The organism is Pseudoalteromonas sp. UBA2102 (assembly GCF_002331165.1).
Taxonomy (GTDB): Bacteria; Pseudomonadota; Gammaproteobacteria; order Enterobacterales; family Alteromonadaceae; genus Pseudoalteromonas; species Pseudoalteromonas atlantica.
In genome coordinates this window covers 1-52,512 of sequence record NZ_DCYU01000031.1, presented here as the reverse complement: position 1 = coordinate 52,512, position 52,512 = coordinate 1, and the positions used below count along the sequence as shown (strand labels likewise).

General features: G+C 39.0%; 46 protein-coding genes and 1 pseudogene. 41 read left to right on the top strand and 6 right to left on the bottom strand.

Going from position 1 to position 52,512, the window contains the following annotated elements; genetic code table 11:
• Nucleotides 1–524: TetR/AcrR family transcriptional regulator (locus B2R65_RS03535; RefSeq protein ID WP_286741157.1), on the bottom strand; the 524-nt coding region annotated here is incomplete at its 3' end.
• 132 nt (nucleotides 525–656) lie between these two features.
• Between B2R65_RS03535 and B2R65_RS03530 the strand changes: the two genes are divergently transcribed.
• Nucleotides 657–1,199 carry a carboxymuconolactone decarboxylase family protein gene (locus B2R65_RS03530; RefSeq protein WP_029773647.1) on the top strand — a complete coding sequence of 181 codons (543 nt, stop codon included), beginning with the start codon at nucleotides 657–659 and terminating at the stop codon, nucleotides 1,197–1,199.
• Nucleotides 1,200–1,262: 63 nt separating this feature from the next.
• On the opposite strand, the gene B2R65_RS03525 is transcribed toward B2R65_RS03530, so the two are convergent.
• Nucleotides 1,263–1,793 carry a hypothetical protein gene (locus tag B2R65_RS03525; RefSeq protein ID WP_055255511.1) on the bottom strand — a complete coding sequence of 177 codons (531 nt, stop codon included), beginning with the start codon at nucleotides 1,791–1,793 and terminating at the stop codon, nucleotides 1,263–1,265.
• Between the two features lie 53 nt (nucleotides 1,794–1,846).
• On the opposite strand from B2R65_RS03525, the gene B2R65_RS03520 reads away from it, so the two are divergent.
• Complete coding sequence (locus B2R65_RS03520; RefSeq protein ID WP_286741153.1) at nucleotides 1,847–2,230, top strand: DUF1294 domain-containing protein; 384 nt, start codon at nucleotides 1,847–1,849, stop codon at nucleotides 2,228–2,230.
• Nucleotides 2,231–2,268: 38 nt separating this feature from the next.
• Here B2R65_RS03520 and B2R65_RS03515 read toward each other — a convergent pair whose 3' ends face one another.
• Together B2R65_RS03515 and B2R65_RS03510 are read right to left on the bottom strand one after the other, a co-directional pair.
• Nucleotides 2,269–2,625: a PEGA domain-containing protein gene (locus B2R65_RS03515; protein WP_096042733.1), complete on the bottom strand. Its 357-nt coding sequence runs from the start codon at nucleotides 2,623–2,625 to the stop codon at nucleotides 2,269–2,271.
• A 171-nt stretch (nucleotides 2,626–2,796) separates the two neighbouring features.
• On the bottom strand, nucleotides 2,797–4,770 hold the full coding sequence (locus B2R65_RS03510) for a serine/threonine-protein kinase (protein ID WP_096042734.1): 1,974 nt from the start codon (nucleotides 4,768–4,770) through the stop codon (nucleotides 2,797–2,799).
• Nucleotides 4,771–5,254: 484 nt separating this feature from the next.
• Here B2R65_RS03510 and tagH point away from each other — a divergent pair, with 484 nt between their 5' ends.
• From tagH to B2R65_RS03355, 31 genes are all read left to right on the top strand, one after another.
• Nucleotides 5,255–6,529, top strand: coding sequence for a type VI secretion system-associated FHA domain protein TagH (gene tagH / locus B2R65_RS03505; protein ID WP_286741149.1), 1,275 nt, complete (start codon nucleotides 5,255–5,257; stop codon nucleotides 6,527–6,529).
• A gap of 15 nt (nucleotides 6,530–6,544) precedes the next feature.
• On the top strand, nucleotides 6,545–7,009 hold the full coding sequence (tssJ, locus tag B2R65_RS03500; protein ID WP_286741146.1) for a type VI secretion system lipoprotein TssJ: 465 nt from the start codon (nucleotides 6,545–6,547) through the stop codon (nucleotides 7,007–7,009).
• A gap of 14 nt (nucleotides 7,010–7,023) precedes the next feature.
• Complete coding sequence (gene tssK, locus B2R65_RS03495; protein WP_286741143.1) at nucleotides 7,024–8,352, top strand: type VI secretion system baseplate subunit TssK; 1,329 nt, start codon at nucleotides 7,024–7,026, stop codon at nucleotides 8,350–8,352.
• 20 nt (nucleotides 8,353–8,372) lie between these two features.
• Nucleotides 8,373–9,653 carry a type VI secretion system protein TssL, long form gene (tssL, locus tag B2R65_RS03490; RefSeq protein ID WP_286741140.1) on the top strand — a complete coding sequence of 427 codons (1,281 nt, stop codon included), beginning with the start codon at nucleotides 8,373–8,375 and terminating at the stop codon, nucleotides 9,651–9,653.
• Between the two features lie 10 nt (nucleotides 9,654–9,663).
• Nucleotides 9,664–13,173 (top strand): type VI secretion system membrane subunit TssM, encoded by a 3,510-nt coding sequence (gene tssM, locus B2R65_RS03485; RefSeq protein WP_286741137.1) that lies wholly within the window; start codon nucleotides 9,664–9,666, stop codon nucleotides 13,171–13,173.
• Nucleotides 13,155–13,883, top strand: a complete 729-nt coding sequence (tagF, locus tag B2R65_RS03480; RefSeq protein WP_024032881.1) for a type VI secretion system-associated protein TagF — start codon at nucleotides 13,155–13,157, stop codon at nucleotides 13,881–13,883. The genes tssM and tagF overlap by 19 nt, the downstream gene beginning before the upstream one ends.
• The gene (locus B2R65_RS03475; protein ID WP_286741134.1) at nucleotides 13,876–14,673 is read left to right on the top strand and encodes a PP2C family protein-serine/threonine phosphatase; all 798 of its coding nucleotides are present in this window, start codon (nucleotides 13,876–13,878) and stop codon (nucleotides 14,671–14,673) included. The genes tagF and B2R65_RS03475 overlap by 8 nt, the downstream gene beginning before the upstream one ends.
• 186 nt (nucleotides 14,674–14,859) lie before the next feature.
• A complete protein-coding gene (tssA, locus tag B2R65_RS03470; protein WP_024032879.1) occupies nucleotides 14,860–15,972 on the top strand; it encodes a type VI secretion system protein TssA in 1,113 nt (370 codons plus the stop codon).
• Between the two features lie 16 nt (nucleotides 15,973–15,988).
• Nucleotides 15,989–16,492 (top strand): type VI secretion system contractile sheath small subunit, encoded by a 504-nt coding sequence (tssB, locus tag B2R65_RS03465; protein WP_024032878.1) that lies wholly within the window; start codon nucleotides 15,989–15,991, stop codon nucleotides 16,490–16,492.
• Nucleotides 16,489–17,979: a type VI secretion system contractile sheath large subunit gene (gene tssC, locus B2R65_RS03460; protein ID WP_024032877.1), complete on the top strand. Its 1,491-nt coding sequence runs from the start codon at nucleotides 16,489–16,491 to the stop codon at nucleotides 17,977–17,979. Before tssB ends, tssC (B2R65_RS03460) begins: the two co-directional genes overlap by 4 nt.
• Before the next feature lie 36 nt (nucleotides 17,980–18,015).
• Nucleotides 18,016–19,542 (top strand): type VI secretion system contractile sheath large subunit, encoded by a 1,527-nt coding sequence (gene tssC / locus B2R65_RS03455; protein WP_024032876.1) that lies wholly within the window; start codon nucleotides 18,016–18,018, stop codon nucleotides 19,540–19,542.
• 2 nt (nucleotides 19,543–19,544) lie between these two features.
• Nucleotides 19,545–20,321, top strand: a complete 777-nt coding sequence (locus tag B2R65_RS03450; RefSeq protein WP_024032875.1) for a type VI secretion system accessory protein TagJ — start codon at nucleotides 19,545–19,547, stop codon at nucleotides 20,319–20,321.
• A 17-nt stretch (nucleotides 20,322–20,338) separates the two neighbouring features.
• Complete coding sequence (tssE, locus tag B2R65_RS03445; RefSeq protein WP_064387136.1) at nucleotides 20,339–20,824, top strand: type VI secretion system baseplate subunit TssE; 486 nt, start codon at nucleotides 20,339–20,341, stop codon at nucleotides 20,822–20,824.
• Complete coding sequence (gene tssF, locus B2R65_RS03440) at nucleotides 20,821–22,647, top strand: type VI secretion system baseplate subunit TssF (protein ID WP_248443413.1); 1,827 nt, start codon at nucleotides 20,821–20,823, stop codon at nucleotides 22,645–22,647. The genes tssE and tssF overlap by 4 nt, the downstream gene beginning before the upstream one ends.
• The gene (gene tssG / locus B2R65_RS03435) at nucleotides 22,644–23,633 is read left to right on the top strand and encodes a type VI secretion system baseplate subunit TssG (protein ID WP_286741125.1); all 990 of its coding nucleotides are present in this window, start codon (nucleotides 22,644–22,646) and stop codon (nucleotides 23,631–23,633) included. Before tssF ends, tssG begins: the two co-directional genes overlap by 4 nt.
• Nucleotides 23,634–23,655: 22 nt before the next feature.
• Entirely contained in the window at nucleotides 23,656–26,259 is a 2,604-nt protein-coding gene (gene tssH / locus B2R65_RS03430; protein WP_286741124.1) for a type VI secretion system ATPase TssH, read from the top strand.
• A 237-nt stretch (nucleotides 26,260–26,496) separates the two neighbouring features.
• A complete protein-coding gene (locus B2R65_RS03425; RefSeq protein ID WP_024032870.1) occupies nucleotides 26,497–26,976 on the top strand; it encodes an Hcp family type VI secretion system effector in 480 nt (159 codons plus the stop codon).
• 74 nt (nucleotides 26,977–27,050) lie between these two features.
• Nucleotides 27,051–28,928: a type VI secretion system Vgr family protein gene (locus B2R65_RS03420; protein ID WP_064387133.1), complete on the top strand. Its 1,878-nt coding sequence runs from the start codon at nucleotides 27,051–27,053 to the stop codon at nucleotides 28,926–28,928.
• Between the two features lie 7 nt (nucleotides 28,929–28,935).
• Entirely contained in the window at nucleotides 28,936–29,292 is a 357-nt protein-coding gene (locus B2R65_RS03415) for a hypothetical protein (protein WP_024032868.1), read from the top strand.
• A 37-nt stretch (nucleotides 29,293–29,329) separates the two neighbouring features.
• Entirely contained in the window at nucleotides 29,330–29,620 is a 291-nt protein-coding gene (locus tag B2R65_RS03410; RefSeq protein ID WP_096042749.1) for a PAAR domain-containing protein, read from the top strand.
• 2 nt (nucleotides 29,621–29,622) lie between these two features.
• Nucleotides 29,623–30,648 carry a hypothetical protein gene (locus tag B2R65_RS03405; protein WP_286741119.1) on the top strand — a complete coding sequence of 342 codons (1,026 nt, stop codon included), beginning with the start codon at nucleotides 29,623–29,625 and terminating at the stop codon, nucleotides 30,646–30,648.
• Nucleotides 30,645–31,496 (top strand): hypothetical protein, encoded by an 852-nt coding sequence (locus B2R65_RS03400; RefSeq protein ID WP_286741117.1) that lies wholly within the window; start codon nucleotides 30,645–30,647, stop codon nucleotides 31,494–31,496. The genes B2R65_RS03405 and B2R65_RS03400 overlap by 4 nt, the downstream gene beginning before the upstream one ends.
• Complete coding sequence (locus B2R65_RS03395; RefSeq protein ID WP_286741115.1) at nucleotides 31,496–36,145, top strand: RHS repeat-associated core domain-containing protein; 4,650 nt, start codon at nucleotides 31,496–31,498, stop codon at nucleotides 36,143–36,145. Before B2R65_RS03400 ends, B2R65_RS03395 begins: the two co-directional genes overlap by 1 nt.
• A 1-nt stretch (nucleotide 36,146) precedes the next feature.
• Nucleotides 36,147–37,334 carry an ADP-ribosylglycohydrolase family protein gene (locus B2R65_RS03390; protein ID WP_024032863.1) on the top strand — a complete coding sequence of 396 codons (1,188 nt, stop codon included), beginning with the start codon at nucleotides 36,147–36,149 and terminating at the stop codon, nucleotides 37,332–37,334.
• A gap of 29 nt (nucleotides 37,335–37,363) precedes the next feature.
• Nucleotides 37,364–38,131, top strand: a complete 768-nt coding sequence (locus tag B2R65_RS03385; protein WP_286741112.1) for a peptidoglycan-binding domain-containing protein — start codon at nucleotides 37,364–37,366, stop codon at nucleotides 38,129–38,131.
• Nucleotides 38,128–38,658 (top strand): hypothetical protein, encoded by a 531-nt coding sequence (locus B2R65_RS03380; RefSeq protein ID WP_024032861.1) that lies wholly within the window; start codon nucleotides 38,128–38,130, stop codon nucleotides 38,656–38,658. Before B2R65_RS03385 ends, B2R65_RS03380 begins: the two co-directional genes overlap by 4 nt.
• 264 nt (nucleotides 38,659–38,922) lie before the next feature.
• Nucleotides 38,923–39,411, top strand: a complete 489-nt coding sequence (locus tag B2R65_RS03375) for a hypothetical protein (protein ID WP_286741109.1) — start codon at nucleotides 38,923–38,925, stop codon at nucleotides 39,409–39,411.
• A gap of 105 nt (nucleotides 39,412–39,516) precedes the next feature.
• The gene (locus B2R65_RS03370; RefSeq protein ID WP_126009377.1) at nucleotides 39,517–39,783 is read left to right on the top strand and encodes a hypothetical protein; all 267 of its coding nucleotides are present in this window, start codon (nucleotides 39,517–39,519) and stop codon (nucleotides 39,781–39,783) included.
• Nucleotides 39,784–39,872: 89 nt separating this feature from the next.
• Entirely contained in the window at nucleotides 39,873–40,652 is a 780-nt protein-coding gene (locus B2R65_RS03365; RefSeq protein ID WP_286741104.1) for a hypothetical protein, read from the top strand.
• A gap of 145 nt (nucleotides 40,653–40,797) precedes the next feature.
• Complete coding sequence (locus B2R65_RS03360) at nucleotides 40,798–41,316, top strand: DUF6795 domain-containing protein (RefSeq protein ID WP_024032856.1); 519 nt, start codon at nucleotides 40,798–40,800, stop codon at nucleotides 41,314–41,316.
• 23 nt (nucleotides 41,317–41,339) lie between these two features.
• Nucleotides 41,340–42,506, top strand: coding sequence for a lipase family protein (locus B2R65_RS03355; protein WP_064387120.1), 1,167 nt, complete (start codon nucleotides 41,340–41,342; stop codon nucleotides 42,504–42,506).
• 14 nt (nucleotides 42,507–42,520) lie between these two features.
• On the opposite strand, the gene soxR is transcribed toward B2R65_RS03355, so the two are convergent.
• Nucleotides 42,521–42,982, bottom strand: a complete 462-nt coding sequence (soxR, locus tag B2R65_RS03350) for a redox-sensitive transcriptional activator SoxR (RefSeq protein WP_248461796.1) — start codon at nucleotides 42,980–42,982, stop codon at nucleotides 42,521–42,523.
• Between the two features lie 77 nt (nucleotides 42,983–43,059).
• On the opposite strand from soxR, the gene B2R65_RS03345 reads away from it, so the two are divergent.
• The 5 genes from B2R65_RS03345 (at nucleotide 43,060) to B2R65_RS03325 (ending at nucleotide 46,990) form a co-directional block, all read left to right on the top strand.
• Nucleotides 43,060–43,533, top strand: coding sequence for a flavodoxin family protein (locus B2R65_RS03345; RefSeq protein ID WP_138576565.1), 474 nt, complete (start codon nucleotides 43,060–43,062; stop codon nucleotides 43,531–43,533).
• A gap of 64 nt (nucleotides 43,534–43,597) precedes the next feature.
• On the top strand, nucleotides 43,598–44,110 hold the full coding sequence (locus B2R65_RS03340) for a DsrE family protein (RefSeq protein WP_138576563.1): 513 nt from the start codon (nucleotides 43,598–43,600) through the stop codon (nucleotides 44,108–44,110).
• Entirely contained in the window at nucleotides 44,110–44,733 is a 624-nt protein-coding gene (locus B2R65_RS03335; RefSeq protein WP_286741094.1) for a GDSL-type esterase/lipase family protein, read from the top strand. Before B2R65_RS03340 ends, B2R65_RS03335 begins: the two co-directional genes overlap by 1 nt.
• 126 nt (nucleotides 44,734–44,859) lie before the next feature.
• Nucleotides 44,860–46,410: an EAL domain-containing protein gene (locus B2R65_RS03330; protein WP_286741091.1), complete on the top strand. Its 1,551-nt coding sequence runs from the start codon at nucleotides 44,860–44,862 to the stop codon at nucleotides 46,408–46,410.
• Between the two features lie 58 nt (nucleotides 46,411–46,468).
• Nucleotides 46,469–46,990 (top strand): hypothetical protein, encoded by a 522-nt coding sequence (locus tag B2R65_RS03325; RefSeq protein WP_286741088.1) that lies wholly within the window; start codon nucleotides 46,469–46,471, stop codon nucleotides 46,988–46,990.
• Nucleotides 46,991–47,023: 33 nt separating this feature from the next.
• Here the strand turns inward: B2R65_RS03325 and B2R65_RS03320 are convergent, their stop codons facing one another.
• Nucleotides 47,024–49,273 carry a TonB-dependent receptor gene (locus B2R65_RS03320; RefSeq protein ID WP_286741085.1) on the bottom strand — a complete coding sequence of 750 codons (2,250 nt, stop codon included), beginning with the start codon at nucleotides 49,271–49,273 and terminating at the stop codon, nucleotides 47,024–47,026.
• Between the two features lie 279 nt (nucleotides 49,274–49,552).
• Between B2R65_RS03320 and B2R65_RS03315 the strand changes: the two are divergent.
• From B2R65_RS03315 to B2R65_RS03305, 3 genes and pseudogenes are all read left to right on the top strand, one after another.
• Nucleotides 49,553–50,563: pseudogene (locus B2R65_RS03315) on the top strand (LacI family DNA-binding transcriptional regulator); the annotation flags it as partial.
• A 164-nt stretch (nucleotides 50,564–50,727) separates the two neighbouring features.
• A complete protein-coding gene (locus tag B2R65_RS03310) occupies nucleotides 50,728–51,966 on the top strand; it encodes an MFS transporter (protein WP_138576559.1) in 1,239 nt (412 codons plus the stop codon).
• A gap of 16 nt (nucleotides 51,967–51,982) precedes the next feature.
• On the top strand, nucleotides 51,983–52,512 hold a 530-nt coding region (locus B2R65_RS03305), incomplete at its 3' end, for a trehalase family glycosidase (RefSeq protein WP_286741079.1).

Genomic DNA, 52,512 nt, shown 5'->3' with positions numbered 1-52,512 from the left:
GGGCGGTTAAAATAGCCACGCAGCCCAGTAAATTGCACCTGAAAAAACTGCGCGTATTCAAGCGCGGTAAGGTTGCTGCTTAGCTCATTATTTTTAATGGCTTGAGCAAACAAGGTGGTTAAGTAGGCTTCAAACTTTGCTGATAGATCTAGGCTTAGCTCGTATAACGAGGCGTCTTTTTCTGCAAATTCGCTGTTTGCTTTTACCAACATACAAATAGCACTTGGGCTACAGTCTTTGGTTTTAATAATTACGTTTTCTACAAACGCACGCAAACCACCTAAAACAGAGTCAGAACTTGCTAAAAACCCATCAATTTGGCTTTTCATTTGTACTGTGTAGTCTTTTAAAGACTCGCTGTATAGGCCTTCTTTAGAGCCAAACGCCGCATATATACTGCCTGGGCGCATGTTAATGGCTTCTTGTAAATCGCGGGTTGAGGTGGCGTTAAACCCCTTTTCCCAAAACAATTGGCTTGCAACGCGAATTACATTATCGCGCTCAAATTTAACTTTGTTTGCCATTTTAATCTCAACTATTTTGAACGTATGCTCAATTTTAACTTGAACGGTCGCTCAAAATCAAATAGTATGTGTCTCGAAGTTACTTAACCTGACACTAGGTTACTCAAACACATTAATTTATTGGAGCAGAACATGGCAGAATTTACGTTATATACTCAAGACAACGCACCAGAAGAATCAAAATCGCTTATGGCTGATTCAGTAGCAGCATTTGGCATGTTGCCTAACCTTCACGCCGTAATGGCCGAAGCGCCTACGCTACTTAAAGGTTACCAAGTACTGCACGAGTTATTTCAAAACACCTCGTTTAACGCAGAAGAGCTAACTGTGGTATGGCAAACAATTAATGTTGAGCACGAGTGCCATTACTGTGTACCAGCACACAGCGCAATTGCCGCTTCAATGAATGTAGACCAAGATATTGTTGATGCCCTAGTAAACAAAACACCACTTGCAGATGCAAAACTTGAAACACTACGTGAAACCACACTTGCAATGACACGCGATCGCGGCGTAATTAGCGATCAGCAAATTGAAAAGTTTTTTGCAGCAGGTTACGGTAAACAGCAACTACTAGAAATTGTTGTAGGCTTATCGCAAAAAGTAATGAGCAACTACACTAACCACCTTGCTGATACACCAGTTGACGAACCATTTAAAAAGTTTGCTAAATAATAGCGGTTTTATAAATAACAAAGGCAGCTTAGGCTGCCTTTTTGTGTTTTAAGCGAATGGCCATTATTTAAATTTAACGGCTTTAGTGCTGCGTGTATAAGTACGCTGCTCGGGCTTAGTCCACTCACCCTTTTTTAAATAAGAAGTTGAAACTACAAACGTATCGTTTTTTAGTTCGCTGATCGAGCGCACTTTAGTAATACCTTCTTTACTGCCTGTTACCTCTTCATACGCTACAAATTGGGTAGGACTGAGCACTTTCATGGTGCCTTTTGTGTAAAAACCTGCGGTAGTAAAATAGTAAAACACCAATGACTCTTTTTTACTGTCGTAAAAAATCATTGATTCCCCTCCATACTCACCTTCATTAATAGAGTGCTTGGTATGTATAGCTTTACCATTTAATGCGCGCTCCCAGTGGCCAACATCTTGTACAGGTTTTGCACCTTTAGGTACGTCAAAATCGGCCTGCCATGTACCTAAATAAGGTTTAAATACAGCGAGTTCTTTATCAAGGTTACTTGGGGTATCAGCGGCGTAGCTATTAAAGGCGTATAAGCATAATACTAAAAATAGGGCTTTAAAGTATGTCATAATTTGGCTCTTATTATTTTGGTTTAACTCTTTTTAGTATAGGCGATCATGAATTGATAAAGAAAACATTAATCACCTTCTCACTGCTTTTTTTGGTCGCAGTATGGCAAGCTCATTGGCTTTATAATATGAGCATTTATATACCAAGCTACTTTACAGGTTTAAGCTTTTTTACTTTTATAATGTACGCATGGGATAAACGACAAGCTAAACTATCAGCGCATAAAAAAGTAAACCGCACACCCGAGCGCACGCTTCAGTTACTGTCGTTACTAGGCGGTTGGCCCGGCGCACTCATTGCACAGCAATGGCTTAGGCATAAATCGCAAAAACGTCGTTTTATAGTGGTGTTATGGCTGTGTATTGTTGGGAATGTGAGTGTAATAGGGGCTATTACATTTTTTGCAGTAAACATGAGAGTTATGCCTTTAAATTAATGTGTATTTAAAGGCATAAATACAATTTTACACGGTGTTTAGTTTGCAGCTTCAGTTTTGGCTACTTCATCTAACTCTACTGTAAGTATGGTTTTTTTATCAACCACAACCCACTTACGATAAGTTTGGTAACCTGGTTTGCTTACCTCAACATCGTATTCACCTTCTTTTAGTTCGATCGCGTCTTGGTATACCGGTTTGATATTCATAATACGTACGCGAGCGTCATTAGGGTTAGTAATTACGGTAAGTGAGATTGGAGCAACCACTTCGGCTACTTCAGCCTGAACATCGGCAACATTGTCTTCAACTTTTTGTTCAGTTTCATTCATATTTGAAGTGTTTGCACAGCCACTTAAGATGAGTAATGCTGCAAGTGCGGTTATTTTTTTCATTGGTACTCCATAAATCATTATAGTAATTAAAATTGCGAAATATCATGGAGGAGTACAAGCGTTAGCTTAACTCGTCGTCCTTGACTTTCGTCGGTAAAACTAAGTGTTCATCAACTTTTAAAGTGTATTGTAAAAGCAAAGCCACAATCGCTTTGCTTTACTGTTTATAAGTTACAATAAAACATTATCAAGTGATTGAGTAATGGCTTCACTTCGCTCTACTAGTTGTTCAGCAGTACGATACATTTTTCTCTTCATTAAGGTATTCGCCATTGTAATGTATCGTTTAGATAACTCTTGCTTTAAAGAAACCAAAAGCGAAAAGTCTGATGGTAAATCCACTGACTCCACGTTAATCTGCTCTTCAAATTCTAATAGTTCTTTGTATTGTTCAATGCCTTCCAGCTTTTCTGTGTAGCGATTAAAGCGTGGCTGATAAAATACAACAGCATCTGCAGTTGGAAATTGTGCTTGCTGGCCTTTATTTACTTTTTCCTGATACAAGGTGAGAGCATCGATTGCCGACTCTCTTTTGAGCAGCTCAGCAAATTGCAGCTCTTCTTTTTGCGTATTAGTAAAGATGGCTTTCCCTACGTTTAATAACGCTTTTTGTGCAATAACGTCGTCTTCTTGTATAGCTTTGTCGAGCGCTAGCTTGTAGTTATCAAAGTGAATTTGTGAAGGCTGATAGACGTACGTGTCATCGACCTGTTTTAAATCGATAATTAACTGAGGAATACTATTGTTATCAACTTCGTTATAACGAGATTGCTCTAAAAGTAAATTAATTCGCGATGTAATATCAAAAATAATAGATTGTCTTTCTCTTAAAATGCTTTCCAGTTGCACAGAAAGCTTTTCTGAATCTGGGTAGTATTCAAGTGCCTGAGTGTATACATCTATTGTTTCATCGAAGTTTTTAAACTTATCACCACTATTATTTAGCTGATTAGCCATACCATCAAAGCTTTGCAAAACACTCTCTTGATTTACACGCAATAAGCCTTGCTTTAAAACTTCGTATTGCGGCGGTATTTCAGAAAGCTTATCGAGTATGCTTGGGCCATTCCACGACATCCACGTTTTTACTTGCTGATTTATCGCCTGAGCATTGTCTAATTTTGCTTCGAGCTGTTTTACATTGTTATCGTTAGATAAGTAATATTGCCCTGCTAATACTGTAGCAATCACTAAGCTTGCTACTAGTGCGATAGCTGGTTTGTAATTATGGTTTAATTTAGCAGTAATGGGGTCGAGTGAACTTAATCTATCAGAAGCGTTTAATGCAATTGCTTTATTTAAGCTACCCCACAACCATAATGGGCAGTTACTAGGGCGTTTGGCCGTGGCATCTTTTGCTAGCTTATCGGCTGCTACGCGGTTAAATGGATGTTTGCTGCTTAATAGTTCAAGGGCTATACATGCGTAAGAAAATACATCATCTTTAACTGATGCTTCTGCACCTTTAAGTTGCTCCGGGCTTGCATAGGTGGGGGTGTAACCACCTACAACTGCGGCATTTTGTTGGTTTTGAACAGCATAGGCATCTTCAATGGTTTTATGTTTCGCAATACCAAAATCAAGTACTTTTAAGTTGCCGTTAGAATCAAAAATAATATTCGATGGCTTTAAATCATTGTGGATAACACCGCGTGCATGCGCGTAAATCAGTGCATCAGCTAACTGCTCTAAAATCACTTTGGCTTTTTTAAACACCATGCCAGTGGGTTTATTTCTTTTTATTATTTGCTCAAGTGTTTCGCCTTCAACAAGCTCCATTGTTACATAGTGAAGATCGCCATCTGAACCTGCTGAATAGACTTTAACTATATTAGGGTGAGCTAACTGTTGTGTTTTAGTGGTTTCATCTTTTAGGAGAGTGATGGCCTCTTCTGAGTGTGAAAACTCTTCGAGTAACACCTTTATCGCCACAAACACTTCAGGGCGGCTTGGGCTTTCTAAAAATAAATCCCTTGCGCGATAGATATAACACATACCGCCTTGGCCAATTAATTCTTCAACCAAGTAACGAGCAGATATTTTTTTGCCAATTAGATTGAGCTTATTTTTAGCTTGGGGTTTTTTGAGATTTGAATCAAGCGACGCTATCTGAGTTTTATCGTTAGAATTATTGATACCGCTCATTATAAATCCTTTTATTGTGTATATATAAATAATTGCAAAGGTGAATTTTTATCGTTTTTATCAATTCTCCCTTTGATAACGGCAGTATTTTTACAAAAAAAGATTACTTTAGCAATCTTTCTAGCGTAGAAGTTTCATACAAAATTAATTATGTCGCCTGTTTTAACTCACTTAAAATTTGTTTTTATTTTTAAACTTAAAAAATAACGTGCTTAAAAGGGCTGTAAAAGGCGTAAAAGGTACATTCATCGGTAATTTTTCACTTTATTTTGTTTGGGATTAAGTTTGTTGCAGTGTGCTGAAAAAGGAACATTCAAACGGTAATTTAATTATTGGATTTCATGTTTTTAGGTTTATTAAATTTATCATTGTCTTCAAAATTAAATATATGTGTATATTTTTATATATTAATTTCAATGTTGACAATAGTTTCGCTTCTACTTTATCCTAATAAAAATGTAGATTTATGGGACTAACTTATCAAATGGAACTGATACTAAATATAACTAGTTATCATAGACTCTCGCCTGAAATTGAAGCTTCTAAAACAACTAAACACTCTCTTATTTTTGGCCGCTCGGAAGCGTGCGATTGGCACTTGCCTGATCCTGAAAAAATAATTTCTAGTCGTCACGGCCGTATTGAAAAAGAAGGCGATTCGTTTTACTTATACGATACCTCTACTAACGGAACGTTTGTTAATTTTGGCGTGTCTGCGCTTGGTCAAGGCAATAAACACCGTTTAGCGCACAGTGATGTGATTACTGTGGGGGACTTTCAAATTGAAGTCGAGTTAGCTGATTCTCAATCTACGACAGCATACACTGAAGCACGCCCAAGTACGGATGACTTTGCACTAAGAAATAGTGCCCCGGCACCTGAAATAGATAATTTTTCTTCAAGTGACTTATTTTTAAATGAATCTATTTTAGATGAGTCAATGCCTGCTGTTTCAATGAAAGAAGAAAACATGGCACAGCCTGATAATCAAATTCCTGAAAATTGGGATGGATTATCACATTTAATGAACCCTGATGTGTCAGTCTCACCGCAAAACCATTTTGATGATGTTGCAGTGGCAGAGCAACCCGTTAAAGTTGAGCCACAAAAAACACCAGAACCCGTTAAGCAGCCAGTAAAACAAACGCAAACACACGCTAGTACCGCAAGCGCTAATTCTGCTTTATCTGAGGCGTTTTTAAAAGGTTTAGGTGTTAAAACTGAGCTTCAAAATGCCCTTAATACACCAGAGTTGTGGTTTGAAATGGGGCAAAGTTTAAATTTATTATTAAACGAGCTGATGGAGTCATTAAGACAACGAGCATTGGTAAAAAATCAATTACGTTTGAATCAAACCATGTTTCAAACAAAGCAAAATAACCCTATAAAATTTTCTGCTGATATTGATGATGTTATTCAGAATTTATTCATAAGAAATAGTGCAAGCTTCCTGTCGTCTCGTGAATCGATTAAAGAAAGTTTTACTGATACACGAAGACATGAACATGCTTTATTAGCAGGAGCTGATGGTGTACTTAAAGGGATTTTAGAGCAGGTTTCTCCCCAGCAGATCACCCAGCAAGTAAATGAAAACTCTAATGTATTAAAGATTATTCCAGGCCAGTCAGAAGCAAAATGTTGGAAGATATACCAAAGCCTTCATGAGGAGCTAGCGCATGATGTTAATGCTAAAGGCGCTATGGCGTTATCTGACGATTTTTTAAAGGCTTACAATGATAAAACTCAAGAAACGTTTTAGGAAGGAAAGTAAATAATGTCTAAACTTAAGCTCTTTTTTATGAGCATTAGCCTACTCTTTTTGACGGTTGGGTGTACCACCGTAAATAAAATAGTGCCGCCTTCAACTGATTTAATTATTAATGTTTCTAAAGATGTAAATCCAGACACATCAGATAGACCGTCGCCAGTTGTTATGAAAATATTTGAACTTAGTTCACGAACAATTTTTGATACGCAGGACTTTTTTAGCTTATACGAAACGCCTGAAAAGCTACTGGGTCCAGATTTACTTAAAAAAGATGAGTTAGAGCTACAACCAAACTCAGTACAAAAATACAAAATGAGCCTTAACAGAAATACCCGTTATGTGGGTGTTGTTGTGGCCTATAGAGATATCGACCAAGCAAGGTGGAGAGCCGTTATTGAGGTTGATCCAACAGGCTATGACGATATAGATGTAAATGTTGAAGCAATTGCTACATACATGAGAGAGCGATAAAAAGGATTTGTAAAATGGGTGATAACACTCGTGTTGCGTGGACTGAAGGGATGTTCTTAAGGCCGCAACATTTTCAACAATCAGATAAGCATTTTTCTAACTTAATAAATCAATTATGCAAAGGGAATTTATCTGATCCGTGGGGCATACTTGATATAAGTATAGACACACAATTATTGAGCTCAGGGCAGTTTGCTCTTGAGTCTTTAAGTGCTATCACGCCTGATTTACTCCCAATTGAAATGCCGCAATCAACCCCTTTACCTGAGCCATTAGTGGTTAATAAAGACGTGTATGATGAGGTGGTATACCTTGCCATCCCTGCATTGAAAAGCAGTGGTATTAATATTTCAGCGCTGGATGAAAATATCGTCACGCGCTATAAGCTAAATGATCTAACAGTTAGTGATGACTCTTTGGGAGCTCAATCTCAAGAGGTAATTCAGGTTGCTAAAATCTATAGCAAACTTGTGCTTTCATCAGATGATCACGCTGGTTATATTTTGCTACCTGTGGCGCGCATTATTGAAGTAAGCAGCGAAGGAAGCATTAAGCTTGAAACTAAATACATACCTGCCTCTTTAAAAGTAGGTCAATGCAAGCCGTTACTCGGTTTAGTAAGAGAAATAGGCTCTATGATAAAACAGCGTGCAGAGAGTATTTCTGTGCGTTTATGTCAAGGTTATGCAGGGAGCACCTCTGTTGCCGACTTTATCATGCTGCAAACCCTTAATAAGTACGATGCTGTTTTTGACAATCTACTTAGCGTGAATAACCTCCACCCAAATGTATTTTATACCCGTCTTATTGAGCTTGCTGGCGAGCTATCTACTTTTAGTACTGCGAATAAAAGAGTACCAAAGCTGCCTAAGTACGATCATGAAAATTTGGGCAAAGTATTTTCTGAAGTAGTTAATTTCTTATATCAATCTTTAAGTCATGTTATTGAACAAACTGCGACAGAAATTAAATTAGAGCAAAGCAAGTTTGGTATTTCGTTTGGCGCACTAAAAGATAAATCTGTACTTAACTCGGCACAATTTGTTTTAGCAATAAAAGCAAGTGTACCGCACGAAGAGCTGCGCAAAATACTGCCCTCACAAATTAAGATTGGTAGTGTAGAAACCATACGTGACTTAGTTAATAACCAAATTCCTGGTATTACCATTAGTAACTTACCAACGGCCCCGCGCCAAATCCCATACCATGCAGGTTTTCATTACTTTGAGTTAAACAAGCAGGGTGAACATTGGGAAAAACTTCGTTCAAGTGGTGGTATCGCTATCCACTTATCGGGCAATTACCCTGAGCTACAAATAAGCCTTTGGGCAATTAGAACCTAACTTTTAAAGGAAGAGTTTCAATGGACGAAACCATTATAAAACCTCGCCCTGGTAGACTAGGGCGTGACACTTCAAACACTCCTAATGTTGATAACGATGCTGATAAAACAGTGATGTCTGTTGAGCCTGTTGCCAGCAGTGTTGCTAATACGTCTAAAGTTTCAATTTTTAAAAACCCACTTTTAGAAGCGGCTACAGATTGTTTTTCAATTGTAATTTCGATTAGCCAAGCTAAAGAGATGACAAATATTGCTGCTTTAAAGCATCGCTGTGTTGAGGCTGTAAAGCGCTTTGAAGTTGAAGTGCGCAACCAGGGGCTTTCTAAAGATGTCATTACCAACTCGCGTTATTGCTTGTGCGCGATTTTAGATGAATCAGTTTTAAATTCTAAATGGAGCTCAATGGAGTGGGCTGATGAGAGTTTACTATCGACGTTTCATAAAGAAACGTTTGGCGGTGAATACTTTTACACCCTGCTTGATAATGCACTGGCTCAACCTGAACAACACAAACAATTTATTGAGCTGCAGTACCATTGCTTAAACTTAGGCTTTAAAGGTAAATACAGGCTAGACAACGGTGGCGATACTAAAATAGAAGAATATCGCTCTCAAATGTATCACCTTTTAAATCAATTAGATGGCCCATTGAATAATAAACTTTCACCTAATTGGAAGCAGCGTGTTGCCGCTGGCGTAGAGCTTAGAAATCAAGTTCCGCTTTGGGTGATTTTTTCAGTGCTGGGCTTAGTGCTGTTAATGGTTTACTTATTTATCAATATGAAATTAAACGACGGCGTTACTTCACTTAACGATAAGCTGGCTGTTATTCATCCTATAGCGCAAAACGAAAGTGTAGATAAAAAAGATAAGCAACTATTAGTACTTGAGCAGTTACTGCAAACAGAAATTCAGATGGGGATTGTGACAGTAAAGAAAAACCTAGACCGCATAAGAATTTCAATAAACAGCGAAAGTCTATTTAATCAAGGCGATGCTAAATTATTACCGTCAATTCAACCCATTTTAGAAAAGCTAGCACTTAGTTTAGAAGGAACAAAAGGGCGTATTTTAATTACTGGGCATACCGACGATACGCCTATTCGGACTGATAAATACCCATCAAATTGGCACCTTTCTTTAGCCCGTGCAACGCAAGTTGCTAATTCTATGGCTAAAACTACAAACCTAAGTGGCCGTTTATGGCCTGAAGGTAAAGGTGCTGCAGAGCCTATCGCCAGCAATTCAGATTCAGCTTCTCGGTCACTAAACCGACGAATTGAAATCGATTTATTATTTTAATGAGGCTGACATGAGTTTTTCACACAAAATAAAAAAAATTACTTACGTACTTACTTCTAAAACAGCCATGTTAATTATCGGCTTTTTGGCGTTATCTTTACTAATTTGGTTTGGCGGTCCGCTTATTGCGATTGCTGACTTTATCCCTTTAGAGAGTGTAGCAGCACGGCTGTTAACTATTTTGTTTGTTATTTTAGTGTTTGCTATCACCAAAATTTATAGCTTAACGCAACAAAGCAAACGCGATGAGAAAATGGCCGATGAACTAATTGAAAGCGATGAGTCGAACAGTAACGAGGTGAATGAAGAGATCACCACGTTAAAAAATCGCATGAATGAAGCCATCAACTTACTCAAAGATGTAAAGCTATTTAAAGGTAAAAATATATATCAATTACCTTGGTATATTATGATTGGCCCGCCTGGTGCCGGTAAAACAACGGTTATTAATAATTCAGGATTAGACTATCCGTTAAAAGATAAGTTAGGTGTGGATTTAGTCCACGGTGTAGGTGGTACACGAAACTGTGATTGGTGGTTCACTAATAAAGCTGTACTTATCGATACCGCAGGGCGATACACTACACAAAGTAGCCACGCAAAACATGACTCACGCGCATGGGAGGGCTTTTTAGGGCTTTTACGCAAGTACCGCCCTCTACGCCCCATTAACGGTGTAATGATCAGCATGGGTATTTCTGAGCTCATGAGTCAAACTAAAACAGAGCGTAACCTACATGCCCGCGCAATTAAACAGCGCTTACAAGAGTTACAAAATCAGTTGGGTATGACTTTTCCAGTGTACGTTATTCTTTCTAAAGTTGATTTAATTGAAGGTTTTAGAGAGTTTTTTGGCGAGCTTACAGAAGAGGAATGCGAGCAAGTTTGGGGTGTTACTTTTGAGTTAGACCTAGATAAAGACACTCAAGTTGAAGCGTTTAACAAAGAGTTTCACGCATTAATTTCAAAACTGACAGAAATGCTTAATCGTAGGCTGATTAACGAGCGTAATGAAGAAATACGAGCCAAAATTTTCGAATTTCCGAGACAACTTCGTGTGCTACAAGGTGTGGGCGATGCATTTTTAAAAGAAATTTTTACCCCTAACGCTTATGAAGAACTCCCTATGTTTAGGGGCGTATATTTGACCAGTGCAACTCAAGAAGGGAAGCCAGCTAGCTTTCTAAATGACGTGAACTCAGCAGATTCTAGTTATATAAATCAATCGAAAAGCTTCTTTATCAAAAACGTTTTAGAAGGTGTAATTTTCCCTGAGCAAAACCTAGCTAGCACTAACAAACATCACGATAAGCAAAACAAATGGCTCAGAGTAGGTAGTATTTCTTTAGCCAGTATTGCGGTAATTGGTTTTTCTATTTCGTGGTACTTTAGCTTTGCATGGAATAATAATTTAATGGCTGCTACAGATGAAGCCATTGAAACTTATCAGGAGTTAGATGCCGCCTCGTTTGATAGAAGCAACTTATTAGTATTAAACGACAGACTCAATGCGCTAAGAAACTTACCAGCTAACAACCCTGCGTTAGTTGATGACGATGAATCTCAGTCAATAGGTTTTAATAAGCTTAATGAAATTAAACAGTCATCTACACAAGCCTATAACAGGTCTCTACAAACGTATTTAGAACCCTATATCGCAAATACGTTAATTAAAGAAATGGAAGCCTACCCAGAGCACCTTAGCTATTTATACGAGACGCTAAAGTGCTATTTAATGCTATTCCAACCTGAATACTTTGAAAGTGAAGATATTTCGGCTTGGTTTAATGCATACCTAGAAAGAAATCTACCGGGTGATAAAAATGCGCTAACTCGCGGCCAGTTAATGAACCACATTGCTGCCTTACTAGAGCTTGGCGTTAGTCAAACCAAAATAGATAATCAAGCAGTGCGTATAGCTAGAGCTGAATTAACTAAGTTACCAATAGCCGAAAGAGCATACCAACGCCTACAAGCTGATTTCCTTGATAGCAGCATTCCGCCGTTTAGATTAACAGACATTATTAGTTTTGAAAGTGCGCAAAAATTCACATTCAGAAACAATGGCGAGCTGACTCGAAGTATCCCTGGTTTATATACCTTTAACGGTTTTCACGGCATTTTTAATGTTGAAAAAAGTAAAATGCTTGGAAATTTGATGGCAAGCAGCTGGGTATATGGCGAGGAAGCATCGGGCACTTATGATATTTCTAAAGAAGAAATTGAAAAGAAATTAGAGCAGCGTTATTTCCAAGATTATGTCTTCTTTTGGCAATCATTTATCGACGATTTAAGCCTTAATCAGTACAGCTCACCTGCTGAGGGTGTGAATATTACTGATGTACTTGCTGGCTCAGAAGCACCGATTAAAAACATTATTATGGCTGTGCAAAAAAATGTGCAACTAACCAAATTGCCGGTGTCAGAGAATCAAAAAGCAGCGGGTAAAGTTGCCGCTAATGCCGCTGAAATTGCAATGCAAACTAAAGCTAACAGAATTAAGCGTTTTTTACCTGACGAAGCCCCTAAGTTTGACATTAAACTGCCAGGTTATCAGGTTGAAGAAGCGTTTGAAGATGTTATAAATATTGATGCTCAGCAATTAGATAACATTCAGAAAAACCTCAGAGAGCTTAATGTATATCTAACTAAGCTTGATAGAGGTGATCAGTTAAAGTCATCAATAAAAGATCAAATCAGTGGAAAAAGTAAACCAAGTTTCATTCGCCAACTTGAGTTCCAAAGCCGTGATCTACCTTACCCATTTAATAGCTGGTTATTAGATATAAGCAGAGATACCAGTAATATCACTAAAAATAGCGCTAACAGACACTTAAATGAGATTTGGAAAAGCCAAGTTTTACGTGAGTACAACGCAGCTATTGTGGGCCGATACCCTTTCTCTCCTTATGCACAAAAAGAAGTGAATATGAAAGACTTTACACGCTTCTTTGGACCAGATGGCACTATTGATAGCTTCTTCACTAACTATGTAGCGCCAAGTGTGGATATGAGTTCGAGTCCGTGGAAGTTTGAAAAAGACATTGGCATAAGCGCTGATACACTAGCCATGTTTGAACTAGCCCATCAAATTCAAACGGTATTCTTCGATGGTGGAAGTGCAACACCTAGAATTGAGTTTGGATTAAGAACCGTTGAATTAGATCAAACTGTCTCTAAATTTAGAGTGGAAATAGATGGCCAGTCCATGTCATATCGTCATGGCCCAATCAAAATTACTAACTTTGTATGGCCAGGTTCATCAGGGCAAAGTACCACAAGAATTGAGTTTACGCCGCCAAGTGGTGGCCGCCCAATTAATACGACTTACCAAGGTGAATGGTCGCTTTATCGCATGCTAGATGAGCTAAGCGCTAAAAGAGCTAAAACACGTGAGGATTTAGAGTTACATTTTTCTCTCATGGGTAACAACGCAAAAGTTGAGCTATTGCCAAAATCAATTAGGCATCCATTTTGGAATAAAAGTGTAGAGAAGTTTTCATGTCCGACCCGATTATAAATATAGGCTACCTCGGCAAAGTCCCTAGCTTGGGGGACTTTGTTCAAGACAGCGTTTCGAAAGAATTTTCAGAGCACTGGGAGCAATGGCTGCAAGCAGCTATTGCTGTAAGCAAGGAACAGTTAGGCGACAATTGGCAAGATAACTACCTAACAGGTCCTGTATGGCATTTTGCTTTATCGCCAAATATTGTTGGCGATAAAGGCGTAATGGGAACCCTATTACCGAGTATGGATGCTGTAGGGCGCCATTACCCATTTACAGTGGCCAGTACATTAGAAGTTGCGCCGATAGAAGTATTAAACTCGGGCGTTTTCTCCTTAGAGTACGAAGACACTGTACTTAAAGTGCTCGATAGCTCTGTTGACCTTTTTACGTGGAGAAAAGACGTTGCTAAATCGATAAGCACCCTTATAGCGCCTAAAAAGCAGCTTAGTATTTCTCCCTCTAGCGACAAAAATAAAGAAGGTGAAGCATTTGAGTTCTCAGGTGATGAGCTATCAAGTGATGTTTTAAAAGACGCCCTACATGCACTTTTATATAAAAAGCATGGTGATTATAGTGTTTGGTGGACACACGGTTCATGCAATATAAAGCCTATGATGCTTGTTACTTCAGGACTACCGCCTGTTAACCAAGTTGCTGCTATGTTAGATGGCCGATGGAAACATTGGGAATGGAATTACACACAGGTAAAAAATAGTGATTAGCAATTTAAGTACAAGTTACGCAATAACTCATCGCGGTGCAGTTAGGCAATTAAATGAAGACTCTCATGTTGAAATTAATAGCCATAACTTATGGGTAGTAGCTGATGGAATGGGTGGACATGAAGCGGGTGAAGTTGCAAGCCAACTAGTCGTAGATGTTATTAGAGCAAAAGTTGAAGAAAAGACACTAGCTACGCTTAGCGTTTCTCATATTGTTTCAGCTATTGAAGATGCAAATCGCCAATTAAATGATTACAGCGCTCAGTACTTAGGAAGTAAAACGGCGGGCAGCACAGTAACCGCCTTATTTATAAAAGATAATCAATATTACGTTTTGTGGGTAGGTGACAGCCGGGCATACGTGCTGCGAAATGGCCAATTACAGCAAGTATCGCGGGATCATAGCCAAGTAAATGACCTTATCGATGAGGGCGTAATTTCAGTCGAGGAAGCAAAAACGCACCCTCTTTCGAATGTGATTACGCGTGCAGTGGGCGTTACAGACGAAGTTAAAGTAGATGTAGTACAAGGTGAAGTAAATACTAATGATATTTTCTTACTTTGTTCAGATGGCTTAACAGGCGAATTGTCTGATGAAGAAATATGTTTGTCATTAGAACCTAATAGTATTATTGATTCAGGTATGGCGCTAATGCATTCTTCTTTAGTAAGAGGTGCACGCGATAATGTTACCTGTATTATAATTAAATATGGCCATGAAAATTTTAGTAGCAAATCGGAAACATACAAAATTCAAGATGAAGCTACAATTCCACTTTTTACTAAATAATTATTTATTACTAATTATATAATTTTAAGTGTTAATTTATTTATATTGAAAGTTTATTGTTTATATATTTGCAATTATTTTGGTTTAAACACAATTGTAACTAGGCTTGTATTTTAATATAAAGAATGTAATATGAAATCCGCTCCGCTTTATTGGAGTTTTATGGATAATTATTAGGACGACGGAATGTTTGTATTTGAAGAGTATATTTCCCCTATTTCTGAAACTGAGATCGCAGGTTTAGACCCTCGCTCGGATGTTTCTCCTACGTCGACTTATTACGCCTTAAAAGATTTAAGAAACCAACTTCGTGCCGCTGAAAGAAACGCGTTAGTAGACGAAGAAGGTATTTCATCACTTGCTCGCGACTGGTTACCTTTATTAGAGCAATGCAGTAGCGCAATTAAATCACAAAGCAAAGACATTGAGTATTTAGCATGGTTTATTGAAGCTTTATGCCGAATTCACGGTTTTAAAGGGCTTGCCTTTGGCTTTAAAGTGGCTAGCCACTTATTAGATAATTATTTCGACGCGCTATACCCTACCCTCGATGCAGACGATGAAATTTCAGACAAAGTATCGGCTCTTGGCGGATTAAATGGCTCCGCAGGTGAGGGGACTCTTATTATCCCCATCAAAAGCATACTGTTAACTGACAGTGTTAGCTTAGACCCTTTTACATTTTGGGAATATCAGCAAGGTTATGATATTTCAAGGTTAAATGATGAGAAAAGAGAGAAAAAACTAGCACAAGGCGCGGTCGATTTTGAATTAATCGAAAAAAGCGCTGCAGAGACAAGCACTGAATTTTTTGTCAACTTAAAGCAAGATATAGAAGAGGCAATTACTGAGTTTGCCCAGCTTAGCGATGTGATGGATAAAGTGACTGGGCAGCCGCAACCTACCTCAAATATTAAACAAGCGCTTGAAGTAAGTTTGGCAGCCGTTAACCACATTGCAGCGGATAAACTTGTTGCAGCTGAACAGGCTCTCATCTCTGAGCAAACGCAAGAGCAACTCACTCAAAACGATGAAGAGCAAGATGCTGTTGAAGCGCCTAAAAAGGCCATTAACCAAGCAATTGATTCTCGTGAGAATGCGATAAATAAGCTTAAAGAAATAGCGGCGTTTTTTAGAAAAACCGAACCGCATTCTCCAATGTCATACACGATAGAACAAGTGATTCGATGGAGCGAATTATCGCTGCCTGAATTATTAAATGAATTAATAACAGATAGTGATGCTAGGACCGGGTACTTTAAGTTGTCTGGCATTAAGATCAGCGAAACTGAAACATAAGTAAAAGGAGTTCTCTATGAGTATCCATGATAAATTAAAACGAGTACGTAAGCCTCGCGTTCACATCACTTATGATGTTGAAACTGAAGGGACTGCGGTAAAAAAAGAATTACCATTTGTTGTTGGTGTAATGGGTGATTTTTCAGGTGATAACACTGAAGCATTAAAACCATTAAAAGACAGACGCTTTATTCAAATTGACCGCGAAAACTTTAACGATGTTTTAAAACGCATGAGCCCTTCATTAAAACTTGTTGTAGAAAATACACTGAGCGATGATGACTCTGAGTTTGAAGTTAACCTTAGCTTTAAATCAATCGATGACTTTGAGCCTGCAGCAGTTGTTAATCAGGTAGAACCATTACGTAAGCTAATGGAAACACGTAATAAATTACGCGATTTAATGACTAAGATTGACCGTTCAGAAGAGCTTGAAAATGTTTTAGAAGAAGTATTAAGCAATACTTCAAGCCTTGATTCTATTGCTAAGGAACTTAAGCTAGAGGAGACTGAAAAATGAGTGCAGAGCAACTAAGTACTGAATTAGAGTCAACAGCTGAGGCAAGCTCATCGTTATTAGAGCAAGCAATTGGCGCCACTAAGCAAACTGATGCAAGTCGTGCAGAAGAACTACTTAAAACATTAACTGAAGAGGCATTAAAAGGCACAGTTCAATGGAATAAAAACATGACTGTGACGTTTAATGAAGCAATTCAATTAATCGATCAGAAAATCTCAAAGCAGCTTAGTGTTGTTATGCACAGCGAAGAGTTTCAAAAGTTAGAAGGTTCTTGGCGTGGTTTGCACCACCTTGTAATGAATTCTGAAACCAGCTCAACGCTTAAAATTCGTGTTTTAAACATGAAGAAAAAAGAACTACATAAAGATTTAAGCAAAGCAGTTGAGTTTGACCAAAGCCAAACATTTAAAAAGATTTACGAGTCTGAATTTGGTACTCCTGGTGGCGAACCTTATGGCACAATTGTGGGTGACTTTGAATTTACTAACCACCCAGAAGATGTGGAAACGTTAAGCCTAATGTCGAATGTGGCAGCAGCTGGTTTCTGTCCATTTATTGCCGCTTCTTCACCGTCTTTATTCGGGTTTGATAACTGGGAAGAGTTGACTAAACCTCGTGATTTAGAAAAAGTGTTTGAATCATTAGAGTACACAAAATGGCGCTCGTTCAGAGACAGCGATGATTCACGTTTTGTATCGCTAACTATGCCTCGCTTCTTATCACGTTTACCTTACGGTGCAGCTTCTAAACCTGTCGAAGAGTTTAACTATGAAGAGTTTGAAGTTGAACCAAAAGCAGGCCGTTCAGTAAGCACTGATAATAGCGACTACTGCTGGAGTAATGCAGCTTACGCAATGGCCACTAATATGACCAAAGCGTTTTCGCAATACGGTTTTTGTACTGCGATACGTGGTGCTGAAGGTGGCGGTAAAGTTGAAGGCCTACCAACGCATATTTTCACAAGTGATGATGGCGATCCGGATCTTAAATGCCCAACAGAAATTGGCATAACAGACCGTCGTGAAGCTGAGCTAAGTAAACTTGGTTTCTTACCTCTGTGTCATTACAAAAATACCGATTACGCTGTTTTCTTTGGTGGCCAAAGCTGTCAAAAACCACAAATATATTCAACGCCTGATGCAACAGCTAATGCTGCAATTTCAGCTCGCTTACCTTACTTAATGGCGACGTCTCGTTTTGCACATTACTTAAAAGTGATGGCGCGCGATAAAATTGGTAGCTTTATGGAAGCGGAAGATGTTGAGTCATGGTTAAACCGCTGGATTCTATCGTATGTAAATGCGACCGAGGGTGGTGGCCAAGATATCAGAGCACGTTACCCATTAGCCGATGCAAAAGTATCAGTTAAAGAAATACCAGGTCAGCCAGGCGCTTATAACGCAGTGGCATGGTTACGACCTTGGCTACAAATGGAAGAGCTTACCTCTTCATTACGTCTTGTAGCTAAAATTCCAGAGATTGGTTAATTAACTAGTCTTTAGCGTTAAGGATAATGCAGTAAAATGAATCACGAAGAGTTTTCATTTATAAATCAAGACTACGCTTTTCACCAAAAGTCGCAGTCTAGAATTAGCGATAATGATGCTTTGCTTGATAGGTTTTTGAACGAAAAAAACTTAGACAAGGCACTGTTATTGTGGCTTGAAGGCTCTTCTGATTCACCTATCTCTTGGACAAAAGAATCGCTTGGTCCTTATTTACAACGAATTATTGTTGAACTTGATCAGCTAATTTCTCAACAGCTAAATAGCATTATTCATGCTACACGATTTCAAAAGTTAGAAGCCAGCTGGCGTAATTTATGGTGGTTAACCCTCCAAACAGAGCAATACGACAAAGAAAATAAAGTAAAAATAAAAGTATTAAACTGTGATTGGGCAACCCTCTCTAAAGATGTAAACAAAGCGATAGATTTCGACCAAAGTTACTTTTTTCAGTTACTCTATCAAAGTGAATTTGATAGTGCCGGTGGCGAGCCTTTTGGTGTAGTAATTGGCGATTACGAAATTAGTAATATGTCATCTAATGGCACTATTTATAACGATATTGATACTATTAAAGAAATCTCGCGCACTGCAGCTGCTGCATTCTCACCATTTATATGTTCAGCGTCTCCAAACCTTTTTGGCGCAGATAACTTTTCTGACCTAGGGTACTACGCAGATTTATTCAATCAATTTGAGCAACCTGAATATGTAAAATGGCAAAGCTTTAGATCAATGGAAGAGGCACGCTTTGTTGGTTTAACGTTACCGCATGTTTTAGTCAGAGCTCCCTACAGTAACGATGGTAAACGCCATCAAGACTTTTATTTTAAAGAACAAATAAAAAACCCCGAAACAGATATGTTATGGGGTAATGCTGCGTTTCAGTTTGTCTCAACAATAATTAGGGCTTACTGTGATAGCGGATGGTTTGGGCATATTAGAGGGATAGAGCCTGGTAAAGTGTCAAAAGGGCTAGTCACAGGGCTTGCAAAAGACAGCTTTGCAAACGATACCTACCAAAAAGAAGCTAAACCGCCATTGGATTTATTGGTAACAAGTAAATTTGAAAAGCAGTTCTCTGAACTTGGATTTATTCCAACGTCATCAGTAACTAATACTGAACATATTGTTTTTTATAGTAATGCATCGGTACAAAAAGCAAAAAATTACGAATCCAGTGCAGCTAATATAAATGCACGCCTTTCATCTATGTTGCAATACATTTTATGCGTATCTCGCTTTGCACATTATTTAAAAATACTTGCCCGCGATAGAGTCGGTTCTTACATAAATGCGCATGCGTGCGAGCGCGACTTACAGTCGTGGATCAATAATTATACAACGGCGTCAGACTCAGCATCTGAGCAAATCAGAAGTAAATATCCACTGAGTAATGCGCGCATAAAAGTAAGTGAAAACAAAGCAAATCCAGGTCACTTTTTTTCTGTTTTACAACTACAACCCCATTTTCAATTAGATCAAATGGTCTCGAGCATTAAATTAATAACAGAGCTCAGTCCTCACCACAAAATAAAGGAATAACCATGAAGAAAATACATAGCTTGATTCGCGAGGGAAAACTAACTGAAGCACTATCTTTGTGTGCTACAGAGCTTCAAGATGAACCTTTAAATTTTGATATAAGAAGTATCTATTCAGAATTACTTTGCATAAATGGTGATCTAGAAAAAGCAGACAAACAACTCGACTTTATGGTTCAAAAAAATCCTGAGTTTGCTGTAGGTGCTGTGAATCTTAGACATTTGATCCGTGCTCAGCAATCACGAATAGACTTTTACCAAGGTAAAGGGATCCCTAAATTATTTCATGATGCTGATGAGATAGACACGCTGTTTTTAAAAATGCATGTGGCATTGCTAGAGGGCGAAATAGACGAAGCTGCTGAGCTTTCTGCGCAAATGGAAACGTTAAGAGTTACGACGTTAGGTGATGCAGAGTCTGTGGCACGCGACTTGGACGATACATTAAACCCTTATTTAGAAGTATTAGGGACAAATGGCGAATTTTACTTGGCAAATTTTGATGAAATTGAATCGATAAAAGTAGAGCCTGTAAGTTCAGTATTAGAAAGCATTTGGCTACGCGTTGAAATAACGATTAAAGAAGGCCCTTCAGGCACTGCACATTTACCGCTTGTCTATGCCAATGCTGAATCGGATCTTGAAAAATTAGGTCAGGTTTCGGACTGGGTTGAACTCAAAGATGAATTCATTATTGGTAAAGGCATGAAAATGCTGTTTGTGAATGATGAGGCGATCACAATTCCTAATTTAAAAATTAATGCTGTAGAAGCAGCATAATTTATATTTGAGCAATAATGATAGAACATAAGCAGCAGCTTCAAGCATCTATTTTAGATAGGCTCATTGATGATGAGCCTGACTTTCAAGATGCACCATCGCGTACCGAAGGGATCACAATAAGTGAGCTACGTAAAAATGTGCGCAGAGATATAGAAGCACTGCTTAACGCCCGTATTCAATGGCATACGTGGCCTACACAATATAGTGAGCTTGCTACATCGTGTTTATCTTACGGTTTACCTGATTTTTCAAGTATGTCGGTCAGTTCTCACGAAGGTCGAGCACTGCTATGCGAGACAGTTAGAAACACTATTTTAAAATTTGAGCCACGATTTTTAGAAGTTGAAGTATTTACTGATGAAGAAGTACCGGTTAATCGCGTTTTAAACTTGCGTATTAATGCGCTTTTATACGCTGATCCTGAGCCAGAATTTATAAGCTTTGATTCTGAGGTAGAGCCCGTAAATTTAGGTATGAAGATTATTGAGGCATCATTATGAACGATGAATTATTAAAATATTACAATCGTGAATTAGCATTTGTGCGTCATTTAGGTAAAGACTTTGCTGAGAAATACCCAAAAGTAGCTGGGCGTTTAAAGCTTAGTGAAGATCATGTTGAAGACCCTCATGTATCACGGCTTATTGAATCGTTTGCATTTTTAACAGCCAATATTAGACAAAAGCTAGATGACAGTTTTCCTGAATTAACGGATGCTTTATTAGGGCAGATGCTACCAGATTATCAAGCACCTATCCCTTCTATGTCGATTGTAAAATTAGAAGCCGAAAACCTTTCAACCGCGGGTGTTGTCATCCCAAGAGCAAGTGAAGTTGAAACTAACGTTGATTCTATGAAGCAATGTAAGTTTCAAACCTGTTACGAAACCTACCTTTGGCCCATTGAAATCACTAAAGCCCAGTTTGATAACAGCCCTTTTGTAGCGCCTAAGCCGCGTTGGCATGAAAAGGCAAAGTCTATATTTAAGTTAGAGCTAACCGGTGAATACAAGGGCGTTTCGCTTGCAGAAACTGGTTTAGAAAAACTTCGCGTATATATAAACGGGCAGTGGCACCATACTCTTAAAGTGTACGAACTGTTATTCAAACACAGCATTGGTATAGCCATAGATAATGGCGTAGAAGGCATTAAATACTTATCAAAAAACCAATTAAAAGCGGTCGGGTTTGAAACACACGAAGCGGTTGTTCCCTACTCTCAGCGCTCTGCTGCCGGTTATCGTTTATTGGTTGAAAACTTTACTTTTCCTGAGAAGTTTCGTTTTTTTGAACTTGAAGGCATACGCGGCGCATTACCTAAAAACTCCAACAAATGTGATATCTATATATACCTTGATACTGAGTCAAGTGAGCTTGAGAAACAGGTTGATGAGGATATGTTTTTACTCGGGTGTACGCCAATAATTAACTTATTTGAACAAGAACTTGAGCCAATTCGCCCTGAGATAAGTGAATACGAGTATCAACTTGCACCGCGTTATATGGACTCAGAAATTTCTGAAGTGATTGGTATTTCAGAGGTTATAGCGTTTGATCACAAAGGTAATAAACAAGTCGTAGCGCCATTTTATGGTCAAACTCATCCAAATTATCAAGGTCACGAAGACCTATTTTGGCATATAAGAAGAGAAACAGCGTCGTGGGCGGGCGGTTATGTAGAGTCTGGCACCGAGACATTTATGTCATTGGTAGATGCCAAATTTGAAAACAGCGCTATGGAATATGGTGAAGGTAACTCTGTACTCACTGTACGCGCACATTGTAGCAACCGTAATTTACCAGCGAGTATGCCATTTGGCGACGATGAGCTTGGATTACTAATGCCAGAGCGCGGCGATGTAATTAAAAAAATTCGTTGTTTAGCGCCTTTTACACATGCAGTTAGACCCGTATTAGCCGATGCAACGCGCTGGCAGCTTGTTAATCATTTAACACTCGATACGTTTAGCGGTGAAGATGCGTGTAATAAATTAAAAGAAGTACTTCGTCTGTATGACTTTAGAGCATCGCCTCAAACCAAAGGGCTAATAGATAATATATATCGCGTTAGTATTGAGCCTGCAACCGCGCGTGTTATTCAAAAAGGCAGGGTAAGTTTTGTAACTGGCAGCGAGATAGAAATTACTTTTGCTAACGATGATTTTTCGGGCAGTGGCATGTTCTTTTTTGCCGCAGTGTTGGATCATTTCTTTGCTCAGTTTGCCGCTATAAATAGTTACACACGTTTGAGCTTGCGCTTAAAAGAGCAAGAGCAAATATATTATCAGTGGCCTGCGCGCGTAGGTGATAGACCACTACTATGATAAAGCAACTGATTGCCCAAGCTTCTCAAGTCGATTTTTATAAAGCGGTTTTCATTATTGAAAACCAGCTTAGAAAGCGTGGCTTAGATTATCGCCACGTCGGTTACGATAGCAACCCAAAGCAAGAACTAATAAAATTTACGGCCACCCAAAAGTTTGGCTACCCGGGAAATGCAATTACTAAGCTAGAAGAAACTGGCTTTGAAGATGGTCTGCACAAGGTCAATATGCAGGTTTCATTTATGGGGTTAACTGGCTGCTCTGGTGCATTACCGCAATTTTATAGTGAACTGGTTATGCAAAGGCTGCGCTATAAAGACACGACCATGCGCGATTTTTACGACATGTTTAATCATCGTCTGATCTCTTTGTATTACCGAGCTTGGAAAAAATATAAGCCTTCATTAAACCATGTAAACAATGACAAAAATAAAGACCCATATACCAAAATATTGGGGCTATTAAGTGGTGGCTATAATGAGCATCAGTTGCATTTTTCGGGTTTGTACAGTCGAAAAATTCGTAACGCATTTGATTTACAAAGTGTGCTTAGCTCATACCTAGGTTGCGAAGTAAAAATAAAACAAATGGTTGGTCAATGGCATGAACTTCACCAACAAGAGCAAACACGCCTTGCAAGCCAAGTATTATTTGAAGGTCAGCATGCGCAGCTAGGTGTAGATACCATGCTAGGTAAAAAGGTTTGGGATGTCTCTTCTAATATTGAAGTGCATATAAAATCAAACGATCCAAAAAAAGCAAAACTTCTTTTACCCAAAGGGGCTTTGTTTGAACTCGCAAACAAAATTACTAAAGACTACGTTGGAAACTCAATTCAGTTCCGCTTAGTTATTGAAACTGACTTTCAGCATTTAGGCGCCGCTCAGCTGGCTAAGAATGACTGCCAATTAGGCGCAAATTCTTTTTTAGCGGTACAAAATAACAAATCAAAATCTAACCCTACTAAGTTATCGTTTAAGGGATAATTAAAATTAAAAGGAACACTGTATGTCTTCGATGACACTCAATAAATTAGTTGAAAAACTAAGCCCTGATTGCAGAAAAAGCCTAGAGGCGGCGGTTGCAATTTGTAATAGCAGAAGCCACTTTACAGTGGAGCTTGAACATTGGTTACTTGCCATGATTGAGCAGCAACTAGATGATGTTAGACTTATTTTTGGCTCTTTTGACATTGATATTGAAAAAGTAAAACAAGACTTAAATCAATCTTTAGAAGCGTTTAAAACCGGTAGTGAGTCATCACCTAGTTTGTCTGTACATGTTACTAGCTTATTAAAGCAATCTTGGTTAAGTACCAGTATTGAGTTTACAGATAATCAAATTCGCAGTGCCTACGTTATTTATACGCTTGTAAAAGACGATACCTTATCGAGCTTAGTAACCCGTTGCAGTAAGTTATTTAATAAAATAGAGCCAGGGCAGTTGCTTCATGCGTGGCCAGAAATAGTTGCTCAATCGCAAGAGCGTAATCACTCAGTACAAAACACGGCTAGCCAATCGGCTACAAACTCTAAAACCCCGAGCCTTGACCAATTTACTGTTGATTTAACTGCTCAAGCAAAAGCCGGAAAAATAGATCCCATTTTAGGACGCGACTTCGAAATTCGCCAGATGGTTGATATTTTGACCAGACGCCGTCAAAACAACCCTATTTTAACCGGTGAAGCGGGTGTAGGTAAAACAGCCGTAGTTGAAGGCTTAGCTTTAAGAATTGCACAAAAAGATGTACCGGCCGTGCTGCAGAATGTGAAAATTCACAGCTTAGATTTAGCACTATTACAAGCTGGCGCAGGTATGAAAGGCGAGTTTGAAAATCGTCTTAAATCATTAATTAACGAAGTAAAAAATTCAGTTAACCCGGTTATTTTATTTATTGATGAAGCTCATACAATGATTGGTAGCGGTGGAGCCGCAGGCCAAAACGATGCTGCTAACTTATTAAAACCAGCACTTGCTCGTGGCGAACTTAGAACCATTGCTGCTACAACGTGGGCTGAATATAAAAAGTTTTTTGAAAAAGATGCAGCTCTAACACGCCGCTTCCAAGTGGTAAAAGTAGAAGAGCCAACGCCAGAAAAAGCAGTGGCTATGTTACGTGGTTTAGTGCCCGTAATGGAAAAACACCACAAAGTATTTATTTCTGAACAAGCACTCGAAAGTGCAGTGCACTTATCGCATCGCTATATTACGGCAAGGCAACTACCCGATAAAGCGGTGGCATTATTAGATACAGCCTGCGCGCGGGTGGCAATGAGCCAAGCATCTACACCAAACACTATAGAGCAACTTGTAAATCGATTAAGCGAAATAGAAACACAAGTGCAGATGCTACACCGTGAACAAAAAACAGGTTTAGATCATTCAGTGCAACTAGATACACTTAAAACTGAACTTGTAACTATTGAAGAGCAGTTAGCGCCGTTAACTGAGCAGTTTAATGTAGAAAAAGAAATTGTAGCTGAGCTTAATCAGGCACTCGAGTCTATTAACTCAGAACAAGAAAATTCATCAGATGAAATTTTAGCCAATCTTAAGCAGAGTAAAGAAAAGTTAACTGCTTTTGAACATAACATGGTTCATTGGCAAGTAGATGAAGAGCTTATTGCACAGGTTATATCAGATTGGACTGGCATACCTGTAGGTAAAATGCACGAAGATGAAATACATGGCATTTTAAACCTTGCACAGCAAATGAAAAAACGTGTTGTAGGGCAAGACTATGGGTTAGATTTAATCGCTAAGGTAGTGCAAACATCTCGCGCCCAACTAGCAGATGAAAGCCGACCTAACGGCATTTTTATGTTGGCAGGTCCAAGTGGTGTAGGTAAAACCGAGACTGCACTTTCGCTTGCACAAGAAGTGTATGGCAGTGAAGAAAATGTCACCATTATTAATATGTCTGAGTTCAAAGAAGAGCACAAAGTATCACTACTGCTTGGTTCACCTCCTGGGTATGTAGGTTATGGCGAAGGTGGCATATTAACCGAAGCCGTAAGAAGAAAACCGTACAGCGTAGTATTGCTCGATGAAATGGAAAAAGCTCACCCTGGTGTACAAGATATTTTCTATCAAGTGTTTGATAAAGGTACAATTAAAGACGGTGAAGGCCGTGATATCGACTTCAAAAATACAATCATTATTATGACCTCAAATGTGGGAACTGATACCACCATGAGTTTATTTGAAGACGAAGAAAGTAAACCTAGTATCAAAGGTTTATTAAAAGCATTACAAGATGATTTACTCGCATCATTTAAACCTGCTTTTTTAGGGCGTATTAATGTAATACCTTACATTCCACTAAGTGACGATATTCTTACAGAAATTGCATCACTACAAATTGATAAAATAATTAAACGCGTTAATAAGCATTACGATGCTGAGCTTAAATATGAAAATGACGTAATAGAATATATTATTGATAATTGTCAAAATGCAGGGTCCGGTGCTAGGAACATTCATACCATTTTGCAAAATAAATTATTGCCTTTGTTGTCGGAAGTTTTACTTTCTAGCATGATTGATGACAAAAAAATAAATAGTATATCGCTATCAGTTAAAGATAATGAATTTAATATTGAGTTAAATTAAAGTTTATTTAATTTAACTTAGTATTAAGGTTGTTTCTTTATTTTTAGGGTATTATAATTTTGGTGCCTTAAATCACTACATGGAATTTTGAGACATTGTCTTCATCTAAGGAAAGGAATCTGAAGGCCTTTTCATTGCTGTATTAAAGATAATGATTTCAAAGGAATTTTTGGGAAACCAAAGTAAATAATCCAGTCTAAATGGATAACATTGTTTAATTAAAAGGAGCATTATCAAATGCAAGCAAATACATATTTAAAATACGGTTCAATCAAAGGCGAAACTACAGCTGAATCTTTCAAAGATTTAATCACAGTATTATCTTTAGATTGGAACGTAAGCCGTGAAATTAGCGCAGCAACTGGTACAGCAATGGACCGTGAGTCTAGCTCTACTCGTCTTGGCGACGTTACTATCACTAAACTTCAAGATAAAGCATCTCCGGATCTTTTCAAAGAAGCGACAATTGGTAAAGGCTTACCAGCTATTTTCCATATCACTAAACAAGGTGATAAAGTTGAAGAAATCATGAAAATCGAACTTACAGATGCGATGATTTCTAGCTATTCAGTGTCAGTACAAAACGATCGTCCTATTGAAACAATCACTATCAGCTACACAGAAATGATGATGACTGTTACTCCAACAGACGACAAAAATAACATTACTGCTCCACTTGTATACGGTTACAGCGGTGTTAAAGGTCAACAAATGTAATATTTGTTATCTTATAATGGCTCTGGGCTTTTGCTCAGAGCTTTTTTTGATCTTTAGGATGGGAAAGGCAAGGAATGCAAACAGCAACACAAAATAACAACGTAATTCAGATTAGCACCCCTGCTGGTAAAGATGCCCTCTATTTAACTCGTTTTGTTGCCCAAGAGGCAATGTCAGACTTATTTGTTATGTCTGCCAATATGTACACAATTGGCAAGCAAATAGCACATGAAGATTTGGTTGGAAAGCCAGTATCTATTAAGGTAAAAAATGCACAAGGCGGCGGTGAGCGTTACTATCATGGAATAGTAAGCCATTTGGTTTCAAACGGCAGCCGTACAGCTGATGTAGAAGAACAAAAAAACTATATAGATTACCAAGCAACTATCGTCCCGTTTGCAGCATCTATGCGCAACCGTAAAAACAGCCGAATATTCCAAAAGAAAACAATTAAAGAAATATTTGCTGACCTATTTGGCCAACACAATGTTGCCTTTAGCGATAAAACTAGCAAAACATACCCTAAATACGAGTACTGTGTTCAGTACCAAGAGTCAGACTTTGACTTTATTCAACGATTGCTTCAACAAGAAGGTATTTTTTACTTTTTTGAGCATACCAACAGCAACCATACCTTGGTATTAGCTGATGATATTACCGCTTATGAAGTGTGCGACGAAGCAAAGGTAGTTTACTCAACTGGCCATTTAAGCGAATCTCATGTATCACGTTGGCAGGGCGGTTTAAGTATTGCGCCAGGCAGCTTTAAACGCGTTGGTTACGATTTTAAACAGCCATCACGCTACCCAGATGGTGAGCAAGCTAATCCAGAGTTACCGACGCAATCAGTATCAGAAATTTTTGAATACACGGGCGAGCAAGAATGCCACCCGCGCGCAGCTAATTTAGCATCTGTTCAGCTTGAGTCATTACAGCGAGACATGAAGCTTTCTAGTGGTCGCAGTGATTGTCGTTCATTTACAGTGGGTAAACTCTTTAGCTTTAAAAAGCATGAAGATCCACGTCTTGAAGGTAAAACATTTGTTATTACCTCTATGATGACGTCAATAACGGTGCCTAATCAGTCTGGCTCTCAGCAGTCGTCAGTAGAAGAAGTGTACTCGAACCATTTTGAATGCGTACCCAAAGATATACCCTACAGAGCGCAAATAAATAAGAAAAAACCAGTTATAAACGGTGTGCAAACGGCAATCGTAACTGGCGACAGCGCCGATGAAATAATGATTGACCAATATGGTCGCGTAAAAGTGCAATTTGACTGGGACCGAGAAGGTAAAAAAGATTCAAAAAGCTCGTGTTGGATCCGTGTTGCGCAAAATTGGGCAGGTAAAAAGTGGGGGGCATTTTTCTTCCCTCGGGTAGGCCAAGAAGTACTTGTAGACTTTATAAATGGCGACCCAGACCAACCAATTATTAGCGGAGCAGTGTACAACGCAGATTTAATGCCTCCGTATGCACTACCTGGCGAAAAAACACAAAGTGGTATTAAAACACGCTCTACCAAAGAAGGCGGAGCCGATAACTTTAATGAGCTAAGGTTTGAGGATAAAAAAGGCAGCGAGCTGGTTTATATTCAAGCAGAAAAAGATAAGCAGCTTTACGTAAAAAATGACCAAAACGACAAAACAGATCACGACCATAATATTGAAATTGGCAACGATCGAAAAGTTGATATTGGCAATAATGAAACACTAAAAGTGGCTAAAAATCGCAGTGACGATATAGGTGAAAACGACACGTTAAAAGTGGGTAAAACACTTAATATTGAAGCTGGTGATGAAATAGTAATTAAAACAGGCTCTGCACAAATTAAAATGAGCAGCAGCGGTAATATAACTATAGAAGGCACTAATATAGACATTAAAGGCAGTAACGTTAAAGTTGATGGTAGCGCCATTACTTTATCTGCCGGCATGATTAAATTAAATTAGTGCAGTTATGGAAATAATAAATAGCTTTTATACAGGGCATAGAAATGGCATTAATAATAATGGTTACGTTGTATATTGCCGTTACGGTTTGCCGTATTTAATTTGTTTGCCAATAAATAGGCCAGATGATCCATTGCTAAATCCTGCATTAACGCATTTAAAAGCTATGGATGGTTATTATGCTAATCAGTTTTTAAGTAATTTACATAATGCTTTAAATAGTGAAGATACCATAGCCGCTTTGTATCAGTACGCATTACAAAGCCCGGTATCAATTTCGGATTATAGTAAGGCAGAATTAGTTGATACCTTATCGGGTTTAGTTTCTCAAAGTAAATTATTAATTATTCCTTTATTTGATTAGTTTTATTGTCAAAAAGTAAATAAGACAAGGAGTCTTTATGGGTAAGCCCGCAGCTACAATTGGTCATATGCATGTATGCCCTAAAACCACAGGTACAGTCCCGCATGTTGGCGGCCCTGTTGTGGTAGGCTCAACTAATGTATTAATAGGTAGCATGCCCGCAGCACGTAAAGGCGATATGTTAGTGTGTATTGGCCCACCCGACAGCATAAAGTCAGGCTCTGGTAGCGTAAAAATTAACGGTAAACCCGCAGCTCGAATGGGTGATGATAGCTCCCACGGCGGAAAAATTGTTGTTGGTAACCCTACTGTATTAATAGGTGGCTAACCTTGCTGTCTACTTACATAAGTAATCATCAAGCACAATTGCTCTGTATTAGTAAGGCGCAGTGCTGCCCGTTTACTTCTGTAGGTTATGTAAAAACACTTAAAAAAAAGCTGTTAGAAACAACGTGGCTAACCGCTAAAAAAAATAATACTCCTCAACACTTTACACAACCCGATTTAACTTTAATTAATACGTTAGTAACGAGTGAGCAAAGCCTTGATGTGACTGCGCAGGCATGTATAGAGGTTATGGCTAATTTACCGCAAACAATTAACCTGGCTTTTATAAACTCGTTGCTCAACAGCCCATCCCTGCATGACTTAGCAAAGGCTGTTATTTATAAAGTTTTATTACAGCAACACAGCTTTAATTTAATTGCATTAATTGACTTAAACACTATTTATCTTGCATTGGCTGATAGTACCGAACAAGAGGCAACATCAGCCGAAACAGTGGCGCTTATCAGCGCATTCAACCCTAATGCAAACATACAAGTACTAAAGCATGTGTTTGATGAGCTATGTAAAAGTAAGCTTGTTAATTCACCGTTAATGTCGCTTTTTTTATTATCACTAAGTTGGGAACAAGTAAACGCATTAAGTAATTACGCAAGCAATGTTTTAACAGTAGATGACACTTTGCATGTGCTATTACAAAGTGGCTATGTAAAGCTAGTGCCCTTAGCGTGTATGTCGTTGAACCAAGTAGAAAACCCAACAGCTATTATTGCCTTAATAAGGCGAATGCTCGGTGATAAGCTCGATTTACTCGTAAGCTATGACATTCAAGTAAGTGCGTTTAATGCTGAACAACAAGCACTAGTGGCTTTTAAACAGCAGTTACAGCAAAACTGGCCTAAGTACGAGGAGGAGCTTTGCTTACAAAGGTTTGTAGCTGGAAAATCTCTTAATAAAAGGTTAAACGCAATAGAAATGTCGGCAATGGACTGTTATAGCCAAGCAATATTTAATTTGTATACCTACTACAAATCGATGGCTAAAAATGTAAAAGCAGAGGCGCAAGGATGAAGGCGTTTAATGTAAACGTAAGCTGTTTTTCTACGCCTTTGTCGCAAGACATAGATACACTGCTATATGCAGATACCCCAAATCCACCTGACGGTATTATTTGGCAATCATGGAATGCCTGTATTTATGATTGCATAGTAAAAGCGAAAGAACTTTTTGCAAAAGTAGAAGACTCAAACTTGCCACTTGTATGGTTATTGCCAGCACTTGCGTACCAAGATGAGCTAAAGCAGCTTTTAGCAAAAAGTTTTAAACAGTTGTTCCCTGAGCATGTAGAGCACTTATTATTTTATGGCGCTGTTGGTGCTAATACGTTAGTGCAGTTGGCGGTGCAAAAAAAATGGGATAAGGCAAACGTGATTGCCATTGATGCTACCTATAAAGCCGATAAAAACAATGAGTGGGTATACTTAGGAGTAGGTGGTGCACTCGCGACTATTGAAACGGCTCAAATTGGCTGGATGCAAACTAGTCATGACTTTGCTCCTTCAATAGATTTTATAAAGCACGACCAACTAGGCGGTATATTTTCAAAAATTGCACAGGATAATAAAGACCATATAGATCTTATATTTGCACCTGGCAACGGCATACATCAGCAAAGTGATGTTTGGCTGACTAATTTACAATTGCTCAGTAATTTAATTAATGAGCATACACATTATGAATTACCTAATTACAAATTAGGTAAAATTGGTGCGCTTGAAGGACTCGTCAATTTATATCAATTGACCTCAAGCCCGGCTATTGTAAATCACTTTAAACACGTGTTAGTGATTTCTCAAGAACAATCAAAATATCAGGCCGCAGCATCATACTTATGGATAAGTGAGGAAGTACACAACTAATGCAAAGTAATACGGTTGTTTTACAAGGAACGAGTTACCCCATTTGCCTAGTTGCTGGCAAAGGCCAAACGCCGTCAGGTTATGCGCCAACTGTGGCAAACACCCCTGAAACGGCTAAACAACAAATAGCTCAAATTGGTGGTGCGTTAACAGGTGACGCTGCCAAACGTCTTGATGTAATTAATTTATTAAATAGTGCTGGCGTTAACTGCCTACGCAGCGCATCAGCTCGCGAAACCGCAAGCGTACTTACCCAAGCCTTAGTAAGTGGCGCAGTAACGTGTTTCCATCAAAAAGCAAAGTCGGCCATTCAAGTAAGCGATAATACTAATAGTGGCTCAGCGGGCAAAAAGTCGAACAAAAAATCAAGCTCAACCGCATCAGGTAAAAGCGCATCGCAAGCACCCGCTAAAAATACGGGTGGTGCAAGTAATAACACCGCAAGTGAAGAGCCCATTACAAATCAAGAGTGCCGATCAGATCCAGTTTCAATGCTCTCTGGCGAAGAAATTCTCCCGCTTATCGACTTTACCCTAGCAGGCAGCCGCCAATTAGTGTGGCGACGTTTGTATCGCTCATCTCATGCTGATGTGTGCACAACAATGGGTAATGGTTGGCGCCACGACTTTATGGCAAGCCTTACCGAGCATTATTTGCCGCCCCCAAAAGTGGGCCCTAAGCAAAAAGGCACTTACTGGCTAGAGTACCAAGACGAGCACGGCGCTAAACATAAATTTGAAAAGGTGAAACCTGGCCAATCAAGCTATCAGTTAAGTAGTAACCTTGCGCTACATTACCAAACAAATGGTAAGCAAGTACTTGTAACACCAGATGACCAACACCTTACGTTTAAACCAGGCGAAAGCGCGTGGCTGCTTGAAAAAATAATTAACGAAAAAGGCCAAAGCATCGCGTTTTATTACGATGCTAAAGAGCGCCTACACCGTATAGAAGTAAATAAAGTACGTGGCTGTATAATTAGCTACAACGCGCAAGGTTTATTAAGCAAAATAGCAGCGTACTGCACCGATAAAAACAACAAACAACAATTGCTATCGCCATTACTAGCAAGCTACGAGTACGACGAAAACAAAAACCTTGTTCAGTCTACTAATCAGCAAAACGAAACTGAGCGCTACGCGTATAACGCCGCTAACTTATTAACAAAGCGTACCCGAGCCAGTGGCTTCAGCCATCATTTTGAGTGGGATAGCTACTCACCCAGCGCTAAATGTATAAAGCAGTGGGGCGATAACAACACCTATACTTACCAGTTTGAATATAACTTAGAGGCTGGTGAAACAACCTGTATAGACTCTCGCGGCCACAAAGAGCACTTTGTACATAACGCACAAGGCAAACTGTTAAAACATACCGACCCTAACGGCAACGTTTGGCAATATACATACAATACACAAGGCCAAAAACTCAGTGAAATTAAGCCTGATAGCAGCACAACGCGCTATAGCTATACACCTTTCGGCCAATTAGAAACAATAACGCAGCCAGATGGTAGCCAAACCCATTTTGCTTACAACCAACTTGGGCAACGTGTACTAACTACCTTACCTGATGGCCAAACCATTACGCGTAAATACAGTGTGGCTGGCTTATTACAAAGCGAAACCTTTGGTGATGGCCGCACCACATTATACAGCTACGATAAGCTCGGCCAGTTAACTCAGCATATTAATAAAAATGGTCAAATCACCAAGTTTATTTGGAACGAGCAAGGCGAGCTATTAGCAAAGCATCATAACGATGAGTTAATACGTTACAGTTATGACAGCCTAGGCCGCGTAAATGCCACACTGAATAACGCAGGCTTACTCACTCAATATAAATACAATGAGCACGGCCAGCTTACACAAACCATTGCCTTTGATGAAAACGAGCCTGAAAATAAGCAGCATCAATACTTTAGCTACGACGAAGCAGGGCGGTTAATTAGCTCGCAAAACAGCAAAGGCCACACCACCGAGCAACACTTTGAAGGGCTAAGCCAACCGCATTGTGTTATTCAGCCCGATGGCAGCGCACTGCATTTAACGTACGACAAAGAGCGCAACTTAACAGCCATCGAGCGAAGCGATGGTCACGTATACCGCATAAGTTACGACGCGAACGAAAACCCAACGCAAATAACCGGGTTTGATGGCACGCTACAGCAATATAAGTACGATGCCTGTAACCGCTTAGCCTCAGTCACGCAAAGCAACAAACGCCATGTAAAAATAGAGCGCGACAGCCTTGGCCGTGTAACTGCGCAGCATGCAAGCCTTGCAAGCGACTCACATATTGTTAATAACGCCAATTATTACAGCTACACAAAGCAAGGTAAAATAGCGCGTGCACATAATGCGCAATCAACACTTAAACAACGCTTTGATAAAGGCGGGCGGCTACTGTGCGCCGAGCAAGTTAATAACCAGCAACAAGCGCATACCTTAAAATACAGCTACGACGAATACGGCAGAAGGCAAACCCTTACCCTGCCAGATTCAACCACGCTTAAATACAGCTACAACCAGTTTGGCCAGCTAAGTACTATTCACTTACAGCAAGCCAACAGCAAAGAGGTTGAACTTGCACAGCCGCTCGTAACATTAAGCTACGACCGCCAAGGTAATATTAAAACCCAGCAGTTTGGTAACAGCATTACCCTCAATCAACAGTTTGATGTATTTAACCGTTTAACGCAGCAACAGCTCACGCACCCAGCACAAGCATTATTTGATACCTGTACGTACAATTACGACAGCATCAACCAGCTGATTGCCCGTAAAAACGAAGGCGTAAGCAGCCAAAACATCAATTTTGAATACAACAGCTTAGGCCAGTTAATACAACAAACTTTAGCAAGCTCACGCGCTGATACAACCACGCACTACCAGTGGGATAGCTTTGGTAACCCGCAAAGTCAGACTGTTCAATCAAACACAAGCGATGCAGACCTTAGAGATACAGGCGAGCAGGGTATAGAACATGATGCAGCCAGTAATGAGCATACAGCCAGCTCTTCTATTGATTTAACACGCGCCACCCATAGCGAATACAATGAGTTAGCACTAAATAGTAGTGAAAGTAGTAGCAAAAATAGTAGCAACGCTGACTCAGTAATAAACAATAAAAGTACTAACAACACCACAATAAACAGTGCCACCGACGCCGACCGCCTAACACAACTTGGCGACAGCGACTTTTACTACGACGAGTTTGGTAACCAAATACGCGAAACCGGTAAAGGCATTAAAACCCGCCGTGAATACAACGCATTTAACCAATTAAGTTGTTTTAATAATAACGGCACGCTCACCCAATACGACTACGACCCACTCGGGCGTCGTATTGCCAAGCACACCGAACACGGTAAGATTGACTACATTTGGGACAACGACCAGTTAATCGGTGAATGCCAACATGGTGAATATACCTGGTATATCAACCTGCCAAATCAATTTCACCCAGTCGCATTGATTAAACAAGGTGAAGTGTATTACTACCACCTAGACCAACTGAATACCCCACGTTTTGTAACAAACAACAAAGCAGAAGTGGTGTGGGAAAACCAAGCCGATGTGTATGGTTATGAAGAGTTAAAAGCAGAATCAAATAAAGAAGACTCTTTCACTCAACCAATCCGTTTTCAGGGACAGTATTTAGACGAGGAAAGTGGCTTACATTACAACCGTTATCGCTACTACAGCCCCAAACAGCAACGCTTTATAAACCAAGACCCGATTGGATTAGTGGGTGGCATAAATCACTATCAATATGCACCGAATCCGGTTAATTGGGTGGATCCGTTTGGGTTGAGTTGTAAAGAAGATGAAGAGAGAAGATTAAAAGCAAGCTTAAAAAAAGCATTTAACGAAGGCCTAATTAGTGAGGAGTTACAAAGGGATTTACTTGAAGCCGCTCAAATTGGATTTATCACGCCAAAAGAGATTAAGCAGGGGATTATTTCGGGAAATCCCACTTCATTGCTTATATTGGGAGGAGGAGATAACTCAAGCCCAATGACCTCTCAGTCTATTATCGATGAAAGTATTGGAGAGCCGCTTTCTATAGATGCATTGATTCATTCAGAACTAGATAAAGTGACTAGTTTAATATGGAAAGAGGGTGAAGAGTTTAAAAACCACGTTTTAATTAATTACCATTTAGATCCTGATATGCAGGTTTTAACACGTGATGAGTTTTTATCACTTGCAGTGTATACTACAAACCTTTACAAGCCCATAAATTCTGGGCTTAGGGGGTTTTCACCTAAGGATAAGGAAAAATGGGCTAAGGCCGTTGCTGATACTGATCAAGCGTTAATTAAATTGGCGGAAAACCCATTGTTGAGGTATGAGGGACAGGTTATTCGTGGAGATCAATTCAGTGATGACTTATTAGAGGAGTTGTTCCCTATTGGTGGCATACACCATGAAAAAGGTTTTAAAAGTTCATCGAGTAATTTAGATAAGCCCTTCGATGGCAATACTAAAATACTTATAACTTCTAAAACAGGGATTAATATTGCTAACAATGCTGCAGTCAAGCCAGAAGAGGAAGAAGTATTGTTTAAGTCAGGAACGAAATTTAAAGTTATTAGCCGTATAAAAGTAAATGGAACAAACTTCATAGAGTTGGAAGAGGTTTAAAATGAGTGAAAAAAAATATTATGATGATTCTGGTGAGTTAATTACCTCTTCCATAATAATTCGAATGTTAGAAATGGAAAATAAAATTCCTAATGATCTTCGATTTCCTTTTATGACAAATAAATTGAGTGGCTCCAGAGAGCCTCATAAAACCCAATGGATGTCATCATATAATGTCTATCGCATTGCTGTCCCAAGACCTACTGATGAGCAATGTAAAGAATATTATCAAAGAATTCAAGTTGATTGTGATGATGACATAAATCGCTTTCGAGGTGCTTTACTTGGATGTGCGCTTGGTGATGCTTTAGGCACAACTCTTGAGTTTAAGGCCCCTGGAACATTTGAGCCAATTACTGATATTGTGGGAGGAGGGCCATTTAACTTGAAGGCAGGAGAGTGGACGGACGATACTAGCATGATGTATTGCCTAGCTCATAGTCTCGTTCGTACAAAAATTTGTGACCCTAAAGATCAAATGGATTTGTACCATAAATGGTGGAAAGATGGTGTTTTCAGTGTAAATGGGAAGTGTTTTGATATTGGTAATACGGTTGTCCATGCTCTGCAAAGTTATAAACAAACTGGCGATCCTATATCTGGCAATACAGATCCAAAATCGGCAGGAAATGGGTCTTTAATGCGTTTGGCACCAATACCAATTCGTTACTATGATAATTTTGAAAATGCAATTAAATATGCAGCTTTAAGCTCTATTACAACTCATGGCGCTGAAGAAGCTGTGGATGCTTGCCGTTATTTTAGTGGGTTAATTTGGGGGGCTTTGCATGGAGTATCGAAAGAAACTTTACTCGATGGGATCTATACACCCATAGACGGGTACTGGGATGAAAACCCATTATGTCAATCGATAATTGATCTCATAGTAGACGCTAAATATAAATCTAAAAGTGCTTCGCAAATACGCGCAAGTGGTTATGTCATGCATACCTTGGAAGCAGTTTTATGGGCTTTTTATCATTCTGATACATTTGAGTCTGGTGCTTTATTAGCCGTTAATTTAGGTGAAGATGCTGACACAACAGGTGCTATATACGGGCAGCTTGCAGGTGCATATTATGGAGAACGTGTAATTAATTATCATTGGGTTAAAAAAGTGAGAGAATTTCATGTTTTTTATTTAAAAGCCCAAGAGTTTAAAGAGTTGATCGTTTCGGAAAGAAATTAATAACAATAAATAAAAGACAAGGAAATACAATGTCATCAATAAGAATAACTCAATCTATTGGATTGGGCGGCACTAACAGTTTAAATGATGTAAAAACAGTACAAGCCGCGTTAAATAAATTACTAAAACTTATCCCACCTACACAAGTTTTAGTTGTTGATGGTCGCTTAAACCCTCGTCCAGAAAACTCAAAAACTATTGCTGCTATTAAGTTATTCCAAAGCAAAGCCTTAAACATGGTTCGACCCGATGGAAAAATAAATCCGAATGATGCTACTTTTCGCAAAATTAATGAAAAGCTCGCCTTATTTAACTCTCAAAAAGCAGGAATGAAAGATCCTCAACTTTTCTTGAACAATGTAATAAAACCAACGCTGTTAAAAATCGGTTTATCATCAAAAAAAGCAGAAATCTTATTGCTGGGCACAGCGATTCAAGAAAGTCGATTGAAGTATCGTCAACAACTAGGCGGTGGACCTGCTTTGAGTTATTTTCAGATAGAGCCTGCTACTCATGATGACATTTGGGATAATTACCTAAGTTACAGAGGAGAGTTAGCATTAAAAGTTAAAAGCTTAATGACTACTGAAGATAAGTTAAAAGAGCTAAAAGAGAATGATGCTTATGCATGCGCCATTGCTAGAATCCACTATTTAAGAGCACCAGCCGCCTTGCCAGAAGCTAATGATACTAATGCGCAGGCTCAGTATTGGAAAACTTATTACAATACGCCACTTGGAAAGGGTACTGTGCAAGAGTTTATCCATAATTGGCAGACATATGGAGTAAGTATATGAATGTTTTTAAGGCCTTAATTTGTACTCTACTATTAACGATAAGTCATACCGCTTTCGCATCAGAGTGCTTAAATATAAAAGTAACTAAGCCTATAAAAATTGATGACAAAACAGGGCTATTGCAGTCATTGAAGTTTGAGCAAGTTAAATTACTCCACAAAGATAAATCAGGTATTTGCTTACCTACGAGGGATACCTACATTTTGTCTTTTAGTGAAGGGATCCCTTTTATTGCTACTCGATTAAAAGGTCATACGCCAGAAATAATATTGCTCGAAAAAGGCAAACATTATTATGCATTAATAAAGTTTTATGCAGGTAACAAATTGCAAGTACTAAAGGGATATCAAATCATCAACTCAGAGCTATACGCACTACCTAATTTCACTTTGAGTAGTAATGTAAGCAATATTAGTATTGATGAAGGGGTTATTAGCGTAAAGAATACTAAGTTAGTTGAAGAGCACTCTATTGATTCAGTTACGCTTTATAACTTTGATTTATCAGGTGTATCAGTTAAGCATTAAGTAATGTACTTACTAAATAACTATAATATTGAACTATCAAGGGTATTTAAAAAGCATGATAAAAAGTAACCTTGGTAAGTTTTTTCTGATAACAGCCTTGTTTTTTATTGCACCGTGTAATGAAGCTCAAGGTGCCTCGCAAGTTATATTTAAATGTAATGTGGATGTGCCTCCACCTCCACCTCCACCTAATGAGCCTATTATTAGCAAAGTAGGTAATAAATTTCACTTACCCGAAAATTCAGCTCATATGAAAGGGCTATAATGGTGAAAACAATAGCTACTTTTCTTTTTGCTATTGTAATATGTTTTAGTGGGATGGCAGGAACTCTTTTTCCTAACCTTGATATTAATGATCCTAACTTATCGCAAGATAAAGTCATGCGCCAATGTCAAAAAAGCTTAATGTATGCACCTCAAGAGCTTGATGCTTGGTGTGATAAAGCTTATAAAATGGGAAATTGGCAAGCTCTGGAATTAGTAGGCCTTCATAAAGGTGATGGAAGCCGCTATATTGCTGAGGCAAAAAAGCATGCTGCAGAAGGCGATCCTGATGGTATCTTAGCTTTAGCTTATGTATATAGCACTGGACGTTTTGTTACTAAAGATCTTTATTTAATTTACACTGAGCTAGGCGACTTAGAAAAGGCTGCTGCACATAAACGCTTTTTAGATGAAAGTAACTATGAAAAAGTCAGAAAAGAAATGTTTGAAAAGCAACTTAAGGATTCGGGCATTTCTTTAGATAATTAAGAAATGAGCATTTACTTAAACTATTTATAATTAGTACAAACCATTAAAGTTATTGCATTTTTAAAGGAGCTATAAACGCCTAAGCTAAGGCACTATAGAAATGATATGGAACAACAAAACCAACAAACATTAACTAACCTTGTTTACGATATATACGAAAACCCAACTTTAATAGAAGAGCATCAAGTGCTTATCATGCCCTTGTTGAGCGATTTAGTTGCTAGTGCGCCAGCTGGGTTTGAGGGTATGGCGACGATGATTAATACCCATATTTCTAATGGGTTTAAATTCAAGAACCCTAAAATACAAAAATTTGAACTTGAATCAGGGCTTTTAAAACTTAAAACGTATTTTCAAAAAATAAACCTTTAATACCTACCTCTCTTTATTATTGAGCGCCCACATTTTTAATTTTAATGCAGCACAAGTGCTGCATTCGTTTTTCTCATTAAGGATGATGTATGAGCCTTATTACCACGAGTATTTTAATGCTGTTTTTACAGCCTTTATTTGTATATTTAGCTCTTTTTAAAGAGTCTGAGCAAAGTGCCCGAAACCGTTCCCTAGATAACGAGGATGCTATGTATCTATTTATAGCGCCAGGGTTAGCTGTATTTTATCCTGATGACTTTTGGCAGGCGGTACTTTATTTAGGAACTGTATGCCTATTAGGTTTAATGCTCGCCATTATTGTAAAAAGCAAAGCTAAAAAACGATTAACAAGGGATGACGCTATCGGGTTTACTATTGCCAGTTTTTTATTTTTTTGGCTTATAAAATTAATTATTGGTGGGATAGGGTATCTTTTTAGCGAAAATGCCGCGAATGGTTCCGCGGCCGACATAGGCCAGCAAGCTTATTCATCAACTTCAGGTGAGCTTTTAAACTGGGGGTATTTATATTATCAGTTTTGGCCAACGCTATACTTTTTACTATCTATGTTAATCACTTTAGCTATAAAAATAATTGAAAGCCGGTTTGATAAACATTCAATTTCAGGCTCGCTGTTAATTTTGGGTGCAGTTTTAGCTGGCGTATCACCGTTATTTGGCAATGCTTTTATTTTAGGTGTGATAGCTAACTTTTTTATATTTTTTGTTGTGTGTACGGCATGCATAGAAATTGATAAAAAGAGCGACCCTTCAGCCGGTGCTATTAGTATTATGTATGCTTTTTTGCTTATGGGCGGCATCATGTTTAGTGGCATTGGTAAATTAATATATACACTATTTTATAATTAGATTAGTGATTGTTTTTTGGTTAAAAAACATGCAGTATAATTGTACCTAATTAGACCCCTACTTTTTCAGTATAAATATGGCTGGTGTAATTAATTAGCCATATATATTAAGTAGTTTATAGCTAGGCCTTGGGAGAGAGTTTGCTTTGTTTTTATCGCGCTTAAAAATTTTTGTATTGGTAATAGTCTCTATTGCCGTTGTTTTTTTTACTACATCACAGGCTTGTGCAGATATGTTTGGCTTTTTTAATAAACAAGAATTTTATTTATCGGCTCCAGTAAAAGGGCAGTTATTAGATAATGGGCAGCCAGTTGCAAACACTAAAGTGATGCGCTCACTTACCTATGGCGATGAATACGTTGATGAAACCACAACAGATGAACAGGGTTATTTTACCTTCACAGAAAAAACAATAAAAACTGGTAAACCTTCTAATATGTTTGATAACGACTCGCTGGTTCAACATATTTATTTAGAAAACGGCACGCCAGAAGGGATTGTTCTATGGTACACACTTGTTTCAATTCATGAAGATAGCGATACACTCAAAGCGCTTCTTGCACACTTAGAGTGTGATATTGGCCAAGAGCCACAAACTTATGATATTCCAATTAAAGAAGATACAAGCCATACTTTTGCGATATACACATCATGTAAACTTTAACTATTTATTTAAAGGGAACTTATATGAATACTTTGACACCCACTCAAGCCGTACAATTAGCAAACCTTGCTTATAAAGCAAAAAGTATTAAAACCACTAATTTACTCAATCGCACACTTCATGCCTCTTTGCGCGACAATTTTAATTTTTCAGTTAACCCTGGCGCAGTACAAGGGGTAACGGGCAGCTTTTTTTCTCATTTATTTAATTTAAGCACGGGCTTTGCTTTAGTAGGGCATGGGCTTGGCGCGTATGAGGGCGATTCGGTTATAACTATTCGGGGAACTAACTCGCTAAGAGATGGATTAACCGATGGGCACTTTGGCGTAAGTGGTGGGTCAAATGGCAGTATGGTGCATGCTGGTTTTAATAAGACCTTTTATAGTATGAAGCCTGCGCTGCAAGAGTTTATAGCAGCGAATATTCAAGATAAAGTGACGGGTTGCGTTCATTTAGTTGGCCACAGCTTGGGTGGTGCGTTAGCGACGCTTTCTGCTGATTGGATCAAAGCTGAGTATTCACTTCCTGTAAAATTATATACGTTTGGTTCGCCGCGTGTTGGGCTTGAAAACTTTTCTCGCGCAGCAACATCCAGAATCGATAAAATTTATCGCTGTACACATGGGGCTGACCCAGTGGCTAAAGTGCCTTTATGGCCTTTTTCGCATGCTCCGCACAATGGCCAAGAAATACGTTTAGATAGTGGACAAGGTTTAAAAGGTGCTGCTCATACTCTTGCTGGTACGCCTGGCTACTTAAACACTGCCAATAGCAATAATTGGAACAACTTAACTATACAAGCTAATCACTTTTTAAACATGCCTGTGCGTTTAAAATTTGAAGACAGAAATCAAGCATCATTTACCTCACATTGGGCAGATAAACTTGGTGCTGCATTAATTACCCTTTTAAAAGATGCAGGCTATTACAGCGCAGTTGCTGCCCAAGCAGCCATTGGAACCGGTCTCACTTTTTACGATATGTTGGCGCGAACGCTTGATAAAATAGCTAAAGCGTCAGCCTCGTTTGCAACACAAACCTTAGGTTTACTGGGGCATATGTTAGTGTTTGCAGGCAAAGTAATTAGTAAAGCGGTGGAGCTGACTTATAGCTTTATAAAATCTGTATTCGACTCAACCCTAGGCGCTTTATACAGAGCTGCAAGAGAAGGGCTTAGCGGCCTAGACTAACCTTAATTTAAATCTCAATCTCGCTCTAACAAAATAGCACCACTTTGGTTTTCGCCTAAGTGGTCGTTTTTGTTATAAATAGGGCACTTACTCATAGATAAACACCCACAACCAATACAGCCATCTACGCGGTCGCGTAGGCGCTGCATATAAGCTATGCGCTCATCAAGCTGTGCTTGCCATTGCTTTGAAAGGGCTGACCAGTCTTTTTGTGTGGGAGTGCGCTGCTCAGGTAATGTGGCCAGGGTGTGTTTAATTTCATCAAGTGTTATTCCCATGGCTTGTGCGGCTTTTATTACCGCTATACGGCGCAGCACATCTTTTTTATAGCGGCGTTGGTTGCCGCTATTTCGCCAACTACGTATGAGTCCTTTTGTTTCGTAAAAGTGTAGGGTTGATACTTTTACGCCGCTGCGCTTAGCGACATAACCTACGGTTAGGTTAGCCTCGGTTAGTTTTTTTTGATCTATTGGCATTGTTTTAAATTTCCGGTTGACCTCAATATAAGTTGAGGTTTTAAGCTTCTTTCAACATTAAAAAAGGAGCTAACTAAATGCAACAAAAACTTAAACGCAGCACTGTTATTATTTACTCAAGCGCACGTAAAAATGGTAATACGCAGGCACACGTTAACAGCTTTGCTGAGCAAAACGATGTAAGGATAATATGTTTAGATGATTATAAAATAGCGCCGTACTGTTATAACAAAAACTATAAAAGCGATGACTTTTACGCTGTATTTGAAGCACTATTAAAGTATGACCACTGGGTGTTTGCCTCACCCGTTTATTGGTACAGCACCACGGTACAAATGAAGTTATTTATTGATAGAATAACCGACTACATGGACGATGAAGCATTAAAACCAAAATTACGAACGCTGCGTAGTAAGCATTTTTCAGTGCTTTCTAATGCGTCATCAACTGAAGCGCCGGCGTGTTTTGTAGAGCAATTTAAAAATACGTTTAGTTATTTAGGTATGCAGTTTATTAATCATCACCATAAAAGTACCCAAAAGGTTGCTTAAATTGCAGCCTTTTTTGGTTGTCTCTGGTAGTTTAGTAATACGCTTAAAAACACAGGATTGTTTTATGAAATATTTACTAGGGTTAGTGCTGCTTTTTAGCCCGTTTATTAATGCTAATGAGCAACCAATTAACGGGTTTGGTAATTATTATAATGTACCCGAGCATGACAAAATTAATAGCTCTACGGTATTTAAAATAGCATTTGATGTTGCCGATGGTGCTAAAAAAGGCGAGCAAAATAATTCAATAAATTCGTTAGCGCGTTTTATTAACATGCATGTAGCGCATGGTGTAAAGCCTGAAAACATTCAACTTGCATTAGTTGTGCACGGCAGCGCAAGCGTTGATGTGTTAGCTAACAGCGAATATAAAAAACGTTTTAGCGCTGATAATAAAAACCAAGCGTTAATTGAGCAGCTACTTGCTAATAACACTCAGGTGTATGTGTGCGGGCAATCGGCAACTCACTTTAAAGTAACGCCTGAATTGCTCATTGATGGCGTAAAAATGTCGCTTTCTGCGATGACCGCGCACGCACAACTTCAACAACAAGGCTATACGCTTAATCCATTTTAATGACGCAAATAACAAAAAATATACTCTGCTTTGGCGACTCTAATACGTGGGGCTTAAACCCCGAAACAGGAAAGCGCTATGATGAAAAGACCCGTTGGACGGCGCGGTTACAGCAACAGCTAGGCAGCGGCTTTACCGTAATAGAGTCGGGGCAGCCAAACCGTACGCTTGTGAATAACCCGCCTTTTACGGGGGAGCTTAATGGTATTCGCTATTTAAAACCCGATTTGCAGCAACACGCTTTACACACGCTTATTATTGCACTTGGCACTAACGATTTAAAAAAGCGTTTTAACTTAGTCCCAGCAGATATAGCCACCGGCCTTACGCATTTTATTGGCTCTATTAAACAATTTTACTCGCCTGCTAATTTACCGAACATAATTGTTATTGGTCCTTTATTTATTAACCCTCAGCATGGGTTAAGCCGTATTTATTTAAACTGTAATCAAAAGTTATTGCCCCTAAACGCTCTCTTTAAACGTATAGCACACGAGCACGCGCTTAATTACGTTGATATATCACACCTTAACGCCCCCCTAGGGAGCGATGGTATACATTTAAATAGCCAAGGCCATAAGCAGCTTAGCGATATACTCAGCCACCTGGTTTTGCAATTATAATGTAAACAAATCAATAAATTAAAAACGTAATTTGCTTTAATTATTTTACAAGCTTGATTGCTTTTATGCCCAGATATGCAATTATTATTGCACCTGACTCACACACAGCTTCTTTAAAAAGGTGTTATGAAACAATATCAACGTAGGTCTTTAATTGCAGTATTAAGCGGTGTCGTGGTTTTTATTATATGTGCTAGCACACTAATGTACTTTGCTGCACAAAAGCTAAGTAGGCAGTTAGCGCGAGATTCAAATTATATTGTTCAACACATAGATGCTGCCGCAACAGAACGTAGAAAAATTTTAACCCGCCTAAATAACGCGAACGCTAAACAATGTAATAACAATACATTGATAGAAATGCGCCGCGCGTTGTTTGATGCACAATACGTGATAGATATTGGCTTTTTTACAAATAATGAGCTGGTTTGCACCACCGGTGCAGGAAAGCTGGCAGCTACAATTACCGATAATCCTCCCGACTACATTCGAATTGATAAATACGATAATAAACCTGTGCGCGTAAGGTACGAACCACAATTGTATTTACTTTTGTTTAGTGGCCGAGCAATGGAAGTGATAATTGTAAGGCAAGGTAATTACAATTTAATAGTCGATACGCGCGCTTTTAACGATAAAGTAATTGTATCGACCAAATGGGAAGTACTTTATAAAAACACGCGCGAGACGTTTCATTTAGCGGGGGCTAAAGGGGTTTATGAGCAGGTAAAAAATCACTCATTTTTACCTTATGAATCAATTATTAAATGCAGTACTAATAACCCCGGGTACTGCGCAGCCGCACAACTTCCGTGGAGCCAATTTTTTGCTGATAATCAATTTTTATTGATTATTTCGCTTATTTTAATTTCGTTAGCGGGTGTATCGAGTGGGCTGTTAATTGACTATAGCTTAGCGGCTAGGCGCTCAACTATCACGCGGGTGCGCAAAGGTCTTAAAAAGGGCTCATTTTATTGGACCTACCAACCCATTATTTGTTTGCAAACAGGTAAAGTGGTTGGCTGTGAGGCATTGGCCCGTTTTGAAGATAAATACGGGGTTTTATTTCCTGATCAATTTATTCCTATTATCAGAAAAACCAATTTAACGTGGCGCTTTACCCAAGCCATGATTGAAAAAGTACTTTATGAGCTAACCACCGTTGAGGCGTTACCGCGCAATTTTAAAATTTCTATTAATATTTTTCCCTACGATGTAGAAACAGGCAATATTGCGCTTTTAAAAGACATACCTGCACTCACCGATTCGCGCTTTATTATTTGTTTAGAAATAACAGAAGACGAATACTTAGACTCAACAGTTGCCCATACCCACTTTAAAAGGCTGGTTGAGGCGGGCTTTAATTTATCGATAGATGATTTTGGTACGGGTTACTCTAACTTAAAAAATCTACAAAACTTGAGCTTTCATCAGCTTAAAATTGACCGCACTTTTGTACAAGATATAACAACACAAGGCTTAAAGGCATCAATGATCCCCAATATTATGGCGTTGGTACGTAAGTTTAACTACACCTGTGTAGCAGAAGGCATAGAAACAAATGAGCAAGAAGCCATACTAAAACAAGCTGGCGTACATTATGGCCAAGGCTGGAAATACGCCAAGCCCATGGCACTTCGAGAGTTTAAAGCGTATTTAAAATTGCAAACGGTTTAAACGTGTTTTACCTCATATACGTATCAGTATGATATTTATAACAGTGTAAGGTTTTAAAATGATTAAAATAATAGCCAGCGCATTTATGGTGTTAATGCTTAGTGCGTGCTCAGCTCAATACCCAAATCAGCAAATTACCGGTAAGCAGTTTCCTACCATTAGCGGCCAAAGCCTAGATGAGAAAAGCGTAACCATACCGAGTAATTTTAAAGCCGATAAAACCTTGTTACTAATTGGCTATAAACAAGATAGCCAATTTGACATAGACCGTTGGTTAATTGGCTTAGACATGACAGGGGTTACATTACCTACTTACGAACTGCCTAGCATAGCAGGTATGGCTCCGCGTATGTTTAGTACATTTATAGACAGCGGTATGCGCAAGGGTATTCCAAAAGAGCTGTGGGGCGGGGTAATCACTATTTATGAAGATGGTGAAGCTGTGCAAAAATTTACAGGTAATAAAAACCCAAACAATACTCGCGTTGTTTTAATAGATAGCAAAGGTAAAATTTTACATTTTTACGATAGGGGCTTTTCGGTAGAGGCGCTTAATAAACTAAACGAAAAAATAAAATAAAGGGAGCCAAGCTCCCTTTAGTATTAAGTGTGTTTAAAACGCATAACTTACACTAAAGCGCGTAGTGCGTGGCATAATATAGCGGCCATTTGGGGCATCGGCATTACGTGGGTCGCCCTCTGTTATACCTTGCTCATCCGTTAAGTTATCAATGGCCAGTTGTAGTTTTATGCCTTCCATAGGTTCTAAAATTAAACCTAAGTCTACTTTTTCGTAGCCTTCAAGCGTTACTGTATTTTCGTTGTTACCAAAGCGGTCATCAACAGCCGACAGTGTGCCATATAACGTGGCATACATACCTTGTAGTTCAAAGTCGTAGCTAGGTGTGATACGCACTTGCCACTTTGGCTGACGCTGAGATTCATTTCCTTCATTGGTTGGGCTTTGCGTTATTTCGGTTTCTTGTAGTGTGGTATTTAAATTAACCGAAAAACCCGACTGATGATTAAAGTTATAATCAAGCTCAACACCGTACGCTTCGTTTGTTAAAATTTCTGCAGGTACACCTGGGCGGCGTACAAATGTATCGCCCTTAACTTCGTTAACAAACAAGGTCGCGTAAAAGTCTGTAGAGTCAGAAATTAGCTTGTAGCCAAATTCGCCTTGGGTTACTTCTTTAATTAGCTTTTCGCCGCCTTCATAAGCGCTAAAGTTATCTCTAAAGTCGTCAAAGTAAGGCATTTTATAACCACGGTTTACGCGTGCAAATACACCCATGTCATCGTTTATTGAATAGTTAATCCCCGTGGTCCACGATGTTTTACTTTCATCATAGTTAACTGTTTTGGTAATAATTCCATCAAGGCCTTCATCAACACTGTATTCTACTTCATGACTTTCGTGGCGCACGCCTGCATCTAATGTAAAGTCTTCGGCAAATTTGTATTGAGCTGTTACATAAAACGCATTGGTGCGCGCATCACCTGTTGAGCTAATATCGTGGTTAAAATCGCAGCCATTAGTGCTTTGATTACACTCAATGCCAGTTAGCGACTCGCCGCCTGCTTCTAGTACGTGGTAAGCCGTATTACCTAAACTCCACCAATCGTTTGCCGATGTACTGGCTGTGTAGTAACCAAACGTGGCTGATAAATCATCAAATTGCTTTGAAAACGCTAAATCGTTTGTAAATGAGCTAATTTCTTTTAAAACAACCCAGCGGCCAAGTTGTTGTATTGGGGTGTCGCTTGCGTACTCAGTATTGGTTACTGCACCAAATGCGGTTTGCCCATTATCGGCAACTGCACCAACCGTGGTTGCTGAGCCACTTGGCACCAACCCGTATGTATTGGCATCCCCTTTAGTTATATTAAAGCGGTCAGAAAATTGCCAACCATTATCAAGCTCTAGTTTAATGCTACCGCCTGTTACATGGCCGTCCCAGCCTCGGCCATCCCCTAAGTCAATATCGTGTGCTTGTGCATCGGGGCCGGTAAAAATGGTTGCTTGGCGGTTTAACGTGCCAAGTTGGGTATATTCTGCGTCAATCCCTTCAATATTAAGGGGGGTTGGTAAGTACCATGCACCATGGTCATCTGTTTGACGGGTATAAAAATTAAGCTCGCCGTTATCTAAATCTTTAGTGATATTAATGGTAAATTGGCTGCCTTTCTCAGAGGTAAAACCTGCATCACGAATACCCGGAGAGCTTTTTACATACCCGCCAACCATAAAGTATAAATCGTCAGTAATTTCACCACTAATAACAGCATCTACTCGTTGTAGGTCGTAATCAGATGTTGTGTATTTAAATAAGCCCTCGGTGTCTTCACCACCACGCTTTAGCCTAAAGTTAGTTGTTAAACCCGGTTGGCCATTTGATAAAACAGGGTTTGGCCCACCGCGTAAAGCCTCCATGGTCTCAATCGTTTCATCAATTCTAAAAAGTGAAGAGTTTTCTAAAAACGATAATGTAGGGGCTGGGTAAACGGGTGACCCTTCAATACTTAGGGTTAAAAATGGGGCGTCACCGCCGCCAGGAAAACCACGTACAAATACATTGGCACCAGATTCACCCCCTGAGCTTTCTACCCAAACCCCAGGTACGGCTTTAAACAGATCGGCAGTGCTTTTAGGTGAAAGTTTAATAATTTGCTGGCTATCAATATTTGTAACAGCGTAGCCTGCATCAATTTTTCTGATGCCGACCCCGGTAGGTGTGCCCGAAACAACAATTCGCTCTACCTTGGTTTCTTGTGCTTGCTCTTGTGCAAAGGTGGCGTGTGAGCTCAAGGCTAAAGTTATAGCGCACGCTAATGTACTTTTTGCTTTATTGAATGTCATGTGTGATCCCGTTTTTAGTGTGTTAAACAGTGTGTTTTTTACTGCGCTGTATACAAATTTTTTATGTAAACAGGCTGTATATGATGAAACCTTAAAGATTAATGCAAACGTTTGCAATATTTATTTGTAAATTATTTATGAATTATATTTGTAGAAATATTGAGCGTAAAAGCCTAGGTATGGCTTTTTTAGCCTGTGAGGCAAGCCAGAAAAAATTAATAATGCTATATTGTCAGCTAGTTACATTAAACATTAGTTAATACAACGCGGCTCAGGGTTTTCATGGATAACAAAAAAATAAAATTAGCTGATTTAGCAAAGCTGGCAGGGGTGTCTACCTCTACGGTTTCGCGTGCTTTAAATGACAACCCGTTAATAAAACAAGAAACACGCGATAAATTAAAACAACTCGCTAAAGAGCATAATTTTAGTTTAAACACCGCTGCAAGCCGCTTGCGAACGCAAAAAACAAATGTTGTTGCTGTTATCATTAACTTAGATGAACAAACCGAACAATCGATTAGCGATCCATTTTTACTTAAAGTGGTTAGCGAAATTAATCTTGCACTTAATCAACAAGGGCTAGAGCTTTTATTGTCTAATTCAATAATGGCACAGCACGATTGGGCCAATTATTTTATTAATGGTCGAAGGGCCGATGGTATTATTGTGGTTGGGCAGGGTAAAGATCAGCGCAATATAGAGGCGGCTGCTAAAGCGGGGATCCCTTTGGTTGTGTGGGGAGACCCCAAAACACCCAGTAATTACCCTATTGTAGGCAGTGATAACTACCTAGGTGGAATGCAAGCCACTGCGCACTTAATCGAACACGGTGCAAAAAATATTTTATTTTTAGGCGACCCAGAGCACGGTGAAATTAGCGAAAGACACCGTGGTTATGCGGCTGCGCTATCTACACATAAACTAGAGCAGCACGTTGTTTCTATTGATATTACGAGTAGTTCGGCGTATCAAGAAATTAATAGTCTATTGCGCGAAAAAGGGCTCTACTTTGATGCAATAATGGCTTGTAGCGACATGGTTGCCTTAGGTGCAATGAAGGCGTTAAAAGAGCGCTATGTCAGTATCCCTAACGATGTTGCATTGGTGGGCTTTGACGATATAGCAATGGCAGATATTAGCCATCCGTCGCTTTCAACAATTAAACAAAATACTCAATTAGCGGCTGAACTTTTAGTTAAAAAGCTTATGCAACAATTTATGGGTCAAAAAGTTGAATCTCAAGTTATTGATATAGAATTAATAACTCGTCAATCGAGTAAACGTTGATTTATGAATGATAGATACAAATTTTAAAACTTAAAATGCAAACGATTGCATTGATTTTTATTCTACACTAAACTCAACGTTCACTGACACAAACACACACGCTAATTACCCAAAGGTGTTAGCTTTAATCGTTATGGCGCACTGCGTTATAAGTAAGGCAAGCTATGAGTAAAACAAAAATCACACTAGCAATTGCTGCAAGCTATTTTATTTTCGCAATATTATTAAATAGCGTAGGAACAGTCATTTTGCAGGCAATAAACACACTGGGCGTTAGCAAAACTGAGGCGTCTGTTTTGGAAGGGTTTAAAGACTTATCAATTGCGATAATGTCTTTTGTTGTTGCCTCATTCATTCCTAGATTAGGGTATAAGCTCGCAATGTTAGGGGCTTTAGCGGTCGTTGCATTAGCGTGCTTAAGCACCGCACTGATCAGCGAATTTTATATGTTTAAAGTGCTATTTGCAGTGATAGGCTGTGGCTTTGCGGTAGTCAAAGTTTCTGTTTATTCGATTATTGGCCAAGTAACCGAAGATGCGAATAGTCACTCGTCACTTTTAAACACTATCGAAGGCATTTTTATGGTGGGTGTATTAAGTGGTTATTGGATTTTTACCGCCTTTATAGACCCAAGCCAAAGCAATGCGTGGCTCAATGTTTATTACGCGTTGGCTGCGCTTACTTTAATTGTATTATTAAGTGTTGTTATTGCACCGATTGCGCCTGCAATTGATAAAAATAAAACTGACTCTAGTTTGAGTGACTTTATAGCCATGCTTAAATTAACGTATCAGCCCTTGGTGCTTATTTTTATTATAAGTGCATTTTTATATGTTCTTATTGAACAAGGCGTAGGTACTTGGCTGCCAACCTTTAATAACCAAGTTTTACAATTGCCTGTGGCTATAAGTATTCAGTTAGCGAGTATTTTTGCAGCGGCGTTAGCGTTTGGTCGATTAGTTGCGGGGCAGGTGCTTAAGCACATTAATTGGTTTTTTGTTCTGTGCGGATGCTTAGTCGCCATGGCATTACTTATTATTATAACGTTACCCCTAACTGAAAACCTACCTAATACAGCAATCACTAGCCTATTTGATGCACCACTAGCTGCATTTGTTTTGCCCCTCATTGGCTTTTTTATGGCGCCAATTTATCCAGTGTTAAATTCGGTAATGCTCAGCGCATTAGAAAAGCACCAGCATGCAGCCATGACAGGATTAATCGTTGTGTTTTCAGCACTTGGAGGCACAACTGGTTCAATGATCACAGGCTACGTATTTGAGCATTTTAGTGGTCAGCACGCATTTTACCTGTCGTTAATTCCCATTAGCTTAATTTTTATAAGCGTGATTATTTTTAAACAGCGCACCCGCGCAATTTCTCAGCACGCTGCCAGCATATAATTGATTTAGGATTGTTATGAATTTTTTTGAGAGCCAGTTATTTAAAGATGTACAGACCCAACATATTTTTGATGACTGTAAAACATTTGCAGATGCAACTGCACGAACCAGCTGGCAAAGTGCGTGTAAACACTACGAGCAAGTAGCACCGCTTAATCAAGCCCAATTAAAAGAGTTTGTAAATGCTCACTTTATTACGACCCCCTTACTCCGTATGCAAAGTGAGCCAGATATCGCAAGTGTTAAACACTACATTAACTCTTTGTGGCATGGTTTGAGACGGGCGCCTGATAAACCTAAAGCCGATTCTTTGTTAGCATTAAAGCATAGCTACATTGTGCCTGGTGGGCGTTTTCAGGAAATATACTACTGGGATAGCTACTTTACAGCGCTTGGCTTAATGGATGCTAATAAACCTGAAATTGTTGAAGATATGCTGCAAAACTTTATCGACCTTATAAACGATTATGGGTGTATTCCAAATGGCAATCGCAGTTACTACTTATCGCGTTCACAGCCACCTATTTTAGCGCTTATGGTTGAATT

Coding starts and splice junctions, on each gene's coding strand:
- B2R65_RS03530 (WP_029773647.1), top strand. CDS start 657: ATGGCAGAATTTACGTTATATACTCAAGACAACGCACCAGAAGAATCA.
- B2R65_RS03525 (WP_055255511.1), bottom strand. CDS start 1,793: ATGACATACTTTAAAGCCCTATTTTTAGTATTATGCTTATACGCCTTT.
- B2R65_RS03515 (WP_096042733.1), bottom strand. CDS start 2,625: ATGAAAAAAATAACCGCACTTGCAGCATTACTCATCTTAAGTGGCTGT.
- B2R65_RS03510 (WP_096042734.1), bottom strand. CDS start 4,770: ATGAGCGGTATCAATAATTCTAACGATAAAACTCAGATAGCGTCGCTT.
- tagH (WP_286741149.1), top strand. CDS start 5,255: ATGGAACTGATACTAAATATAACTAGTTATCATAGACTCTCGCCTGAA.
- tssJ (WP_286741146.1), top strand. CDS start 6,545: ATGTCTAAACTTAAGCTCTTTTTTATGAGCATTAGCCTACTCTTTTTG.
- tssK (WP_286741143.1), top strand. CDS start 7,024: ATGGGTGATAACACTCGTGTTGCGTGGACTGAAGGGATGTTCTTAAGG.
- tssL (WP_286741140.1), top strand. CDS start 8,373: ATGGACGAAACCATTATAAAACCTCGCCCTGGTAGACTAGGGCGTGAC.
- tssM (WP_286741137.1), top strand. CDS start 9,664: ATGAGTTTTTCACACAAAATAAAAAAAATTACTTACGTACTTACTTCT.
- tagF (WP_024032881.1), top strand. CDS start 13,155: ATGTCCGACCCGATTATAAATATAGGCTACCTCGGCAAAGTCCCTAGC.
- tssA (WP_024032879.1), top strand. CDS start 14,860: ATGTTTGTATTTGAAGAGTATATTTCCCCTATTTCTGAAACTGAGATC.
- tssB (WP_024032878.1), top strand. CDS start 15,989: ATGAGTATCCATGATAAATTAAAACGAGTACGTAAGCCTCGCGTTCAC.
- tssC (WP_024032877.1), top strand. CDS start 16,489: ATGAGTGCAGAGCAACTAAGTACTGAATTAGAGTCAACAGCTGAGGCA.
- tssC (WP_024032876.1), top strand. CDS start 18,016: ATGAATCACGAAGAGTTTTCATTTATAAATCAAGACTACGCTTTTCAC.
- B2R65_RS03450 (WP_024032875.1), top strand. CDS start 19,545: ATGAAGAAAATACATAGCTTGATTCGCGAGGGAAAACTAACTGAAGCA.
- tssE (WP_064387136.1), top strand. CDS start 20,339: ATGATAGAACATAAGCAGCAGCTTCAAGCATCTATTTTAGATAGGCTC.
- tssF (WP_248443413.1), top strand. CDS start 20,821: ATGAACGATGAATTATTAAAATATTACAATCGTGAATTAGCATTTGTG.
- tssG (WP_286741125.1), top strand. CDS start 22,644: ATGATAAAGCAACTGATTGCCCAAGCTTCTCAAGTCGATTTTTATAAA.
- tssH (WP_286741124.1), top strand. CDS start 23,656: ATGTCTTCGATGACACTCAATAAATTAGTTGAAAAACTAAGCCCTGAT.
- B2R65_RS03425 (WP_024032870.1), top strand. CDS start 26,497: ATGCAAGCAAATACATATTTAAAATACGGTTCAATCAAAGGCGAAACT.
- B2R65_RS03420 (WP_064387133.1), top strand. CDS start 27,051: ATGCAAACAGCAACACAAAATAACAACGTAATTCAGATTAGCACCCCT.
- B2R65_RS03415 (WP_024032868.1), top strand. CDS start 28,936: ATGGAAATAATAAATAGCTTTTATACAGGGCATAGAAATGGCATTAAT.
- B2R65_RS03410 (WP_096042749.1), top strand. CDS start 29,330: ATGGGTAAGCCCGCAGCTACAATTGGTCATATGCATGTATGCCCTAAA.
- B2R65_RS03400 (WP_286741117.1), top strand. CDS start 30,645: ATGAAGGCGTTTAATGTAAACGTAAGCTGTTTTTCTACGCCTTTGTCG.
- B2R65_RS03395 (WP_286741115.1), top strand. CDS start 31,496: ATGCAAAGTAATACGGTTGTTTTACAAGGAACGAGTTACCCCATTTGC.
- B2R65_RS03390 (WP_024032863.1), top strand. CDS start 36,147: ATGAGTGAAAAAAAATATTATGATGATTCTGGTGAGTTAATTACCTCT.
- B2R65_RS03385 (WP_286741112.1), top strand. CDS start 37,364: ATGTCATCAATAAGAATAACTCAATCTATTGGATTGGGCGGCACTAAC.
- B2R65_RS03380 (WP_024032861.1), top strand. CDS start 38,128: ATGAATGTTTTTAAGGCCTTAATTTGTACTCTACTATTAACGATAAGT.
- B2R65_RS03375 (WP_286741109.1), top strand. CDS start 38,923: ATGGTGAAAACAATAGCTACTTTTCTTTTTGCTATTGTAATATGTTTT.
- B2R65_RS03370 (WP_126009377.1), top strand. CDS start 39,517: ATGGAACAACAAAACCAACAAACATTAACTAACCTTGTTTACGATATA.
- B2R65_RS03365 (WP_286741104.1), top strand. CDS start 39,873: ATGAGCCTTATTACCACGAGTATTTTAATGCTGTTTTTACAGCCTTTA.
- B2R65_RS03355 (WP_064387120.1), top strand. CDS start 41,340: ATGAATACTTTGACACCCACTCAAGCCGTACAATTAGCAAACCTTGCT.
- soxR (WP_248461796.1), bottom strand. CDS start 42,982: ATGCCAATAGATCAAAAAAAACTAACCGAGGCTAACCTAACCGTAGGT.
- B2R65_RS03345 (WP_138576565.1), top strand. CDS start 43,060: ATGCAACAAAAACTTAAACGCAGCACTGTTATTATTTACTCAAGCGCA.
- B2R65_RS03340 (WP_138576563.1), top strand. CDS start 43,598: ATGAAATATTTACTAGGGTTAGTGCTGCTTTTTAGCCCGTTTATTAAT.
- B2R65_RS03335 (WP_286741094.1), top strand. CDS start 44,110: ATGACGCAAATAACAAAAAATATACTCTGCTTTGGCGACTCTAATACG.
- B2R65_RS03330 (WP_286741091.1), top strand. CDS start 44,860: ATGAAACAATATCAACGTAGGTCTTTAATTGCAGTATTAAGCGGTGTC.
- B2R65_RS03325 (WP_286741088.1), top strand. CDS start 46,469: ATGATTAAAATAATAGCCAGCGCATTTATGGTGTTAATGCTTAGTGCG.
- B2R65_RS03320 (WP_286741085.1), bottom strand. CDS start 49,273: ATGACATTCAATAAAGCAAAAAGTACATTAGCGTGCGCTATAACTTTA.
- B2R65_RS03310 (WP_138576559.1), top strand. CDS start 50,728: ATGAGTAAAACAAAAATCACACTAGCAATTGCTGCAAGCTATTTTATT.